Annotated in this window: 60 protein-coding genes (1 of these 60 only partly in view); 23 read left to right on the plus strand and 37 right to left on the minus strand. The window is 60.2% G+C overall.

What is annotated here, in order from left to right:
* Positions 1–6 precede the first annotated feature (6 nt).
* The 4 genes from EI983_RS15405 (at position 7) to EI983_RS15420 (ending at position 5564) form a co-directional block, all read left to right on the plus strand.
* Entirely contained in the window at positions 7–1335 is a 1329-nt protein-coding gene (locus EI983_RS15405; RefSeq protein ID WP_157708242.1) for an ammonium transporter, read from the plus strand.
* A gap of 121 nt (positions 1336–1456) precedes the next feature.
* Complete coding sequence (mutL, locus tag EI983_RS15410) at positions 1457–3298, plus strand: DNA mismatch repair endonuclease MutL (RefSeq protein WP_157708243.1); 1842 nt, start codon at positions 1457–1459, stop codon at positions 3296–3298.
* A complete protein-coding gene (locus EI983_RS15415; RefSeq protein ID WP_157708244.1) occupies positions 3295–4464 on the plus strand; it encodes a DNA recombination protein RmuC in 1170 nt (389 codons plus the stop codon). The genes mutL and EI983_RS15415 overlap by 4 nt, the downstream gene beginning before the upstream one ends.
* A 101-nt stretch (positions 4465–4565) precedes the next feature.
* Positions 4566–5564, plus strand: a complete 999-nt coding sequence (locus tag EI983_RS15420) for a TPM domain-containing protein (RefSeq protein ID WP_157708245.1) — start codon at positions 4566–4568, stop codon at positions 5562–5564.
* Positions 5565–5983: 419 nt separating this feature from the next.
* On the opposite strand, the gene EI983_RS15425 is transcribed toward EI983_RS15420, so the two are convergent.
* The 11 genes from EI983_RS15425 to pxpA all read right to left on the minus strand — a co-directional run bounded on the left by EI983_RS15425 (position 5984) and on the right by pxpA (position 16448).
* Positions 5984–6565 (minus strand): biotin transporter BioY, encoded by a 582-nt coding sequence (locus EI983_RS15425; RefSeq protein WP_246162208.1) that lies wholly within the window; start codon positions 6563–6565, stop codon positions 5984–5986.
* Positions 6566–6623: 58 nt separating this feature from the next.
* Complete coding sequence (locus tag EI983_RS15430; RefSeq protein WP_157708246.1) at positions 6624–8078, minus strand: NAD-dependent succinate-semialdehyde dehydrogenase; 1455 nt, start codon at positions 8076–8078, stop codon at positions 6624–6626.
* Positions 8079–8121: 43 nt separating this feature from the next.
* Positions 8122–9132 (minus strand): ABC transporter permease, encoded by a 1011-nt coding sequence (locus EI983_RS15435; RefSeq protein ID WP_157708247.1) that lies wholly within the window; start codon positions 9130–9132, stop codon positions 8122–8124.
* On the minus strand, positions 9129–10637 hold the full coding sequence (locus EI983_RS15440; RefSeq protein WP_157708248.1) for a sugar ABC transporter ATP-binding protein: 1509 nt from the start codon (positions 10635–10637) through the stop codon (positions 9129–9131). The genes EI983_RS15435 and EI983_RS15440 overlap by 4 nt, the downstream gene beginning before the upstream one ends.
* Positions 10638–10706: 69 nt before the next feature.
* Positions 10707–11783, minus strand: a complete 1077-nt coding sequence (torT, locus tag EI983_RS15445) for a TMAO reductase system periplasmic protein TorT (protein ID WP_157708249.1) — start codon at positions 11781–11783, stop codon at positions 10707–10709.
* 71 nt (positions 11784–11854) lie between these two features.
* On the minus strand, positions 11855–12826 hold the full coding sequence (locus EI983_RS15450; protein WP_157708250.1) for a 5-oxoprolinase subunit C family protein: 972 nt from the start codon (positions 12824–12826) through the stop codon (positions 11855–11857).
* Positions 12816–13691, minus strand: a complete 876-nt coding sequence (locus EI983_RS15455; RefSeq protein ID WP_157708251.1) for a 5-oxoprolinase subunit B family protein — start codon at positions 13689–13691, stop codon at positions 12816–12818. Before EI983_RS15455 ends, EI983_RS15450 begins: the two co-directional genes overlap by 11 nt.
* Positions 13692–13701: 10 nt before the next feature.
* Positions 13702–15072 carry an acetyl-CoA carboxylase biotin carboxylase subunit gene (locus EI983_RS15460; protein WP_157708252.1) on the minus strand — a complete coding sequence of 457 codons (1371 nt, stop codon included), beginning with the start codon at positions 15070–15072 and terminating at the stop codon, positions 13702–13704.
* A 1-nt stretch (position 15073) separates the two neighbouring features.
* Entirely contained in the window at positions 15074–15310 is a 237-nt protein-coding gene (locus tag EI983_RS15465) for an acetyl-CoA carboxylase (protein WP_157708253.1), read from the minus strand.
* A gap of 71 nt (positions 15311–15381) precedes the next feature.
* Positions 15382–15696 (minus strand): YdhR family protein, encoded by a 315-nt coding sequence (locus tag EI983_RS15470; RefSeq protein ID WP_157708254.1) that lies wholly within the window; start codon positions 15694–15696, stop codon positions 15382–15384.
* 41 nt (positions 15697–15737) lie between these two features.
* Positions 15738–16448, minus strand: a complete 711-nt coding sequence (gene pxpA, locus EI983_RS15475; RefSeq protein WP_157708255.1) for a 5-oxoprolinase subunit PxpA — start codon at positions 16446–16448, stop codon at positions 15738–15740.
* 151 nt (positions 16449–16599) lie between these two features.
* Between pxpA and EI983_RS15480 the strand changes: the two genes are divergently transcribed.
* Positions 16600–17505, plus strand: coding sequence for a LysR family transcriptional regulator (locus EI983_RS15480; protein ID WP_157708256.1), 906 nt, complete (start codon positions 16600–16602; stop codon positions 17503–17505).
* A gap of 7 nt (positions 17506–17512) precedes the next feature.
* Here EI983_RS15480 and EI983_RS15485 read toward each other — a convergent pair whose 3' ends face one another.
* The 12 genes from EI983_RS15485 to EI983_RS15540 all read right to left on the minus strand — a co-directional run bounded on the left by EI983_RS15485 (position 17513) and on the right by EI983_RS15540 (position 28818).
* Positions 17513–18118, minus strand: a complete 606-nt coding sequence (locus EI983_RS15485) for a glutathione S-transferase family protein (protein ID WP_157708257.1) — start codon at positions 18116–18118, stop codon at positions 17513–17515.
* Between the two features lie 86 nt (positions 18119–18204).
* Positions 18205–18525: a hypothetical protein gene (locus EI983_RS15490; RefSeq protein ID WP_157708258.1), complete on the minus strand. Its 321-nt coding sequence runs from the start codon at positions 18523–18525 to the stop codon at positions 18205–18207.
* A gap of 111 nt (positions 18526–18636) precedes the next feature.
* A complete protein-coding gene (locus EI983_RS15495; protein ID WP_157708259.1) occupies positions 18637–19647 on the minus strand; it encodes an alpha/beta fold hydrolase in 1011 nt (336 codons plus the stop codon).
* A gap of 165 nt (positions 19648–19812) precedes the next feature.
* Positions 19813–21081 (minus strand): glycerate kinase type-2 family protein, encoded by a 1269-nt coding sequence (locus EI983_RS15500; RefSeq protein ID WP_157708260.1) that lies wholly within the window; start codon positions 21079–21081, stop codon positions 19813–19815.
* A complete protein-coding gene (locus EI983_RS15505) occupies positions 21078–22139 on the minus strand; it encodes an ornithine cyclodeaminase (protein WP_157709121.1) in 1062 nt (353 codons plus the stop codon). Before EI983_RS15505 ends, EI983_RS15500 begins: the two co-directional genes overlap by 4 nt.
* 26 nt (positions 22140–22165) lie before the next feature.
* The gene (locus EI983_RS15510; RefSeq protein WP_157708261.1) at positions 22166–22957 is read right to left on the minus strand and encodes an amino acid ABC transporter ATP-binding protein; all 792 of its coding nucleotides are present in this window, start codon (positions 22955–22957) and stop codon (positions 22166–22168) included.
* Positions 22939–24078 (minus strand): alanine racemase, encoded by a 1140-nt coding sequence (locus tag EI983_RS15515; RefSeq protein WP_157708262.1) that lies wholly within the window; start codon positions 24076–24078, stop codon positions 22939–22941. Before EI983_RS15515 ends, EI983_RS15510 begins: the two co-directional genes overlap by 19 nt.
* A complete protein-coding gene (locus tag EI983_RS15520; RefSeq protein WP_157708263.1) occupies positions 24071–25558 on the minus strand; it encodes a M81 family metallopeptidase in 1488 nt (495 codons plus the stop codon). Before EI983_RS15520 ends, EI983_RS15515 begins: the two co-directional genes overlap by 8 nt.
* 3 nt (positions 25559–25561) lie before the next feature.
* On the minus strand, positions 25562–26521 hold the full coding sequence (gene speB / locus EI983_RS15525) for an agmatinase (protein WP_157708264.1): 960 nt from the start codon (positions 26519–26521) through the stop codon (positions 25562–25564).
* 3 nt (positions 26522–26524) lie between these two features.
* On the minus strand, positions 26525–27211 hold the full coding sequence (locus EI983_RS15530; RefSeq protein WP_157708265.1) for an ABC transporter permease: 687 nt from the start codon (positions 27209–27211) through the stop codon (positions 26525–26527).
* Positions 27212–27922: an ABC transporter permease gene (locus tag EI983_RS15535; RefSeq protein WP_157708266.1), complete on the minus strand. Its 711-nt coding sequence runs from the start codon at positions 27920–27922 to the stop codon at positions 27212–27214.
* A 107-nt stretch (positions 27923–28029) separates the two neighbouring features.
* On the minus strand, positions 28030–28818 hold the full coding sequence (locus EI983_RS15540) for a transporter substrate-binding domain-containing protein (protein ID WP_157708267.1): 789 nt from the start codon (positions 28816–28818) through the stop codon (positions 28030–28032).
* A 120-nt stretch (positions 28819–28938) separates the two neighbouring features.
* Between EI983_RS15540 and EI983_RS15545 the strand changes: the two genes are divergently transcribed.
* The gene (locus EI983_RS15545; RefSeq protein WP_157708268.1) at positions 28939–29874 is read left to right on the plus strand and encodes a LysR family transcriptional regulator; all 936 of its coding nucleotides are present in this window, start codon (positions 28939–28941) and stop codon (positions 29872–29874) included.
* 442 nt (positions 29875–30316) lie between these two features.
* Here EI983_RS15545 and EI983_RS15550 read toward each other — a convergent pair whose 3' ends face one another.
* The 4 genes from EI983_RS15550 to ilvD all read right to left on the minus strand — a co-directional run bounded on the left by EI983_RS15550 (position 30317) and on the right by ilvD (position 33976).
* Entirely contained in the window at positions 30317–30694 is a 378-nt protein-coding gene (locus EI983_RS15550) for a hypothetical protein (RefSeq protein ID WP_157708269.1), read from the minus strand.
* Between the two features lie 13 nt (positions 30695–30707).
* On the minus strand, positions 30708–31478 hold the full coding sequence (locus EI983_RS15555) for a DUF6478 family protein (protein ID WP_157708270.1): 771 nt from the start codon (positions 31476–31478) through the stop codon (positions 30708–30710).
* 61 nt (positions 31479–31539) lie between these two features.
* Positions 31540–32238 (minus strand): hypothetical protein, encoded by a 699-nt coding sequence (locus tag EI983_RS15560; protein WP_198389318.1) that lies wholly within the window; start codon positions 32236–32238, stop codon positions 31540–31542.
* Positions 32219–33976, minus strand: a complete 1758-nt coding sequence (ilvD, locus tag EI983_RS15565) for a dihydroxy-acid dehydratase (RefSeq protein WP_157708271.1) — start codon at positions 33974–33976, stop codon at positions 32219–32221. The genes EI983_RS15560 and ilvD overlap by 20 nt, the downstream gene beginning before the upstream one ends.
* 565 nt (positions 33977–34541) lie before the next feature.
* On the opposite strand from ilvD, the gene EI983_RS15570 reads away from it, so the two are divergent.
* The 5 genes from EI983_RS15570 to EI983_RS15590 all read left to right on the plus strand — a co-directional run bounded on the left by EI983_RS15570 (position 34542) and on the right by EI983_RS15590 (position 39279).
* Positions 34542–35441, plus strand: coding sequence for a CPBP family intramembrane glutamic endopeptidase (locus tag EI983_RS15570; RefSeq protein WP_157708272.1), 900 nt, complete (start codon positions 34542–34544; stop codon positions 35439–35441).
* Positions 35442–35503: 62 nt separating this feature from the next.
* Positions 35504–36451: an acetyl-CoA carboxylase, carboxyltransferase subunit beta gene (gene accD, locus EI983_RS15575; RefSeq protein WP_157708273.1), complete on the plus strand. Its 948-nt coding sequence runs from the start codon at positions 35504–35506 to the stop codon at positions 36449–36451.
* Positions 36448–37722 carry a bifunctional folylpolyglutamate synthase/dihydrofolate synthase gene (locus tag EI983_RS15580; RefSeq protein WP_157708274.1) on the plus strand — a complete coding sequence of 425 codons (1275 nt, stop codon included), beginning with the start codon at positions 36448–36450 and terminating at the stop codon, positions 37720–37722. Before accD ends, EI983_RS15580 begins: the two co-directional genes overlap by 4 nt.
* Positions 37723–38019: 297 nt before the next feature.
* Complete coding sequence (locus EI983_RS15585) at positions 38020–38763, plus strand: LysM peptidoglycan-binding domain-containing protein (protein WP_157708275.1); 744 nt, start codon at positions 38020–38022, stop codon at positions 38761–38763.
* A gap of 99 nt (positions 38764–38862) precedes the next feature.
* Positions 38863–39279 (plus strand): hypothetical protein, encoded by a 417-nt coding sequence (locus tag EI983_RS15590; RefSeq protein ID WP_157708276.1) that lies wholly within the window; start codon positions 38863–38865, stop codon positions 39277–39279.
* Between the two features lie 85 nt (positions 39280–39364).
* Here EI983_RS15590 and EI983_RS15595 read toward each other — a convergent pair whose 3' ends face one another.
* The 5 genes from EI983_RS15595 to EI983_RS15615 form a co-directional block, all read right to left on the minus strand.
* Positions 39365–39925 (minus strand): F0F1 ATP synthase subunit B, encoded by a 561-nt coding sequence (locus tag EI983_RS15595; RefSeq protein ID WP_157708277.1) that lies wholly within the window; start codon positions 39923–39925, stop codon positions 39365–39367.
* 5 nt (positions 39926–39930) lie between these two features.
* Entirely contained in the window at positions 39931–40488 is a 558-nt protein-coding gene (locus EI983_RS15600) for a F0F1 ATP synthase subunit B' (RefSeq protein WP_157708278.1), read from the minus strand.
* 91 nt (positions 40489–40579) lie between these two features.
* On the minus strand, positions 40580–40816 hold the full coding sequence (locus EI983_RS15605; RefSeq protein WP_106471144.1) for a F0F1 ATP synthase subunit C: 237 nt from the start codon (positions 40814–40816) through the stop codon (positions 40580–40582).
* A 78-nt stretch (positions 40817–40894) separates the two neighbouring features.
* On the minus strand, positions 40895–41674 hold the full coding sequence (locus tag EI983_RS15610) for a F0F1 ATP synthase subunit A (RefSeq protein ID WP_157708279.1): 780 nt from the start codon (positions 41672–41674) through the stop codon (positions 40895–40897).
* Complete coding sequence (locus tag EI983_RS15615) at positions 41664–42038, minus strand: AtpZ/AtpI family protein (protein WP_157708280.1); 375 nt, start codon at positions 42036–42038, stop codon at positions 41664–41666. The genes EI983_RS15610 and EI983_RS15615 overlap by 11 nt, the downstream gene beginning before the upstream one ends.
* Positions 42039–42291: 253 nt before the next feature.
* On the opposite strand from EI983_RS15615, the gene EI983_RS15620 reads away from it, so the two are divergent.
* Positions 42292–42900: a DJ-1/PfpI family protein gene (locus EI983_RS15620; RefSeq protein WP_157708281.1), complete on the plus strand. Its 609-nt coding sequence runs from the start codon at positions 42292–42294 to the stop codon at positions 42898–42900.
* Here the strand turns inward: EI983_RS15620 and EI983_RS15625 are convergent.
* Positions 42897–43319, minus strand: coding sequence for a universal stress protein (locus tag EI983_RS15625; protein WP_157708282.1), 423 nt, complete (start codon positions 43317–43319; stop codon positions 42897–42899). The two genes, EI983_RS15620 and EI983_RS15625, sit on opposite strands and share 4 nt — an antisense overlap.
* 114 nt (positions 43320–43433) lie before the next feature.
* Here EI983_RS15625 and EI983_RS15630 point away from each other — a divergent pair, with 114 nt between their 5' ends.
* Together EI983_RS15630 and EI983_RS15635 are read left to right on the plus strand one after the other, a co-directional pair.
* Positions 43434–43781, plus strand: a complete 348-nt coding sequence (locus EI983_RS15630) for an ArsR/SmtB family transcription factor (RefSeq protein WP_157708283.1) — start codon at positions 43434–43436, stop codon at positions 43779–43781.
* Positions 43768–44766 carry a glycosyltransferase family 61 protein gene (locus EI983_RS15635; RefSeq protein WP_157708284.1) on the plus strand — a complete coding sequence of 333 codons (999 nt, stop codon included), beginning with the start codon at positions 43768–43770 and terminating at the stop codon, positions 44764–44766. The genes EI983_RS15630 and EI983_RS15635 overlap by 14 nt, the downstream gene beginning before the upstream one ends.
* A 106-nt stretch (positions 44767–44872) precedes the next feature.
* Here the strand turns inward: EI983_RS15635 and EI983_RS15640 are convergent, their stop codons facing one another.
* On the minus strand, positions 44873–45985 hold the full coding sequence (locus EI983_RS15640; RefSeq protein ID WP_157708285.1) for an S-(hydroxymethyl)glutathione dehydrogenase/class III alcohol dehydrogenase: 1113 nt from the start codon (positions 45983–45985) through the stop codon (positions 44873–44875).
* 122 nt (positions 45986–46107) lie between these two features.
* Here EI983_RS15640 and EI983_RS15645 point away from each other — a divergent pair, with 122 nt between their 5' ends.
* The 3 genes from EI983_RS15645 (at position 46108) to EI983_RS15655 (ending at position 47852) form a co-directional block, all read left to right on the plus strand.
* Positions 46108–46377: an I78 family peptidase inhibitor gene (locus EI983_RS15645; protein WP_157708286.1), complete on the plus strand. Its 270-nt coding sequence runs from the start codon at positions 46108–46110 to the stop codon at positions 46375–46377.
* A 187-nt stretch (positions 46378–46564) separates the two neighbouring features.
* On the plus strand, positions 46565–46909 hold the full coding sequence (locus tag EI983_RS15650) for a DUF2794 domain-containing protein (protein WP_157708287.1): 345 nt from the start codon (positions 46565–46567) through the stop codon (positions 46907–46909).
* 88 nt (positions 46910–46997) lie between these two features.
* Entirely contained in the window at positions 46998–47852 is an 855-nt protein-coding gene (locus EI983_RS15655; protein WP_157708288.1) for a class I SAM-dependent methyltransferase, read from the plus strand.
* Positions 47853–47884: 32 nt separating this feature from the next.
* Here the strand turns inward: EI983_RS15655 and EI983_RS15660 are convergent, their stop codons facing one another.
* Entirely contained in the window at positions 47885–48763 is an 879-nt protein-coding gene (locus EI983_RS15660; RefSeq protein WP_157708289.1) for a DMT family transporter, read from the minus strand.
* Entirely contained in the window at positions 48760–49644 is an 885-nt protein-coding gene (locus tag EI983_RS15665) for a LysR family transcriptional regulator (protein ID WP_157708290.1), read from the minus strand. The genes EI983_RS15660 and EI983_RS15665 overlap by 4 nt, the downstream gene beginning before the upstream one ends.
* A gap of 127 nt (positions 49645–49771) precedes the next feature.
* On the opposite strand from EI983_RS15665, the gene EI983_RS15670 reads away from it, so the two are divergent.
* Together EI983_RS15670 and EI983_RS15675 are read left to right on the plus strand one after the other, a co-directional pair.
* Positions 49772–50350 carry an FMN-dependent NADH-azoreductase gene (locus tag EI983_RS15670; protein ID WP_157708291.1) on the plus strand — a complete coding sequence of 193 codons (579 nt, stop codon included), beginning with the start codon at positions 49772–49774 and terminating at the stop codon, positions 50348–50350.
* A 116-nt stretch (positions 50351–50466) separates the two neighbouring features.
* A complete protein-coding gene (locus tag EI983_RS15675) occupies positions 50467–50988 on the plus strand; it encodes a hypothetical protein (RefSeq protein WP_157708292.1) in 522 nt (173 codons plus the stop codon).
* Between the two features lie 39 nt (positions 50989–51027).
* Here the strand turns inward: EI983_RS15675 and EI983_RS15680 are convergent, their stop codons facing one another.
* Positions 51028–52332 (minus strand): AsmA family protein, encoded by a 1305-nt coding sequence (locus EI983_RS15680; RefSeq protein WP_157708293.1) that lies wholly within the window; start codon positions 52330–52332, stop codon positions 51028–51030.
* A 245-nt stretch (positions 52333–52577) separates the two neighbouring features.
* Here EI983_RS15680 and ffh point away from each other — a divergent pair, with 245 nt between their 5' ends.
* The 4 genes from ffh to EI983_RS15700 form a co-directional block, all read left to right on the plus strand.
* Positions 52578–54089, plus strand: a complete 1512-nt coding sequence (gene ffh / locus EI983_RS15685) for a signal recognition particle protein (RefSeq protein ID WP_157708294.1) — start codon at positions 52578–52580, stop codon at positions 54087–54089.
* Positions 54090–54290: 201 nt separating this feature from the next.
* Complete coding sequence (locus EI983_RS15690) at positions 54291–54716, plus strand: YeeE/YedE family protein (RefSeq protein ID WP_157709122.1); 426 nt, start codon at positions 54291–54293, stop codon at positions 54714–54716.
* The gene (locus tag EI983_RS15695; RefSeq protein WP_198389441.1) at positions 54713–55150 is read left to right on the plus strand and encodes a DUF6691 family protein; all 438 of its coding nucleotides are present in this window, start codon (positions 54713–54715) and stop codon (positions 55148–55150) included. Before EI983_RS15690 ends, EI983_RS15695 begins: the two co-directional genes overlap by 4 nt.
* On the plus strand, positions 55147–55528 hold the 5' portion of the coding sequence (locus tag EI983_RS15700) for a GNAT family N-acetyltransferase (RefSeq protein WP_157708296.1). Its footprint extends 140 nt past the window's final position; the window shows 382 of its 522 coding nt (coding positions 1–382); the start codon lies at positions 55147–55149; its stop codon lies beyond the right edge, outside the window. The genes EI983_RS15695 and EI983_RS15700 overlap by 4 nt, the downstream gene beginning before the upstream one ends.

Here is a 55528-nt window from a genome sequence, read left to right on the forward strand (position 1 = left end):
AACCCAATGCAAAACAAATACCTGACGTCTGCCGGGATCGCTGCCGCACTGGCGCTTCTGCCCGGTATGGGCCTGGCCCAGGAGGCGGACACGACCCCGCTGAACGCCGATATCGGCTTTATCTTCACCACCTTCATGTTCCTGGTCTCGGGCTTTCTCGTCTTCTTCATGGCGGCCGGGTTCGCCATGCTCGAAGCAGGCCTCGTGCGCAGCAAGAACGTTGCGATGCAGCTCACCAAGAACATGGCGCTCTTCTCTCTCGCCTCGCTGTTCTATTTCCTGCTGGGCTACAACCTGATGTACCCGGGCGATGGTTGGTCGATGGACGGCATTCTTGGCGCGTTCTCGATCACCTCGCTTGAGCCTGTTGGCCTGGAAGGGGCCGAGCCTGACCTGACCTATGCCTCTGTCGGTTCGGACTTCTTCTTCCAGCTGATGTTCTGCGCCGCCACCGCCTCGATCGTGTCAGGCGCTCTGGCCGAGCGGATCAAGCTCTGGCCGTTCCTGATCTTCGTTATCGTGCTGACCGCGGTCATCTACCCGATCCAGGCCAGCTGGAAATGGGGCGGCGGCTTCCTCGATGCGGCGGGTTTCCAGGATTTCGCTGGCTCCACCGTGGTGCACTCGGTCGGTGGCTGGGCCGCTCTGGTGGGCGCGATCATCCTCGGGCCGCGCCTGGGCAAGTACAAGGATGGCAAGGTTCATCCGATGCCCGGCTCCAACCTGGCCCTCGCCACGCTTGGTACGTTCATCCTGTGGCTCGGCTGGTTCGGCTTCAATGGCGGCTCGCAGCTTTACATGGACACGGCCGGCAACGTGGCTGACATCTCCCGGATCTTCTCCAACACCAACACTGCCGCAGCGGCAGGGGCCGTGGTGGCAATGATCCTGACCCAGGTGATGTACAAGAAGCCGGACCTGACGATGATCCTCAACGGCGCTCTGGCGGGCCTCGTGTCGATCACCGCCGAACCGCTGACGCCTTCGCTGATCTCCGCCATGCTGATCGGTGGCGTGGGTGGTGCGATCGTGGTGTTCGCCGTGCCGATGCTCGACCGTCTGAAAATCGACGATGTGGTCGGTGCCATCCCCGTGCACCTCTTTGCCGGGATCTGGGGCACAATCGCCGTCTGCTTCACCAATGACGCCGCCTCCTTCGGCACTCAGCTCTACTCCATCGTTGTCGTGGGTGTGTTTGTCTGCGCCGCCTCGGCCGTGGTCTGGCTGATCCTGAAGGCAGTCATGGGCCTGCGCGTCGACGAAGAGACCGAGATCAACGGGCTCGACATGTCGGAGCTGGGCATGGAAGCCTACCCGGAGTTCTCACCTACCTGAGGGCGCATACCGCGCACTTCCTGAAACTGACCCCGGGTGGCAACGCCCGGGGTTTTTTCTTGGCCGGAGCGCCATGTTTGGCAATGGTCGAATCGGCGGCGAACATGCTAAGTCTTGTGGCATGGCACACGCAAACCCCCAGATCAGCCAATCTCAACCCGTGATCCGCCAACTGGACGAGGCCGCGATCAACCGCATTGCCGCTGGCGAAGTCGTGGAGCGGCCCGCCTCGGCGGTCAAAGAGCTGGTGGAAAACGCCATAGATGCAGGCGCGCGGCGGATCGATGTGTCCTATGCGGACGGGGGCAAGACACTCATTCGGGTCACTGATGACGGCTGCGGCATCGCCGCGGCGGACCTGCCGCTTGCGCTGGCGCGGCATGCCACCTCCAAGATCGACGGCACGGACCTTCTGAACATTCACAGTTTCGGCTTTCGCGGTGAGGCGCTGCCGTCTCTTGGCGCCGTCGGGCGGCTCACGATCGCCTCACGGGTGGCGGGCGACACCGCGGCCGAGATCACCGTCTCGGGCGGCCAGATGGGGGCGGTCAAACCGGCGGCGCTGAACAGCGGCACCATCGTCACCCTGCGCGATCTTTTCTATGCCACGCCCGCCCGGCTCAAGTTCATGCGCTCCGACCGGGCCGAGGCACAGGCGATTGCCGATGTGGTCAAACGGCTGGCCATGGCCGAGCCCTTCATCGGCTTCACCCTGCGCGATGTCTCTGATGGCGGCGAGGGGCGCGTGATCTTCCGCGCCGATCCCGCAAGCGGTGCGCTATTCGATGCGCTCCAAGGCCGCCTCGCCCGTATCCTGGGCCGCGATTTCACCGACAACGCGCTGCCGATCCAGGCCGAGCGTGAGGGGCTGATGCTGACCGGATACGCCGCTTTGCCCACCTACTCGCGCGGCAATGCGCTGGCGCAGTATCTCTTCGTCAATGGCCGCCCGGTGCGCGACAAGATGCTGACCGGCGCCCTGCGCGCCGCGTATCGCGATTTTCTCAGCCGCGACCGGCACCCGGTGGCGGCCCTCTTCATCGAATGCGAGCCGAAGCTGGTCGACGTCAACGTCCACCCCGCCAAATCCGAGGTGCGCTTTCGCGATCCGGGTCTGGCGCGCGGGCTGATCGTGTCGGGGCTCAAACATGCGCTGGCCGAGGCGGGGCACCGCTCCTCCTCCACCGTGGCGCACGCCACCCTGGGCGCGATGCGGCCCGAGCCCACCGCCCAGCAGCCGCGCATCTACCAGATGGACCGCCCGGCACCCCGGCCCTCACCGCCGCCAACCCCGGGCTTTGCCGAGATGCAAAGCGCCTATAGCGGGCGCGTCGAAACAAGCGAGGCTGGCACGCAAGAGCCAGACGAGCAGCCCGCCGCAACCCGCCCATTGGGTGCCGCCCGTGCGCAGCTCCACGAGAATTACATCATCGCCCAGACCGAAACCGGCATGGTCATCGTGGACCAGCACGCAGCGCATGAGCGTCTGGTCTACGAAAAACTCAAACACCAGCGCACGGAAAACGGCGTCGCCGCTCAGGCGCTCCTGATCCCCGAGATCGTGGACCTGCCCGCCGAGCATGCCGCGCTCCTGCTCGATCAGTCCGATGACCTCGCTGCCCTGGGCCTCGTGATCGAACCCTTCGGCCCCGGTGCCGTTGCCGTGCGTGAAACCCCTGCCATCCTCGGCCCTGTGGATGCCACCGCCCTGCTCAACGATATCCTCGATGACCTCACCGATCAGGGCGAGACGCATACCGTCGCCTCGCGCATCGACGCCATCCTCAGCCGTGTCGCCTGCCACGGCTCGATCCGCTCGGGCCGCCGGATGCAGGCCGACGAGATGAACGCCTTGCTGCGCGAGATGGAGGCGACGCCCCATTCCGGCCAGTGCAACCACGGGCGGCCCACCTATGTAGAGCTCAAGCTCTCCGACATCGAAAAACTGTTCGGGCGCATATGATCACCATCGGCGACACCACCTATGCCCTCGATGACCCGGCCGTGCTGGCCGTTCTTGCCGCGCTTGCGGTGGTTCTGCTCATGCTTGTGCTGCTTATCATGTCTCTGCGCGCCTCGTCGCGTGCTGCCCGCCTGACCGCGCCGCTGGCGCAGCAACTCACCCATATGGATCAACGCGTGCAAAGCCTCAGTGATGGGCAACACCAGCTTGCGGGCGGGCTCAACCACGTGTCCGAAGCCCAGGCCGCCGCGCAGACAAACATGCTGCAACTGATGGAGCAGCGGCTGGCCCAGGTCTCGAACCAGATGACCGAGAACCTGCAAGGCTCCGCCCGCCGCACGGCGCATTCGCTGGGAGAGTTGCAGGAGAGGCTCGCCACCATCGACAAGGCGCAGGAAAACATCACCAAGCTTTCGGGCGATGTGCTGACGCTTCAGGATATCCTGAGCAACAAGCAGACGCGCGGCGCCTTTGGCGAGATCCAGCTGACCGATATCGTCTCCAAGGCCCTGCCCAAGGACAGCTATGCGCTGCAAGCCACGCTGTCGAACGGCAAGCGCGCCGATTGCCTCATTCACCTGCCCAACCCGCCGGGGCCGATCTGCATCGACAGCAAGTTCCCTCTGGAGGCTTACGAGGCGCTGCGCAACGCCAGCACCGACTGGGAGGCCAACGAGGCCGGCAAAGCCCTGCGCACGGCGGTCAAGAAACACATCAGGGACATATCCGAGAAGTACATTCTCGACGGCGAAACCGCCGATGGCGCGCTGATGTTCCTGCCCTCCGAGGCGGTCTATGCCGAACTGCACGCCAATTTCCCCGACCTGGTGCGCGAGGGCTTTGCCGCGCGGGTCTGGATCGTGTCGCCCACCACCTGCATGGCCACGCTCAACACCATGCGCGCCATCCTCAAAGACGCCCGCATGCGCGAACAGGCGGGCGCCATCCGCCGCGAACTGGGCCTTCTCTTTGCCGATGTGGAACGGCTGGGCACACGGGTGGAAAACCTCGACCGGCATTTCGGACAGGCCGCGAAAGACATCTCCGACATCAAGATTTCCGCCGACAAGGCCGGCCGACGGGCCCGGCGGCTCGACAATTTCGATTTCGAGGAACTGGCCCCGGAAACCGATGCCACCGTGGTGAAACTCACCAAAGACACCTGAAAATCCTTGCTCCTGCCCGGCGGATGCCTCTACCCTTGCCCCAAGGCCCGTGGTTTTGGGCCAAGATAGTCATTGCACACAGAACAAGGGAATTGAGGGACATGAGAGGTATTCTGTCTGTACTATTGATCGTGCTCGCGGGCTTTGCCACGGCACAATCCTACCCCGAGCCGAGCGAACTTTCGGTCAACGACTTCGCCGGGATCATTGGCGACGAAGCCGAAGAGCGGCTCACCAAAACGCTTGATGCTCTGCGCGAGGAAACCGAGGTCGAACTGGTGGTGCTCACGCTGTCACGCCAGGACATGTTCGCGCCGGACCTGTCGCTCAAGGAGTTTGGCCGCGGGATCTTCGACGAATGGGGCATCGGAAACAAGAAACGCGATGACGGCATTCTCGTGCTGGTGCTGCGCGCTGATCAGGCCATGCGGATCACCCTTGGCAAAGGCTATGGAAACAAGGCCGACAAGGCCGCGGACAAGTCGGTCGACCGCAGCTTTCTGCCGTCTTTCAAGGATGGCAATTACGAACAGGGGATCGAGACCGGCGTCGATGACCTGATTGCCAATCTGGTGCGCCCGCATGTGGCCAAGCTTGTCGAGGACGGTGTCATCACCGCAGCGGCAGACGACACAGGCAGCAGCGACGCGGCGAGCAGCGATGCGGCCTCGACGAGCTCAGACAGCGCGGCCAGCGACACCACCTCCACCACCACGGCCAGCGAGCAGTCCAGCGCCACCGCTTCAAGCCCTCCCAAGGAAGACGGCAAAGGCGGCGGGCTCTCCATTCTGCTCTGGATCGGCGGCGGCATTGCCGCACTCATCGCGTTTTTCACCTTCAAGAGCAAAACCCGCAAATGCCCCTCCTGCGGCGCGCGTGGCACGCTCAAGACCGCAACAAACACACTGGAGCATCCCACCGAGGAGAGATCCGGCAAGGGCGAACGGATCACCACCTGCGAGAAATGCGACTATCGTGACGTCGACACCTACACGATCTCGAAACTGGAGAAGAAAGAGCCCGAACCGGACCCGGAGCCCGAGCCGAAGGATTTCAGCGGCGGCGAGGCTGGAAAGAAAGGCTCGACCGGCAAGTGGTGAGCCGTCAAAGGCTCATCTCCTAATTCGTCATCGCTCGCCAAATGTCCGGTTTGAGCCCACCCTGTAAGTTCGACTTTGTCGCTGCGCGCGCACGCAGCTTGAGGAGTACTGTACCAGTGCAAATATTTTGCCTCCGCGCAGCTATCGAAGCTGCAATTCGCACGAACTGCAGCATTTGCCCGAGAGGAATGGGTGACGACAACCTGTCCAGAAAAGCAGAACAATTTCAGTCGAAACGAATGTTGTGCCTGAGGCGGTGAATGGCGAACCGACAATGACTGAGCTAGCAAGCCGGTTCGACGTTCTTTCTCCGACAGGATGCTGACAATCTGTTCGTCCATGAAATTCGTTCGTATCCTTGTTCGTCCGTAGGCTGGGTCGGTCCCCGCTCAAAGGAGGAGACCTAATCCTGTATCAAGTCAGTGTATAAGGCTTCCGAAGCTTTTCAATAGCCGCGCACCCCCCGCTACGACAAAGGCTGCCAGAAGCGCTTTCACCACGTCACCGAGCAGAAAGGGTACTGCGCCGACCATAATAGCGCTGGACAGATCAAGCGGAGTGACCAACCAAAGACCAAGAACTCCTGGCACATAAAGCACAGTCGCTGGGACAAATGCCGCGACCGAAAGCCGTAACACACCGCCCGAAAGCCCGCGTTCTACCAACCAACCCGTCAGGAAGGCCATGGCAACGAATCCAAACAGGAAGCCTGATGTTGGCCCGAACAGCTTGACCAACCCGGCGCCGCCGTTCGCAAATACCGGAAAGCCAAGAGCGCCCTGTGCCAGATAGGCCAGCACCGTGAACGCAGCAAGCCGCGTTCCAAATGTCAGGCCGATCAGCGAGATAGCAAGGGTTTGCAAGGTCATTGGAACAGGAAACATTGGGATCGAAATCTGTGCTGCGATCGCAATCATGGCCGAACCAACAAGCACCAAAGCCATATTTTTTGAGCCCGTACTCAGAGCCGATAAGGACATCATCTTTGCTTCCTCAGTCATACTAATTTCCTTCCTCATTCTTCGGAGTTACCTTCTTTTTCGTCTCGTTTTCACACGGCTATTGGACACCACCGAAACAGATGTATTTGATTTCAAGGTAGTCTTCCGTGCCGTATTTTGAGCCCTCACGGCCGAGGCCCGACTGCTTCACACCACCGAAGGGTGCAACCTCTGTCGAAATCAGACCCGTGTTGATCCCGACCATTCCAACTTCCAATTGCTCGGCCACCCGCCAGATCCGGCGGATGTCATTGGCAAAAAAATACCCCGCAAGCCCGAACTCGCTTTCATTGGCCAATTCGACAACCTCGTCCTCTGTTTCAAAGCGAAACAGCGGTGCAACAGGACCAAAGGTTTCTTCGTTCGCCACCAGCATTTCAGAGGTCATTCCGGCAAGAACAGTTGGAGCGAAAAAATTGCCCCCCAGCTCATGACGTTTGCCACCTGTTACAATGCTTGCTCCTTTAGCCGCTGCATCGGCGATATGAGCCTCGGTTTTGGAAAGAGCTGCCTCATTGATCATCGGGCCAATAACTATGCCTTCCGTCAAACCGTCGCCAACCGCAAAACCTGCAACGCGCGCCGCCAGCTTTTGGGAAAATTCGTCATACACTGCGCTTTGAACATAGATTCTGTTGGCGCAAACGCACGTCTGGCCAGCATTGCGGAACTTGGCGATTACCGCACCTTCAACCGCAGCAACGACATCGGCATCATCGAAAACAATAAATGGCGCATTTCCACCGAGCTCCAGTGACATCTTCTTTATGGTCGGAGCGCATTGTTCCATCAGAATCTGGCCGACTCTTGTCGACCCCGTAAACGTAATCTTGGAGACTTTTGGGTTGGCGCATATCTCTTTGCCGATTCTGGCTGCATCCGAGCTCGGAACGACATTGAAAACACCCGCGGGAACCCCTGCACGCTCGGCCAAGACTGCCATTGCGAGCGCTGAAAGGGGCGTAAACTCTGCGGGTCGGGCAACGAAGGTACAACCGACTGCGAGAGCAGGACCGACCTTGCGCGCAATCATGGCATTTGGAAAATTCCACGGGGTAATCGACCCCACAACACCTATCGGCTGTTTGATCACAACGATCCGCTTGTCACGTTGATGGCCCGGGATAACATCGCCGTAGATACGCTTGGCCTCTTCAGCGAACCATTCGATGAAGGACGCTCCATACAAGATTTCTCCGCGCGCCTCAGAGAGCGGCTTCCCCATTTCTGCGGTCAGAATACGGGCGAGATCATCGGCGTTTTTGACCAACAGCTCGAACCAACGCCTTAATACAGCACTGCGCTCTTTTCCTGTTTGGAGCGCCCAATCCTTTTTTGCTAGATAGGCGGAGTCAATGGCATGTTTGGTTTCTGCCACCCCAAGGTCCGCAACATTTGCTATCAGCTCGCCTGTTGACGGGTTATGGACTGGAAACGTTTCCTTTCCCATGGTCCATTCTCCGCCGACGTAGGCTCGCGTTTCCAAAAGAGAGGTATCATTGAGCTCAAGCATGCAATGTGCCTTTTTGAGAACCACTTTTACCGGCCATTTCTACTTATTCTCCGCTCAGGATCATGCGGTAGCGCATCTGATCGAAGATCACGGCGAGGATCAGCAGGGCACCGAGGAGCACCATCTGCATGTAGGAGCTGACCTGTGCGAGGTTCATGCCGTTCTGGACAAGCACGATGAAGAAGGCCCCAAGGACAACGTTTTCCACTCGACCGATGCCGCCTCTGAGCGACACGCCCGCGATTACACAGGCCGCGATTGATTCCAGAGCAATCGTGCTGCCGAGGTTGGCTTCGCCCGACTCGACGCGCGCTGTGAGCAGCAAACCAGTCAATGACGCGATCAGGGCACAGATCACATAAGCCATCATTAAAGTGCGCTTGGTGTTGATCGCCGAAAGATGGGCCGCTTTGATGTTGCCGCCGACGGCATAGACCTGGGTGCCGAGGCGTGTCCGGGACATGAAGAGCCACATGACGATGATACAGATGGCCGCGATGATCACCGGAATAGGAACCCCAAAGAGCCTGCCGAACCCGAAGGTGTCTCCAAAGGCGAAGGGCAGTCCCGAAACCGGAACCCCACCCGTCAGGAAGAGCGCGAGGCCCGCGCCGACAGAGGAAACACCCAGTGTCATGATGAACGGGGAAACATCGAAATAGGCAATGCCGACACCGTTGATCAGACCGACAGAGATTGCAGCCGCAAAGCCCATGAAAGCACCAAGGGTGATGGCGAGCCAAATCGCGTCAGGGAAAATTCCGGCGAGCCAGAACATGCCGAGCGCGGAGACCACCGACGTCAAGGCAATCGAGGTGCCAACGGACAAGTCGAAGCCGCCCGAAATGAGAACCAGCATCTGTCCCATCGATACCAGAACCAGGTAGACCGATTGCCGGGCGACGTTGACGAGGTTTTGCAAGCTGAGGAACTTGTCGGACAGTGCGGTGAAGATGATCAGTGCGCCCACCAGAAAGAATGGCAGAACGCCAACCTTGATGAAGGTTTTGCGGATGGAATCGAAGGCCCCGGTTTTTCTAGCTTCTGTCGTCATTGTTTTGCTCCGGTTTCGTCGAAGAAGAATTTGAGAACTTGCTCTTCGGTCATGTCGTCACCGCTCAGCTCTGCCGAGATGTGGCCATGCGCCAGAACAATCATTCGATGGGAGAGGTTCATGACCTCGGGCAGGTCGGAAGAGATCACGACCACGGCTTTGCCGGATTCGGCCAATTCCTTGATCAGAAGGTAGAGTGCCGCGCGGGTGCCCATGTCGACACCAACCGTGGGCTCATCAAAGATGATGATGTCGGCATTCTGGCCAAAGCATTTGCCAAACAGAACCTTCTGTTGGTTGCCGCCAGAAAGCTGGGACACCGGCTTGTTGCGATAACCCTCGTGCAACTCCACATGGTCCGAGATCGTTGCGGCTTCGGCGTTGACTTCGGACCATTTTACCAGTTGGCCGTCACCGCTAACCTTGTCCCCCATGACAAGATTGATCGCGAGATTGTCCTTGGACGGTTTGGCGAGGTCGAGCCCTTCCCCCTTCCGGTCCGGTGAAAGGTAGTAGATGCCTTCCTTGATGATGTCGCGCGTCGGCGCATGACTGATGTCCTTGCCGCGCATTTTCACCGTGCCTCGCACGCGGGTGGTCAAGCCCATGACAGTGCGGAAAAGGCGCGACTTGCCGGACCCCACAAGACCCGCAACGCCCAGGACTTCGCCCGCCCGCACCTCGAAGGAGGCATCATGAATGCCTACTGCTCTGAGGCCCTCGACGGTCAGTAGGACTTCCCCGGTCCCCTTTTCGATCTTGGGATAAATCTCGTCGATCGCTCGCCCGGTCATCATTTCGACCAGCGCATCTTCGTTGGTTTCGATCATATCGACAGTACCAATTTTGGCACCGTCGCGCAGAACCGTGACCCGGTTTGCAATGCGCGAAAATTCCTGGATGCGGTGCGAAATGTAGATGATGCCAACACCCTTGGCCTTGAGCTCGTTTACGAACTCAAAGAGGTGGTCGACTTCTTTGTCCGTGAGTGATGCCGTCGGCTCATCCAGAATGAGCACCTTGAGATCGCCGTGAAAGGCCTTGGTAATCTCGACCATCTGTTGCTGTGCCCGCGACAGGTGCGAGGTGGTCTCATTCGGATCGATATCGAACCCCAGCTCGAGAAGCATTTCATGTGCGCGTTTACGCATGGTGCGATGGTCGATGAAAGGACCCTTCGTGGGCTCCCAGCCCAGGAAGATATTCTGTGCCACAGTCAGGGTCGGTATCAGCGAGAATTCCTGAAAGACAGTGTAGATGCCCTTGCCTTGGGCATCGGCGACGCTGTCGAATTTCATTTCCTGACCATCAAGGACAACGCAGCCTTGTGACGGAGTGTTCGCGCCTGCGAGCATTGAAATCAGCGTCGATTTCCCGGCACCATTCTCACCAAAGAGAACGTGTACTTCGCCCGAATGAAGGTCGAAATCGACAGCATTGAGGGCAAGGACGCCGGGGTATTGTTTTGTGAGCGCTCTGGTTTCGATGAGTGGTTGTGCTGACATGTCAGTCTCCCAAAAAATGCGGGCCAGTGGGACAGGCCCAGACCGGCCCGCAGTCCAACAGGGAGGAGGTTAGTTGGACACAGAGAAGACGGGCGAGAACCCTTCCGGCGGAAGGATATTGGTGCGCTCGACGTCTCCAATGTTTTCAGGATCAACCACGAAGATCTTCGGACCCACGTGTTTGATGTAGTCTTTGCCTTCGAGGATGCGGACCGCCTGATCGATTGCGATCCGGCCCTGAACCACCATGCTGTCAGCAGGTGCCGCGAGGATGAAGCCGCGCTGGATGCCCGTGAAGACGCCTGGCGTCATGTAGAAGGCCAGAAGATCGACTTTCCCTTGCAGGCCGCGCTCACGAATGAGACCCTGCGCTGCTTCAGCGGTCACAGCTGTGCCGGCGAGGTAACGAACATCCGGGTTGGCTTGCAGAACATCTTCAACGAGTTTCAGCTGAGTTTCTTTGCCGGTATCGCCGAAGCGAGGCTCGAGAACTTCGACAGCAGAGCCTTCAACGGCTTCCAAAAAACCTGCATGGGCAGCTTCGACCCAACCAGCGCCAGCGGGCCCAGGGAACCAACCGACTTTGACGGGCTCAGTGCCAGCAGGATGTTTCGCGGCAAGGTAAGCGCCGGTTTCTTGGCCCATGACCTTAAATGAAACCAGAGACTTGGCCGCAATATCACTCGATGACACCCCGTTGATCACGTCAATGACCGGAATACCGTTTCCGGCAACTTCACCGATCACATTGTTGAGGCCTTCATACGAAATTGCACCAACGACCACGGCATCCGCACCGCCCGAAACGCAGTCTTCGATCTGACTGATTTGTTTGGCCAACTCGGTGTAGCCACCAGCTTCAACTACGTTGAGGTTTACGCCCAGACGCTTCGCTTCATCGACCACGCCATAGTCAACGCCGAGCCAGTATGCGTCTTTCATGTGCGGGAAAGACACACAGATGTTCCACGCTTTTTCAGCGGATGCCAGCGCTTCATAGGTGACATCTTTCACTTCACCGTCTGCTGAAAAGGCCGGAGTGACCTCTTCGGCTGGGTAAGGGAACCATGCACGTTCCGCAATCGCACTCGCTGGGATGGCAGCACTCAATACCAGTGCTGTGGCAGTATTCAGGGCAAGTTTCATTGTTCTGACCTCCTTGTCAGTTGTTTTCGTTAGAAGCGATTTTTCGCGCTTTCTGGGTGGGCTTGCGTTTCCTAGCCGAGTTCTTCTCTTATTTTTGCAAGCATGCTTCTGCGTTCCTTGCGGGCTTCAAGCGCCTGGTTCATGTCCACTTTCTCGAACTTGACCGGCGTGTGAGGCTGAAGCTGCCCGATCAAATCCATGTCCGCGGAAATGATGGCGCCTAAGGTAAAGTACCCCCCACCAGACACAGCATCTCGGTGGAGCACGATCGGTTCGGTTCCGCCAGGCACCTGAATAGAACCATAGGAATAACACCCATCGACAATGTTGGATGGATCAGATCCTGCCCCAAAGGGCTGTTCGCGCTCAACGAATTCCAGCGGACGGCCACCTTTAAAACGATAGCCCATCCGATCCGCCTCAGGCGCCACTTCCCACTCATCCTCGAAGAACCCGGCGCCAGATTCATCCGTCAGGCGATGCCAGTACAGCCCGGGAAGGACGCGCAAACTGGCGGGAGTTCCAGGCTTGCGGCGCAGATTTTCCGGCACTGTACGGCCGGCGCCGGGCCCTCTCGAATCCCCAGTAGGCAGCTCATCGCCAGCTTGGATCGCGCGGCCTTCAATGCCCCCAAGGGAACCGATTGGGTATGTGGACCGGCTACCCAACGCCTCAGGGGTGGTGATCCCGCCGCTCACGGCAATGTAGATGCGCGCACCTGATTGCAGGAAGTCGAAGCTGAGCGTTTGGCCGACATTGATCTCAAATGACGACCATGGGTCTTGAAGTTCGCCATCCACCTTAATGGGGATATTTGCTCCGGTTACCGCGACTGTCGCACTTTTTGTAAACTCAATTTGTGGCCCCATAAATACAGCCTCTAGACAAGCAGCGCCTTCGTCGTTGCCGACAAGCATGTTTGCTGCTCGCAAAGCATAGCGGTCCATTGCCCCACTGAGCGGTATTCCCAGATGGAAATAGCCGATACGCCCAAGGTCCTGAATGGAGGTCGCAAGACCTGAGTTTTTGATCTTAAGCGTCATTGAGGGCCTCCAACATCTTAGCATTGGTGCCGCGCATGTCGGCATTGAATTCGTCGAGATCAAATTCAACCTCAGCGATCCGCGGCTCGTATGTGCCGTCTTCAACCGCTGCAACAACGGCGTCATATTCAGCACGATCGATCGGCTTCCATTTCACGATGTCGCCGGGCTTGAAGAACACCATGAAGTCTTTCAAATGAGCGACTTTCTGTTCCGCATCATAGATTGGCATCGGCGTGATTCCGAACATCTGATATCCGCCCGCGCCGCGCACAGAGTAGATGCACGAAAAGCAGCCTCCGTAGCCCACAGTCTGTTTGGGAGTATCTGTCCTCGGCCTGAGATACTTGGGAACCTCCAGCTGTTTGCCCCGCTCAACGAGCTGGTAAAGGAACGGCAGCCCTGCCACGAAACCAACCATCGAGACGAACCAAGGTTGAGAATGATGTGCCTCAATAAAGGCATCGACAGATTCAAAGCCATTGATCTCAGCGGCATAGTCAAGATCAGTTCCATCCGGATTTTGGTGACGTTCCCGAAACCGCATCAGCGTCTCGTGTGTCCAAGGGTCCTGATAGTAGACTGGGATTTCAATAATCCGTGTCTTCATGCGCTTCTCTGCCAACTCGGCCTTGTGCTCCAGTTCCTTAACTTTCGCCATGATATCGTCAGGAGAGATCACATCTGGGTCAAAGCGAACTTGGAAAGACGCATTCGCAGGACAGATTTCGGTAACACCTGCGATATTGGCGTCGCGCACTGCATTGCTCATTGAAAGAGACTTGAAAAACGCATCGAGGGACATTTCATCATCCATCTCGACATAGACGTGCTCGTCGCCTCCAAATGTGTATCTGGTTTTCATAGTGACTTCCTCACGTGTTCTCGGGCTTCAAGTTTCCGGCTTCCAACCACGGCTCGAGCCATTGCGTATGGAAGTCGCCAGATGCGACGCTTGGGTCTTTCGCCAAAGCCTTGTGGAGAGGGATGGTTGTTTTAAGCCCGTTGATTTCGAGGTCTTCAAGCGCAACGGCCATTTTCGAGATCGCTTCTTCGCGGTCTTTACCGTGAACGATGAGCTTGCCGATCAAAGAGTCATAGAAGGGTGGGATTTGATAACCCTCATAAAGGAAATGATCGAAGCGGACACCTTCGCCTTCTGGCATCTTCAAGCTCTCAACCTTCCCGGGCCACGGCAGGAACTGCATGAAAGGATCTTCAGCGTTGAGGCGAACTTCGATGGCATGGCCAGATCTCTTGATCTGATCCTGGCTCACACTCAGTGGCGCACCGCCACATACGAGGATCATTTCCCGAACAAGATCGAAACCAGTGATCATCTCGGTTACGGGATGTTCTACCTGGATGCGTGTGTTCATCTCGATGAAGAAAAACTCTTTAGTGCTTGCTTCATAAAGATACTCAAGCGTGCCAGCACCGCGATAATTCACGGATTCTGCAAGAGCGACGGCGGCCATGCACAGGTTTTCCCGTGTTTCTTCGTCGAGACAGTCTGCCCCGGCTTCTTCCCACACTTTTTGACGGCGACGTTGCAGAGAGCACTCACGCTCATAGAAGTGGACGGCCTTGTCACCATCGCCGACAATCTGAACCTCGATATGTCGTGGCGATTTCACTGAACGCTCGACATAGAGCCCACCATCGCCAAACGCGGCGACAGCCTCTTGTTGTGCCTGCGGAGCCAATATCCTGAGTTCGTCTTCCGTTTGAGCGATACGGATCCCCTTACCGCCACCACCTGCTGCGGCCTTAACCATGACCGGATAGCCAACTTTTGCCGCAACCTCGACGGCCTCGTCGACCGAACCGATCCGTCCCTTGGAGCCCGGCACAACAGGCACACCAGCAGCTTCTGCCGCTTGGCGCGCGGCAACCTTGTCGCCCATACGCTCGATCGTGGTGGCCGAAGGCCCAACAAATTTCATGCCTGCTTGCTCGACAGCTCTCGCAAACTCTGGGCTCTCGGACAGAAAGCCGTAACCGGGGTGTACAGCATCAGCAGATTCTTCGATTGCCGCCGCGACCACTCTATTGACGTCAAGATATGATTCCGTCGCCTTGGCTGGGCCGATGCAGACCGTCTCATCAGCCAATTTGACGGCAAGCATGTCGGCGTCGGCCTCTGAATAGGCCTGGATCGTTGTTATTCCGAGTTCTTTTGCGGCAACAATGATGCGAACGGCGATCTCGCCCCGGTTTGCAATGAAGAGACGTTCAATGCTCATGTCATTCCGCCACTTCAGCAAGAGCCTGCGCCGCCATGACGGGAAGACCATCCTCAGCGATGTACGCTGTGAACGTTCCCGCAAACTCTGCCTTGATCTCGATGAAAGTTTTCATCACTTCGACCAGACCAAGAACGTCTCCGACGACAACAGCATCGCCGGGTGCCTTGTATGGAGCTGCCTCGGGAGACGGCTTGACATAGAAAGTTCCCGGAAGTGGCGAAAGGACTTGAGACATACGATTGGTCTCCCTCTTGTTCTGAAAGCCCCAGCACGATTGCGTCAGGTGCTACTTAAATTTCCGCGTCGTCATCTCGATTCAAAATACGGGGATCCCATATCCTTGCTCGCCTCTGAAACGATCTCGGCGTCGAACAACCTTACGGTCAGGTTTGCATCGAAAGCCTGGACATACGGCACCAGACACTTGTCGATATAGTTTTGCGCATTTTCCTTGGAATCGAATTCATAGAACCCGCCAACCGAATTCGTGTTCACACCACTCAGCCAAGTTTTTGACTTCAATCCGGGGAAGGATTTCATTTCCTCATGAATTGGCGGCAAGTCCATCTCGCTGAACGGAAACGAGATTTGATACTCCGCGTATAGAAAAACCCGAGACATCAGGATTTACCCCCTGTTTGATATTTCGTTCCAAAAGCCATTCAAGAGGCCAACGCTTCTTTCAGCGCCCTGGCAGCTTCGATCGCCCCGGGCGTGTCCGAGTGAACGCAGATGATGTCGAAATCGATCTTCACATCCTTGCCATCAACGGTGTCGACAACGCCCTGCTCGACGGCCTTCAGACAGCGGCTGACAACCTGTTCTGGAGTAACTTTCGGGGGATTGCGCGCGATGATCAGCTCACCGTTTCCACGATAGTTCAGGTCCGCATAAAGTTCGGCGACAAAAGGAACACCGCGCTCCTTGTAAACCCGTTCGTGGCCCGTGTTTGCCATGCCATAAAGCGACGTGTTGAAAATCTCGGCCACATCTGCAACCGCATGTGCAGTCTCGTCATCGCGCGCGGCTACTCCGTAAAGCGCTCCATGCGGTTTGATGTGGTTCAACGGCATGTCGTACATGTCCAAGAACCCCTTGAGTGCAGAAACCTGATAGATGATCAGATCACGCAATTCTTCGCGCCCGATCTTCATCTCGCGACGACCAAAGCCCTGCGGGTCAGGGAACGAAGGATGAGCACCGACAAGCACGTTGTTAGCCTTCGCCAGCTTGACGGTTTCGTGCATCACAACAGGGTCTGAAGCATGAAAACCGCACGCGACATTCGCAACAGAAATTTGCTTCATCATTTCCGCATCATCGCAAACTTTATAGATGGAATAGCCTTCACCCATGTCGCAGTTGATCTTCATTTCACACCTACTTTCGTTAGAGATTTCCTGAACACTCCCACTCAAAGACTTTGAGCACAATTTCTTTATTCTTGTTTGAGAATTCGATTTTAGTTGATTTATGATGGCAGCCTCGTAGGCTGTGAGAAGCCCCTAAAGGAGGGTTCGAGCCTTGATTTCTCTTCGCCAGATAAAGTACTTCATCACCGTCTGTCAGGTAATGAAAATCAATGAGGCTGCCGCCCAACTCAACGTCTCGGCTTCGGCGGTTAGCAGTGCATTGAAAGACCTTCAGGAACAGGTCGGAACGCCGCTTCTAGAGCGGCATAGACGAGGCGTTTTACCAACGCCGGCAGGAAAACGATTTCTGCAACACTGCAACTCCATAATGGCCTCGGTCACGATGGCGATGGAAGACACTCCGAAAAACAAACCGAAGATATCAGGCAAATTGAAGTTGGGGGTCACAGTCACGATTGCAGGGTATTTTCTGAGCACCCCCCTGTCCCGCTTTATTAGGGCAAATCGCGGTATCGACATCGAAATTCACGAGTATGAGCGCGAAACACTCGAGGAAATGGTCATTTCTGGCGAATTGGATGTCGCGCTTATGTTGGTTTCCAACTTGCACAACAAAGCCCAAATAAAGCATGAAACACTGGTGCGCTCGAGGCGCCGTTTGTGGGTTCAGGCGGGGCACCGGCTGACCCAGAAACCCGAGATAACCTTGGAAGATGTCGCGCGGGAACCCTACATCCAGTTGCTTGTCGATGAGGCGCAGACAACGACCCAAACCTATTGGGAAAAACACGGTCTTGTGCCAAAGACTATCTTTGAAACGACATCTGTTGAGGCCATCCGCAGTCAGATCGCGATCGGTCGGGGAGTGACCATTCTCTCCGATATGCTCTATCGTTCCTGGTCGCTGGATGCTGAACGGATCGAAAGCATCACTCTCGCGAATGACATCCCGACCATGGATATTGGCATTATTCGAAGTGCAGACCGCAAGCTCACAGGGCCGGCCCGTGTCTTTTTCGACTATTGCAAGTCCGAGGTTGCCTTCCGGAAATCCTGAAGCATTCCTACTCCGAGGGACGGCTTTCCATCATACTTGGACGCTGGGAAAACGTTTTGACCCATGTGTCCAGCCTTGGGCATCTCAGGCGCCACTCATGCGAATACCGATAGTCGATGTATTCGAGCGTACACGCCGCCACGATCTGTTCGAGACGGAAATTGCCCTCGGTCGTTTCTTGTGCGTGCGCTTCTAGGAAATCCAGAGACCGGTTCATCCGAACCCGCAGTTTTTCGATGTTGGCCTCGCTCCGTTCATTTTCCGGCAGTATGATTGACATACGATAGTGCAGGCACGCTTCAGTTAGACCCAGAAACAGCGAGATCCGCGACATCTGAGCGAAATCGTCGCCCGGCGAAAACGATGACTTTCCCGAAATGGCGTCGAAGTAGGCAAAAATCGTGCGGCTGTCAAAGATCGCCGTTTTCCCATCTATGACGAGTGTTGGAATTTGGCGCAGTGGATTGAACTCGTCCAAAAATTCAGCGCTGTAGACGTCAATGGTCCGACTTTCAAAGGCGATACCAAGTTCTGTTCCCACGACCTGGGCCATGCGGGCGAAAGGCGATGTCGGCCCGGTGAAAAGCACGAGCGCCGGGGATTTTTCTGTCATGTTCAATTTAGAATCTCATACTAACAGCTTGCGATTTTCCCCGCATTCAGGCTTTCCAATGGACCCGAATGCGGAGGTCGTGTCGATCAAGGTCGGTTTACAGAAGCCGGATGCAGCATATTTAGGCGCTGCCCCAGAAATTCGAGAAAGGCCTCATCGTTAACGGCATGGGCAAGAGAACTTGGGCCATTAAACGCCATCAACTGTTGGTCGATCGCATCACGCAACGAACCTTTTATCTGCGAACCTGCTGCGGTCTCCGCCATTGCCGTATTCGGCAAAACCAATGGCATACTTGCAGCCGCGATACCGGCAACAAAAAGACCTTGGAAGCACATCCGCCTGGAAAGTTGTTCGGAGGCCTTTTGTACGAGCGGATTTTCGTGGGATTTGTTATACGCTGTCATATTCACTTCCTCTTGTTTGACATACGAGGTCGGGCCTCTCCGAGATCGAAGATGCATGCCTCTGATACCTGGCTCTTGGGCTGAGTGAGGCGCGCTCTAGGCGCCTCCCATTTATCCGTTCAGCAAATCGTTGATCGCGTCATCGATGAATTTCTGGTCATCCGGATTGAACGGTGCGAAATGCCCAAGGATCGACGGGATCACCCTCAGCTCAGCATTTTTCATGGCCGCAACCTCGGCCTCGGAATCGACTGGTGGGAAATACTGGTCGGTAGCGGAAGGCAATACGATTGCCTTAGCCTTGATGGCTGCCAACGCCTTGGCAATATCACCGCCATAAGCTGGTTGCGCGCTGATATCGCCATGCAGCCATGTCCAGATTTGCGAGATCAGATTGTTGGCGTCACGCGCCGCGAAATAAGCCTCCCAAAAATCCACAAGGAAATCATCGAGTGTGTCATGGCCAAAGGCACGGAAAACCTCTTTGCGATAGAACTCTTCCGACATGCCCCACCCCGCATAGATCTGGGCCATCACCCGCATTCCAGACAAGGGTGGAACATCGCCATAGTAACCGCCCTTGTAAGCTGGATCGCTGACCATTGCCTTGCGAATGGATTTCAGGAACAACTCGTTGTAGACGGCTGTCTTTGCAGAACAGGCTACAGGCGCGATGGCCTTGACCATGTCGGGATACTGCGCAGCCCACTGATAGGCCTGCGTGCCCCCCATAGACCAGCTGGCAACCAGCAAAATTTCGGTGATGCCGAACTTTTCGGTCAGCAGACGGTGCTGGAAGCTGACATTATCATAATAAGTGACATGCGGGAAACGAACAAACTCCTGCGGCGCGGGTGTATTGCTGGGAGAAGATGATTCACCCATCCCGAACAGTGCCGGAATCACGATAAAATGCTTATCTGGATCGATCGCGCGCCCTTTTCCTATAAAGATCGGCGGTACATCATCAATGTATCCGGTGAACCATGTCGGACAGACAACAACGTTGTCTTTTGCCTCGTTGAGCGTGCCCATGGTCTTAAAGGCCAGCTTTGCATTGGGTATCGTGCTTCCTTTTTGGAGCGCAACATTCCCCAGTTCGAAGATTTCATAAGATGCCATTTTCTTTTCCCTGTGAGTGGTTCTTCGTTCTTGCTTGAGCGTGAGCCCCGTTTGAGGCCGTCTTGTTTACAAGGTTACAGTGGGTCAAAAGCTTTCTAAAATATTGGTTTCTAAAATTTGAATCCGGAAAAATAGATGCCAGGGCGCGAGGGTGCAAGAACTGGCTTAAAGGATCAGAATGGCGCGGAAATCGTTCACATTGGTGAGGGTTGGGCCGGTGATCACCTGATTGCCTAACACCTCGAAAAACCGATGCGCATCGTTGTTGGCAAGTGCAGCTACTGGATCCGATCCGAGCGCAAGGGCGCGGGACAATGAGTCTGGGGCGATGTAGGCGCCAGCGACCTCGGCCGAGCCATCTACCCCGTCGGTGTCGCAAGCCAGAGCGTAGATGCCGTCCGCCCCATCAAATTCCATAGCCAGTGCCAAGCAATATTCCGCATTGGGGCCGCCGACACCTGTCCCTGTTCTTGTCACGGTTAACTCTCCACCGGACAGAAGCAAAAGAGGCGGATCGCCGAGCTGGCGCTCAGATTTGAGCCTTAGGGCGAGCTCAGCCTGCTCATGGGCAAACACGCGCGCTTCTCCCTCTAGTGCATCCCCCAGCACCTTGACATCAAACCCTTTGGCCCGCGCAAGCTCTGCCGCGGCTGCAAGCGATTGCGAGGGGGCAGCAATAACTCGGTTTTCCACACGCGAAACGCCGGCATCATCCGGCGCGATTACCGTGTTAGATTGCATCAGTTTCAAGCGTATACTCTCAGGTACTTTTATATTCCATCGGGCAAGCAACGCGCGCGCATCCGCTGGTGCGGTTCCATCCCCCACCGTCGGGCCAGACCCGATCTGAGCTGGGTCATCCCCCGGCACATCCGAAATCATCAAGCTCAGCATCTCTGCCGGATAGGCCGCGGCGGCCAGTTTACCCCCCTTAACCGCAGACATATGCTTGCGAACAATATTCATCTGTCCGATTGGCGCACCCGAGGTCAGAAGCGCGGTGTGGACAGCTTGCTTATCGGCAAGCGTCACCTCTTCGCTACCCTGCACCAAGAGCGACGATGCCCCGCCCGAGATCAACGCGAGCACAAAATCCCCCTCGCCAAGCCCCTTCAAAAGCTCCAGCATGCGCTTAGTGGCAGCCTCGCCGGCCTCATCCGGTACCGGATGTGCCGCTTCGACAATTTCGATCCCTTCGCAGGGACGCGCATAGCCATACCGCGTGATCACCAGCCCTTCGCAAGGGCCCCAGACAGCCTCAACCGCCTCGGCCATGCGAGCCGAAGCCTTGCCAGCCCCGATAACAACGACACGGCCAGGCGGCCGCGCTGGCAAATGCGCCGCAAGCGCCCGCATCGGATCGGCCACCGCAACAGCGCGGTCAAAAAGAGACCGCAGAAAAACATGTGGAGCCAATTCGCCCTGAATGCTCATGCTGCACTCATACGCTCGCGCTCGCGCTGCACCATGCCAAAAAGGTCGCGCGGGTCGTCAGGATCGGCGACCATGTCTAGCATATGGCAAAAACGGCCCTGCGAGACCTTGTCGCGCAGCCAGCGCAGGGCGGAAAAATCTTCGATGGCAAACCCGACACCATCAAACAGGGTAATCTGTTGCGCGTCATCCGTACGGCCCGGCTTTTCCCCCGTCATCACCTGCCACAATTCGGTGATCGGAAAATCCTCGGGCATTTGCTGAATTTCACCCTCAATGCGGGTCTGTTCCGGATATTCAACAAATACGTCCGAACGCATAACGATATCGCGGTGCAGTTCGGTCTTTCCGGGGCAATCGCCACCGATGCCGTTGATATGCACGCCCGCCCCGACCATGTTGTCGCTGAGCACCGTGGCGTTCTTCTTGTCTGCAGTGCAGGTAGTGATGATCTGTGCACCCAATATAGCTTCTTCAGGAGTGGCGCATTTGATCACCGTCATGCCCGACCCTGCCAGATTGCGTGCGCATTTTTCGGTCGCCTTCGGATCGACGTCGAACAGGCGCACCGTAGAAATGCCACAGACCGTTTTCAGCGCCAGCGCCTGAAACTCGGCCTGCGCGCCGTTGCCGATCATGGCCATTGTCGTGGCTCCCTTGGGGGCAAGGTATTTCGTCGCCAGGGCTGAAGTCGCCGCCGTGCGCAGAGCGGTCAGGATCGTCATTTCGGCAAACAACAGCGGATAGCCAGTGTCGACCGAGGCCAGCACCCCGAATGCCGTGACGGTTTGGAGACCGTCCTTCATGTTCTTGGGGTGCCCGTTCACATATTTAAAGCCGTATTCGATGCCGTCAGAGGTGGGCATCAGCTCGATCACACCTTCATGCGAATGCGAGGCCACGCGAGGCGTCTTGTCAAACAAAGGCCAGCGGCGGAAGTCTTCTTCCAGATAGGTTTCAATTTCCGCAATACAGGTTTCGGTCCCAATCTCGAGGATCAGGCGCATCATGTTCTGAACGCTGACAAAGGGGATCAAGGCAAGGTCGGATGCCGACATGTTAATATTCCTCGGGATAGTTAGCACTAGTGGCCGATGATCTGACTGAGGAACGCCTGCGTGCGTTCGTTTTGCGGGTTGTTGAAGAAAGCACTGGGTTCGTTTTCTTCCACGATGCGGCCTTGATCCATAAAGATCACACGGTTGGCCACCGCCTGGGCGAAGCCCATTTCATGAGTAACGCAGAGCATGGTCATGCCCTCTTCGGCCAATTCGACCATGGTATCGAGCACCTCCTTGATCATTTCGGGATCAAGCGCCGAGGTGGGCTCGTCGAAAAGCATTATGCGCGGCTTCATGCAAAGCGCCCGCGCGATGGCTACGCGTTGCTGCTGACCACCCGACAACTGGCCGGGGTATTTGCCAGCCTGATCGGGAATTTTCACCTTCTCAAGATAGCGCATCGCCGTTGCTTCGGCTTCCTCGCGCGGGGTCTTACGCGCCAGCATTGGCGCGAGCGTGCAGTTTTCAAGGATGGTCAGATGCGGAAACAGATTGAAATGCTGAAAGCACATTCCGATTTCCGAGCGTACCTTATCGATGTTCTTGAGGTCCGAGGTCAGTTCCACCCCATCGATCACGATACGGCCTTCCTGATGCTCTTCCAGACGGTTGAGACACCGGATCAGCGTCGATTTGCCCGAACCCGAAGGCCCGCAAATCACAATCCGCTCGCCACGCCGCACTTGCAGATCAATGTCATGCAGTACTTGGAAAGCACCATAGAATTTGCTCATATTTTCGATCTCGATAACCACCTCGTCGCTCACGTGCATTTGGCTGTGGTCGATATCGCGATCTATCGCAGTGGCAGACATGGCGGTGTTCCTTCCAATGTGAGTGATGCGCCGCTCGCCTGAAAGCCAGCTTGCGCCAAGTAGGGTGAGGTCATTGCGGTCGCCAGAGCACGATAATCAGGGCGAAACCGGATTTCGTCACCAATGGTCAAATCGCTGACATCGGTGGTATCGACAATCAAATGATCGCTGGAATACCCAACGATCGAAACGCCGCTGGTGAGAGGGGACAGACCGCCAATCTCACAATCAACTGCCCCGACGTTCAGCACCCCAAGTTGTCTTGGCTCTGTCAGCTCAACATCAACCTGCTGACCGAATGCATTGCGTCCACGCACAGCGTACGGTCTGGGGGCCTTCAGCTTGAGCTCGATGACCTGCGCCACCAGATCGAAACAGTCCCCACGCATGTGGGTAAGCGTTTGACCGTGGGCCGTTTCGCGCCCCAGGAAAAGGCTTTCTCCAAGACGCAGATAATTGATTTTGCTTGGCAAACCCGGATTAAGAAGCAACGAAAGTGCACTGGAATTGCCCGCAGAGATATAGCGTAAGGGGTGTCCAATCGTGGCTTCAATCTGATTGGCCAAGGCGACAAGCTCGGCCATATTGCTCGGGTCTGGCAACACCCCCAGATTACAGGCCAAATTCGTGCCGATACCGATGATGTCGACGTTTTCCGTGGCCATGACAGCACGGGTAAGACTGAGCAAATCCTCAGGCGGAACACCTTCGCGCAAATCACCCAGATCGACCATAAGAACGACCTGAAGGCATTCTCCCAGTTTAGCTTTGGCAGTGGCCAGTGCGCGGATCGTTTCAATCTCGGATAGCAGGAATATGTCAGCCAACCGCGCCGCTTCGGCCACCTCGCCCATGGCGGGTGCGCGTAGCAACATGACCGGCGCGTCAATACCACCTGCGCGCAGCCGTGCTATATTGTCGAGGCGTGCATCCGCCAGCGTGCAGATACCGTTGTCCAGCATAAGGCTAGCAATGTATGGGTTGCCACCGATGGCCTTGGTCACGCCAGATACCGCAATTCCATGCGCGGCACATAGCTTTGCCAAATGCGCAAAATTTTGCTGCAGAGCATCGGTGTCAAACTCGATGCGCGGTCCAGATATTGTGTTGATATCAAGCATCGATCTGATCCAACGGAAAAACCGGACGCCGCAGACGTTCGTAGTGTCGACGCGTCACATCGGGGGAACACAGGCCCCCAGCATCGACGACCAGCACTTCGCTGGCGATCGGTTCAAATGCCGCGCGGAAATGCTGCATGGATTTCACCACCAGCACGCTTTTTTCCATCGGGTCGATCCCGACACTGCAAAATTGGTTCAGATCGTGCATCTGCAAGGGGTTGGACGTGATCAACACATCAACACCTGCAACCCGGAAGCAAACGCTCGGCCCCATATCAGCAGCCACGCCCGCCAGCATCGGCCCCTCGAAAGTCAGGCTGCCATTGGATACCGCCCGCACTTCGCCAGTCAGTTTCAGCGGGCCACCACCGGCCGATGGATCGCTTTTGCCTCCAACCCATAGCGTCACAACACCGCCAACACCCGCTTCGATGAGCGTTTCGGCAGCTTTAGCATCAATCAGCGCGCCGAGGGCTGCATTCTCAATCCCCGCCTCCAGCAAGGCAGACAGGAGCGCCGTGCAATCGCCATAGCCACCACCCCCCGGATTGTCAGAAAAGTCCGCAACCACAACCGGTTTGCTCGAGAGTTTGTGCCCCTTGAGTTTAGCTATCGCCTCGTCCAGAGACATCGGAAGCGTCCAGTCATTGCGAAAGCTCCAGATCAAGTCGCACAACCTGCGCGCCGTTTGCGCGGCTGCCGATTCTGCATTGTCATGGCACACCAAAACGCTTGGCCCTGCGGCGAAAACATCGGAATCGGTAAAGCCTGCGTTGACAGAAACGTGCAAAAGCCCTGGTGCTTGAGCCTCCTCGGCAGCAGCCTCAAGTATGCGGCACATGGGGCCATCATCGGTCGTGCGCCCGTCGTCGCAACCTACGAGCATGGGCGGGCGGTCAACTAAGAGGCTCGGCTTGATCTCGCGCCCCATCGCCCGGTGCAACAAATCGCAGGCCTCGCCCGCGCGTGCGGCCATATCCACATGCGGATAGGTGCGATAACTGACGGCGATTTGCGCATGTTCGGCAAGCTCGTCAGAAACGTTTGCGTGCAGGTCCAATGTCACCGCAACGGGTATTTCGCTGCCGACCTCGGCTCGAATTTCTCTCAGAAATTGGCTCTCGCCGTCCTGATCGCTTTCTGTCACCATGGCGCCGTGCAGCGCAACGAACACGCCGTCAAGCGTGCCACCCTCTTCAAGCAAACGACACGCTTCTTCTGTGATCTCACGTCGCGCGATTTCACTCACAGGACCACCTGGATTGGCATGGGCGGCAAGTATCGGCACGACCTCCCACCCCATACGCGCGGCGGCCTCGATCGCACCGCCGATCTCGGACCCTGTGCCGCGCAACTGCTCCAGCATCTCGGCCCCGCGCACATAGCGCGAATTCTGAAAATCCTGAATGCCGGTCGTTTTCACCGTGAACGTATTGCTCTCATGGGCAAACTCGATCAAGGCCACGCGAAACACCACGGGTCAGCCCCCTCTCTTGGCGGCGACTGCACAGATATATTCGAGCATCAGGGAAGCCCCCATCAAAGCCGTCACCCCGGCGGGGTCGTAGGCAGGCGCGACCTCGACCAGATCCATCCCGACGAAATCTATCCCGCCCGAGCGGCGAAGGAACCGAATGATATCATTGGGTGCAAGCCCATCAACGACCGGCGTACCAGTCCCAGGCGCATAGGCAGGATCAAGGCTGTCGATATCGATGGTCAGATACGCAGGGCCACGGCCGACCACTTCCTCAATGCGGGCCTGCATCTCATCGGCGGTGTGATCGTGAAGCCAATTGCGATACAGAACCGTGATATCATCTTTATCGTCATAAAAGGTTCGGATGCCGATCTGAATCGAGCGGTTTGGATCAATCAATCCCTCTTGAATCGCATGATAAACAAATGTGCCATGATCAAGGTATTCGCTTTTTTGGGTGTCGCGATGGGCATCAAACTGCACCAGGGCAAGTGGCCCGTATTTTTCCGCATTGGCCTTAAGCATCGCATAGGTGGCGCTGTGATCGCCGCCCATCATGATCGTCTGCGCCCCAGCGGCAACCACTTGGCTGGCCAGCTCAGTTGCGACTTCATACATCTGCGCCCCTTGCCCACGCCGGAAAGGCACATCGCCGCAATCCACCACCGAAAGGCGATCAAACGGGTCGAACCCCCAAGGCCAGACCTCACCCCAAGCCAGTTGGGTAGACGCCTCGCGCAGAGCCGACGGCCCATAGCGCGAGCCCGAGCGGCCTGAGGTGGTTAGATCAAACGGAATGCCCAGTACGGCCATATCGACATCTGCGAAATCCATGCTCGGGCGACGCCGCATAAACGTACGGATCCCTGAATATGGCATTTCAACGTGCGTACCGTCTGGACCGCTTGCCGTCTGGAATACACCTTCGTTACCAAAGAGCTGTGACTTATTATTCGGCATCCATCAATTCCCCGTGTATTTGAGCCAGGCGTTGCGGCTCTCCAAACGCCGCCAGATCGCCTCGATGATCATTACGACGATCAGATAGTTCAGCGCCGCGATATAAAAGACTGACAAATCAAACGTCTGGGCATAGATGAACCGTGCCTGCCCCAGCACATCGCGCACGGTGATGATGGAAACGAGCGACGACGCCTTGAGCAAAAGGACAAGTTCGTTGCCAAAAGCCGGCAGCATCCGACCTACTGTGATTGGCATGATGACCCTGCGAAAAATCTGAAACGTTGTCAGGCCAAGGGCAGAACCCGCTTCGATCACGCCTTTGGGAACCGCAAGAATGCCGCCGCGCAAGATTTCAGATTGGTAGGCGGCTGAATTGAGGGTAAAGGCCAGCAACCCGCAGTTAAACGCGTCGCGGAAAAACCACCAAACGCCGATTGCCTTCAGCTCTTTATGAAACTGGCCCAGCCCATAGTAGATGATGAAGATCTGCACCAATAGCGGCGTGCCACGCACAATATAGACATAGCCAAAGGCTGATTTTGACAGCAATTTATTGCTACTCAACCGGGCTGCCGCGATCGGAATTGCCACGAAAAAGCCGAAGAACACGCCCAAGGCCGTCAGCATGACCGTGTTGGTCAGGCCAATGCGCCACAGTTCAAGGTTATCTGTCAGGTGGGATAACATTTATCTGCCTCCCAGGTTTGCACTGGTGCGGCGTTCCAGCACCTTCTGCACTTGGCCCGACAGAAACGCCAGTGTCACGAAAATTACGGCGAGAACCGTGTAGAAGAAGAACGGCTCTTTAGTCGTGGCAATCGCCCTGTTGGCATAGCGCACAAGATCGTTGACGGCGATGATTGAAACCAGCGATGTATCTTTGAGCAAAATCAGCCACAGATTGCCGAAGGCGGGAATACAGTGCCGCCACATCTGCGGGAGAACCACGCGAAAGAAAACGTGTCGGCGTTTCAGCCCAAGCGCCATCGCTGCCTCGGACTGGCCCTTGCTGACGGCTTGGTAAGCAGAGCGAACAACCTCGCCGCCAAGCGCGCTAAACACCAATGTAAGCGCCACGACGCCTGAGACGAAGGCGTTCAGAGAGATGTTGGCGTCTGCCCAGACCAACCTCGCAAGGGCATTCAGGATGATCTGTAGCTGATAGTAGATGATGATCAGGGTCAGGAGTTCCGGCAGACTACGAAAAACCGTCGTATAGCCATTGGCAAAACCACGCAGCAACCTGCTGTTTGAGTTCTTGGCCCATGCAAGCAGAAAGGAAAGTATCAGGGCCAGCGGGGCGGTCACAAAGGCAAGTGCCAGTGTCACCATCAATCCACGCGCCAGCTCATCGCCCCAGCCCGTATCACCGAATGCAAGAAGTGACAGGAGGTCCATTTCGGCCCCTTTCCGCCTGATTGATCAAGCTTTTGAGTGTGTGCAAGGCAGATGTGGACGGGCCAAGCGTGGTGGCCCAATCCATTATTTAAGACGTCGATACCGCCCTATTTGTAAAGCTCCGTGGCCGTTTTCGGAGTCGTCATGATGTCAAAGTCGAAGTATTGGCCGCGGATCTCGTCATAGGTGCCGTTGGCAACGATCGCCGCAAGCGCCTTGTTCAAATTTGACAAGAGCTCGGTATCTGATTGCCGCACAGCAATACCTGTGCCCTTGTTGCCATCCGACCGCGCAGCCTCGCCGACGAATTCACAGCAGGCGCCATCCTCTTTGGCCAGCCACGCCCCCAGAACGAACTGGCTGGCATAAACTGCGTCAACACGGCCAGATTCAAGGTCCAGCAAGGCATCATCCAGTTTGGGGTACAGCTTGATTTCGCTGTCAGTGAAATATTGCTGCAGCACCTCGACCTCGAGCGTCGATTCCTGCGTGCCGATGATTTTCCCGACCATGTCTGACGGCAGCGCATTGCCCAGCCCTGAATCCTTGGCCGCGATAAAGCGCGCCGCGTTGAAATAGTACGGATCGGTGAAGCTCACCACCTTCAAGCGCTCGTCGGTGATCGACATGGAGGCGATGATCGTGTCGAACTTGTTTGCGTTCAATGCCGGAATGATACCATCCCAGTCGGTCGTGACCCATTCGCAGGTGACCTTCATCTCGGCGCACAGAGCATTGCCGATGTCGATGTCGAAGCCTTTCACCTGACCGGCGGAATCAAAAAAGTTGAACGGCGGATAGTAGCCCTCGGTTCCCATCCGCACTGTGTCTTGTGCCATGGCGCCCGCGGCGAATGTGGCCGCCGCTATAGTCGCAATGAGTTTCGTGAGTTTCATGGTGTTCTCCCAGTTGTCGACCACAATGGGCCTTGTACCAAGGAGAATACGGAATCCGCATTTTCATTGATAATTGTTATTTCTACTTATAAAAATAAATCAAATTTATAGTTGGTGCACATGAGCGACTTTGCAAACAAGCTGGATTGGAACCTTTTGCGGGTATTCATGGTGGTCATGCAGGAAAAAAACATGACCAAGGCAGCGGCGGCGCTCTATCGCACGCAGCCCGCCGTCAGCCAGGCGATGAAGCGGCTGGAAGAAAGCGCCGGAGTGCAGTTGTTCGAACGGCGCCGGTCCGGGCTGCTGCCGACGCGCGCCGGGCAGGAGCTTTTGGAACAGATAAGGCCGATCTTTGCCTCGATCGCGCGGATGCCACAGACGTTCTCACATGCGCCGCGGGCGGTTTCGGGTAAAGTGGTATTGGCCGCAATAGATCAAGTGATGAGCCCAGAGATCGATCGCGCTATTGAACAGTTCTTCTATGATCACCCGGCGGTCGATCTGGAAATCACTATCGAAACCACCGAAAAGATATTGCGTGCAGTCACTCTGGGCACCGTTACTCTCGGCATTACCGATGGCACAATCCCAGATGGCCTAGAGGCACGTGAACTTCTTCGTGAGCGCTTTGGTCTTTTCTGCGGCCGCAATCATCCTTTGTATGGGAGGCGCGACGTGTCTATCAGCGATTTGCGCGCAGAGCCCTTCATCGGGTTCAATGCTGATGTTCTGGGCGGCAAACATATGAACGATGTCACGGCCTACCGTGCCAAGGTGTCCATCGGCCAGCGGGTGCGAGGCCAGTCACCCTATGTCAACCAGGTCAGACGCATGATCGAACTTGGTCTTGGCATCGGCTTCCTGCCGCTACATCTCGCAGAACCTTTCGTCGCCAAAGGAAGTCTGTGGCGGCTCCCCCCTTACAGCGAGGAGCCGTCAGCCAGGGTCTATCTGGTCACCAACTCAGAAATTCAGCTTTCAGAAGCAGAGAAACTGTTCTGGGACTATGTTGAGGCCCATGTAAAGCAGGCAGGACCAATTTCAGGAAAGTGAATTGCGCCAACCAGTCTATGTTACGCCGAGGTCATTCAAGAGCACCGGTGCAGGGCCGCAAGGCCGGTGAGTCCCGCGTCTCGATCGTTCAATATGATCCGGCGAAGGGAAGGTTTGGACATTGACGAAATTGATACCGGCGGCTCTTCGGTTCGGTGAAATCTGCTGCGCCATAAACCGCCTGGTGCCGCAGGCGCGAACAATTTCTGCGTCAACTATTACGGAAAGGGCAATAGGCATGTTCGTCCGCAACCTATGAATTTCGACAGAGCGCAGCGAAAGTTCAGTTTGGACCTTGATCTACAGATTCAGCGAAATGACCGCTTCGGCGAAGTTTGCCTCGATGCAACGAAAATTACGCTGCTTCTGCTAGTGTTTTCTGCGCAAGCGTTAGCTGCGCCTGCGCAAGTCCGCTCCGTCCCGCAAGCGGCCCTCTACCAATCTACATCGTCTCCAGGCAATGCCGCCGGAAGGCGCGTTTGAGCATATCAAGCTCTTCACGCAAAAGCGTCACCTCGGCGCGGATGTCATGGCTCAGAGTGTCGCCCGCCATCAGGGCAAAACTGTTCAGCGTCTCGCCGCTGCGCGCATCGCGGATCAGGAATGTCTGCACCCCGTCCGAAATCAGATCCGCCGGGATCGGCACCCGCACCACCCAGAGGCTTTCCTCCGGCTTCTCGGCCACCTCCACCCCGCCCAGCGGCACCTGAAGATGCGTCACTTCGATCTGCGGCTGGTAGTTGCCCGCCCCCTCATAGGTCAGCACCCCTTCCCAAACCCCCTCGAACAGGCGCGTCTTGGTCAGTGTCACATCGGGCATGGCGTGGCCTTTCTCACAATTCGGCGCGGGGGGAGCGGCTGAAGGTCAGGTCGCGCAGCGTCACCTGGCTCATCTGCGGGTTCTCGAAAATCAGGTCGATCCAGGCCCGTTCGATCCGCTTCTCGTTGAGGTTGGAATAGGCCAGGTCAAACTCGACCATGCAATCCACCTCATTCAGGGGAAGCTCGCGCACGATCTGCTCGGTATTGGGCCCGTGCCTGATGTTGAGCCGGGCAAAGATTTCCAGCGGCTTTTCCATCTCCACGATCGTGTCCATGCGGATGAGGTGCTTTTTCTGCAACCCGTTTACTGCGGCAAACGGCATATCCAGCACCAGCGACAGGAACGAGCCATCGAAGTTGAAAACATCCATACGCAAGCCATAAGGGGCCAGATCGGCCTCGCGGCTGTTGCGGACCTGCCGCAGGGTCAGCTCCGATTGTTGACAATCATGAAACAATGTCACCTCGGATCCGAGCATGGATTTGCTCTCGACCGACGACATGCCCGGCACCGCCAGAGGCTCCCGCCAGAGTGCGGGCCGCCAGGACCAGTCAGTGCCGTGCGGCTTGGGGAAAGCATTGGAACCGATCATCGGAAGCGCCAGGCGATTATCGGCGACCGATATCACTTCATTCAGCAAATACCGAAGCTTACGGGCACGCCCCCGCTCGCGGCGCAGCTCCGAATGCGGCATGTCCGGCACCCTGTGCGCCGCCTGCCGCCAATGGCGCAACGCCCGGCGATGCACGATCCAGTCCACAAGTTTTGAGCGCAATTGCATGCCGCGTCGATCCGTCTGCCCGGGGCCGGTTTATCCTACCGAAACTTCCATAGCATTAACCTCATTCTGGAAACAATCCACCCAGAAGTGACGCAAGCCCCCCTGTCGGGGCGGTCGCATCGTCCGCGGTCGGGCTGTAATCCTTCACCGGGCTCAGCTCGCGCAGCTGTTCAGCGAGCGCCAGAATGAGCCTATACCCCGCGTCCCCGCTGCCTTTGGGTGTGTAGGCGGCCAGGCTCACCACATGCCCGTTGATCAGCATACCGGCCCGCCAATAGCGCGGATCGCCCCCGGGCAGGAACGCATCGCCCCCGCTGGCAAACCGCACCAGCGATATCCCGTCGCCATCTTCCCTGGCCAGAACCTTGGCGGGCGCCATTATCGCGGCAATGTCCGCCGCGTCCGGCTGTTCCGCGCCCAGCCGCCGCGGCGAGGCCGATACAGTCATCACCGCAGGGTCCACCACCGTGCCGGGTTTGCCGCTCAGGGTTTCGCAACTGGCGATAAGGACAAAGCTGCCGCTCACCCCGCGCCGCAGACTGGACCCGTCCAGGCAATAGCCACGGGGCGCCCCTATCACCAGATTGCCACCATAGAGCGGCAACTCGGTCAGCACACGAGAAGAGAGCGGCTTGGCCTCGGGCTTGGCCCGGAGCGCCATGCCGTCCTCGCCCGTGGCCTCGCCCATGCAGCCCGCCAGAGGCAGGACAAGTGCCGCGGCAAGGGCCAGTCGGCGCAGGTCAGATGTCCATATAGACATGCCGCTCCGCCTTGCCGCCCGGATGGGTGACAGCCCCCTTGTAGGTGGCGCCCACCTGCTGAGCGAACTTCCACAGCGCGCCGCTGGCATAGATCGTCTCGCGCGGGCCTTTCCAGTCGGCCTTGCGCTGCGCCAGGTCCTCGTCGCTCAGATCCACCGACAGCGTGCCCTTGATCGCGTCGATGGTAATCACATCGCCGGTCTTGATCAGGGCAATCGGCCCGCCATGCGCGGCCTCGGGGCCCACATGCCCCACGCAGAATCCCCGCGTCGCGCCCGAGAAGCGGCCATCGGTGATCAGCGCCACCTTCTTGCCCATGCCCTGCCCGGACAGGGCGGCCGTGGTGGCCAGCATCTCGCGCATGCCGGGGCCACCGGCGGGGCCTTCGTTGCGGATGACGATGACTTCGCCTTCCTCATACTCGCGCTTCTGCACAGCGGCAAAGGCGTCTTCCTCGCATTCGAACACGCGCGCCGGGCCGGTAAAGACCTGGTTCTGGCTGGGAATACCGGCCACTTTCACAATCGCGCCTTCGGGGGCAAGGTTGCCCTTAAGGCCCACAACGCCGCCGGTCTTGGTCAGCGGGGCCTCGATCGGATAGATCACCTTGCCATCGGCCTCGCGGTCAATCAGGTCCAGCTCCTCGCCGATGCTGCGGCCTGACGCGGTCAGGCAATCCTCGTGAATGAGCCCCGCCTTGCGCAGCTCTTTCATCACCACCGGGATGCCGCCCACATCGTAAAGGTCCTTGGCCACGAACTGACCGCCCGGCTTGAGGTCCACGAAATACGGCGTGTCGCGGAAAATCTCGCAAACATCGTCGAGGTAGAAGTCGATCCCCGCCTCGTTGGCAATCGCGGGCAGGTGCAGACCGGCATTGGTCGACCCGCCTGTGCAGGCCACGACACGCGCCGCGTTCTGAAGGCTTTTCAGGGTGACCACATCGCGCGCGCGAATGTTCTTTTCCAGCAGGGTCATGACCGCGCGGCCCGACGCCTCGCCATACTGGTCGCGGCTTTCATAGGGGGCCGGCATGCCCGAGCTGTTCATCAGCGCAAGGCCGATCGCCTCGGACACACAGGCCATCGTGTTGGCGGTGAACTGCCCGCCACAAGCGCCCGCGCTGGGGCAGGCGACACGTTCCAGAATGGTCAGCGCCTCTTCCGACAGAGTGCCGTTCTGGTGCCGTCCCACGGCCTCGAACATATCCTGCACCGTCAGGTCGCGCGATTTGAAATCCTCGGGCACCTGCGGCACATCCGGCGCCTTGCCCGGCAGGATCGAGCCTCCATAGATAAAGACCGACGGCACATTGAGCCGCACCATCGCCATCATCATCCCCGGCAGAGACTTGTCACAGCCCGCCAGCCCCACAAGGGCGTCATAGCAATGCCCGCGCATGGTCAACTCGACCGTGTCGGCAATCGCCTCGCGGCTGGCCAGAGACGAGCGCATGCCCTCATGGCCCATGGCGATCCCGTCGGTCACGGTGATCGTGGTGAACTCGCGCGGGGTACCCAGCGCCTGTTTCACGCCCATCTTCACCGCCTGCGCCTGACGGTTCAGCGCGATGTTACAGGGCGCTGCTTCGTTCCAGCAGGTCGCCACACCGACGAGGGGCTGATGGATCTCCTCCTCGGTCATGCCCATCGCGTAATAATAGGACCGGTGCGGCGCCTTGGACGGGCCTTCGGTCACATAGCGGCTGGGCAGTTTGGATTTGTCGAACTTGGTCATGGCGGTCTCCCGAAAAGCTGTTGCCTTTGCGATAGCGCCCTGCGCGGCGCGTGACAAGCGCGGGTGTGGATTTTGCAGGTGACTGCCTGTCGCCCAGTCGGAGAGTGTTATCGACATCTGCCAGGTTCAGCATGGGGTTCTTGAAACAGCCGGTGTGTTTCAACAGTCAGCTAATGCGCTCATATTCCGGCCGTGATCGGAGGGTCCGATATACGGACGAAGCTGCCATTCAACCGACGCGCCACAGGCGGCCCATGGCCAGGCCCCGGGATGGCGATCCTGACCAGGGTTCTAAAGCCCTTTATCCCCGCCACATCCGCGCGCAGAACGAGCGAAGCACCCAGCATTACCCTATCGCCAGCCCAGGTAGGGGGGCTGGCGATGGGCCGGGCGCTTCGCGCTGTTAACCGGCCTGTTGTGTATCGCTCGAAGGTCCGCCAAAGGCTCAAACCGGCCACCGTCAGCGGAACAACACGTATCCTCGGGTCTGTCGATGTCGTGATGCCCGCGCGCCCAAATGCCTAACCCAATTGCGCCCCGGCGCTGAGCGGCGTAGCGTCGCCTCATGCGCTATCGCCCTCATGAGCATCTCATCGAACCGGCCCGCGCCTCGGCCGGGCTGGGGCGTCTGGCGGCAGGAGTGATCAGCTTCATCGCCGCCTTCGTGCTTTTGTCGATGATCATCAGCGCCCTCATCAACACGGTGGCCCAGTCTTTGCTGTCGCCCATGATGCGGCCCTTCTGGGATCAGGACCTCGCCAATGCCAGCAGCCCTCTCGCCGCACTGGTCAATCTCTACTTCTTCCTCGCCATGGTCTTTGCCCTGGCCATCGCGCTCTGGCTCGTGCACCAGCGCCCCCTGCGCGGCCTTGTCGGCCCTTTCGCGCTCGCCCTGCGACAGGCGGTGCGGGTGATCAAGGCCACCGTGCCGATCCTCTTGCTCACCCTGGTTCTGCCGATGCCCGAAGGGATGGAGATGCGCCTGAACATCGCGCCGGGGCTCTGGGCCGCCCTGTTGCCGCTCACCCTCGTCGGCCTGCTGATTCAGACCTCCGCCGAAGAACTCGCCTTTCGCGGCTACCTGCAAAGTCAGCTTGCCGCCCGCTTCTCTCATCCTCTGATCTGGATCGGTCTGCCTTCGCTGCTTTTCGGGCTGTTGCATTACGATCCGCATATTGACAGCACCTCCGCCGGGATCGTCGTGCTCTGGGCCACCTGTTTCGGCGCGGCGACCGCCGATCTCACCGCGCGCTCCGGCACTCTCGGCCCCGCCATCGCCCTGCATTTCGTGAACAATAGCGGGGCCATCGCCCTGGCCGCACCCGAGGGCAATTTCGACGGGCTGGCGCTCTTTGCCTTTCCCTTCTCCATCGAGGAGGCGGACAAGGTCCTGTCCCTCATGCCGGTGGAAATGCTCGTCTTGCTCTGTTCCTGGCTTGCAGCACGGCTGGCGTTGCGCGTCTGATTGCAATTTCCCTTGGCTCGGCTTATCTGAGGTGCGGCAAGACCTGTCAGAGGACCCCAGGCATGAACTGGATCACCAATTATGTGCGCCCCCGGATCAACTCGATCTTCTCGCGGCGTGAAATCCCGGAAAACCTGTGGTCCAAATGCGACGAATGCGGCACGATGCTGTTTCACCGCGAGCTCAGCGCCAATCTCTTTGTCTGCACCAATTGCGGACATCACATGGCGATCACGCCGCGCCTGCGCTTCAAGTCTCTGTTCGACGGCGAAGCCTTCTCCGAGATCGAGGTGCCCGCGCCCAAGCCCGACCCGCTGCAGTTTCGCGATCAGAAGAAATATCCCGACCGGATGAAAGCCGCGCAGAAGGAAACCGGCGAGAAAGAAGCGATGCTTGTCGCCTATGGCGAAATGGGCCGCACGCCGGTTGTCTGTGCCGCGCAGGATTTCTCGTTCATGGCGGGCTCGATGGGCATGTATGTGGGCAACGCCATCATCGCCGCCGCCGAAGAGGCGGTGAAACGCAAATGCCCGCTGATCCTGTTTTCCGCCGCCGGCGGCGCACGCATGCAGGAGGGTATCCTGAGCCTCATGCAAATGCCGCGCACCACCGTGGCCGTGCAGATGCTGAAGGAAGCGGGCCTGCCCTATATCGTCGTGCTCACCCATCCCACCACCGGCGGGGTCACGGCAAGCTATGCCATGCTGGGCGATGTACATATTGCCGAACCCAACGCGCTGATCTGCTTTGCCGGGCCGCGCGTGATCGAGCAGACCATCCGCGAGAAACTGCCTGACGGCTTCCAGCGCGCCGAATACCTGCTGGACCACGGCATGCTCGACCGGGTGACACCCCGCACCGAGATGCGCGAAGAACTGATCACCATCACCCGCATGCTCATGGGCCTGCCCCCTGCGATCAAGGGCGAATTGCCCGCCCCCGACAAGGCCGACGCGACGCAGCCGGACACGGCTGAGGAGCAGCCCGCGCCCACACCTGACAAAAAATGAGCGCGCCCGGATCGGACGTCATCCTCGAGAGGATGATGGCCCTGCACCCCAAGATCATCGACCTCACGCTCGACCGCGTCTGGCACCTGCTCGACGCGCTGGGTAATCCGCAAAACGACCTGCCCCCGGTGATCCACCTCGCGGGGACCAACGGCAAGGGCTCGACCCAGGCCATGATCCGCGCAGGGCTTGAGGCCGCGGGCCGCCGCGTGCACGCCTATACCTCCCCGCATCTGGCCCGGTTTCACGAACGTATCCGCCTCGCCGGGGATCTGATCACCGAAGACCACCTCACCCAGGTGCTCGATGAATGCTACGCCGCCAATGGCGGCGACAGCATCACCTATTTCGAGATCACCACCTGCGCCGCCCTGCTGGCCATGGCCCGGACCCCTGCGGATTTTACCCTGCTTGAGGTTGGCCTTGGCGGGCGGCTCGACGCCACCAACGTCATCGACCGCCCGGCGCTGACGATCATCACGCCGGTCTCGAAGGATCACGAACAGTTCCTGGGCGACACGGTCGCCAAGATCGCCTTCGAGAAGGCCGGGATTATCAAACGCGGCGTGCCCTGCGTCGTCGCCCCGCAGCTTGACGAGGCCATGGACGTGATCGAAGAGCGCGCCCGCGCCCTCGGCGCACCGCTTCTGGCCCACGGTCAGCACTGGCACGCCTTCGAAGAACACGGGCGCCTTGTCTATCAGGACGAGACGGGGCTTCTGGACCTGCCCCTGCCCAACCTGCCGGGTGCACATCAGATCGAAAACGCGGGCGCGGCGCTGGCGGCTCTGCGCCACCTCGGTTTTGACAACGCCGCCTGTGAGGCTGCCGTCACACAGGCCTACTGGCCCGCCCGGATGCAGCGCCTGCGCACCGGTCCTCTGGTCGAGGCGGCGGGCACGGCCGAACTCTGGCTCGATGGCGGGCATAATGCCTCGGCCGGCGAGGCGCTGGCCAGGCATCTGCATGCCCTGCCTGAGCGGCCCACCCATCTGGTCTGCGGGATGCTCAACACCAAGGATATCGCGGGCTATCTCACCCCGCTTGCGGGCATCGCCCGATCCCTTACCGCCGTGTCCATCCCGGGCGAGGCCAACACCCTGCCCGCCGAAACCACGGCAGAGGCCGCCCGGGCCGCCGGCTTGCCCGCCTCCACCGCGGCCTCCACGCGGGACGCGATTGCCGCCATCACGACCAAGGCCCCCGACAGCCGCATCCTGATCTGCGGGTCGCTCTACCTTGCCGGGGCGATCCTGCGCGAAAACGGCTAGCCCGGACAGCGTACCGGCCCCTCGCTCTACGCCAAAGTCACACTCCTGTTGAAAAAGTGACGTAAGGGGAGGCAAATCGAATCACTTGTTGTTGACCGCCTGACTCCGCTTCGCCTATATCTTGTGGCAGCAGTCACAGCGCGCCGTTTATCTTGTTTTACAGGCGGGCAGGAGTTTGGGGGAACACCGTGACCGGCACAGGGGACAGGGACAGGAACGAGGCCCGATCACGGCTGCCTCAACCCGACCGCCGCGTGCCAGCATGGCCCTCCGTAAATTGAGAGAGTCGCGAGTGTCATGATCCGTGCCGCCTTGATCACCATTGTTTTTCTGGGGATCACCCTCACCCTTATCCTGATGCAGCCCTCTCCTCAGCACATGACGCTGACCGACGTGCCCGAGCCTCCAGACACCCCCGCCGATGACAACACCGTGTCGCGCGCCGAAATTGGTTTTGACGTGGTCGGCACAGTGGCAGAGACGCCCGGCCTAGACGCCGTCACCGGCAGCCTGGCCGAACCCGCCCCCGAAACAGCCGCCGCCACGCCACAGGCCACACCCGACCCCGACGGGCCTGCCTTGCGCGTCACGCCCGATATCGCCGCGTCGGTGGCGACAGAGCCCTCGGCCTCTGTGGCGTCCGCGCCTGACCCCGCCCCCGCGCCCGAAACCGCAGCGGCGACCGGCCTGGAGCGCCTGGTCATCAACGCCCTCGCCCAGGGCCAGTCCGACGCTTATATCGACGCGCTGGTCAATGACGCGGCGGCCAAGGGCAAGGTCGAGGTGCCGCAGTCGCTGGTCACGTCTGACGGGCGGGTTGATACCAGCTCGCTTCTGGCCGTGCTCTCGCACCCGCCCCAGCCGGATTTCGGCCCCGGCGGAAGCTATATCGTGCAGCCGGGCGACAGCCTGGCCTCCATCGCCTACCGCTTCTATGGCAACACCGGCAAGGCCGTGGATATCTTCATTGCCAATCGCTCGGCCCTGGCGTCACCCAACCACATCGAAATTGGCCAGACCCTGGCGCTTCCCGAACTCTAGACATTCGTTTCAGGCAGGACGGAATGAGGGGCCGGTTCAACGGCCCCCTTTCTTTTGGCCACGACGTATCGCAGGGTAGACCCAAGAAAGAGGGGTCACATGACCACACGAGCAAACAAATGGGAACGTGCCGCCCATATTGGCACAGCAGCCTCCGCCGTGGCCGCGCTGATCGCGTCCGGCACGGCACTGGTGCAGGTCCAGTCCTCCCAGGACGCGATGGAGCGGCTGAACACCGAGCTTATTCCCTCGCTGTCCGAGATGATCGCCGAAACCGGGCTGGACAGTCGCATAATGGCCCTGCGCCCTGTCTTTGCGCGGCATGAGTGGCGCAGCCTCTCCATAGAAGAGCTGTGGCAAACGCCGGAAATTCAGGCCATGGGCCTGACCCAGGATGCCTTTCTGACGTTGCTCGCGCGGGGCCTTAGTGGCCCGTTCCTGCGCGAAAGATGCGCCGCGGGCGACACCTGCCGGTTTTCGTGGGACATCGCATATCGCCTGCCACCTGACGCCTGACGCCTGAAGACTGACCCGCTGCTCATCATGAAAAAGCCCGGTCCATCATGGCCGGGCTTTTCAGGTCTTTTGTTCTGTCGCGCAGTCAGTGCAGCTTGGCGTCCACCTGGGCAATCGCGTCGTCGATCAGGGCATTGCCGCTTTCGGCGGTCATCTGCTTGGCGATCACGTCCTTGGCGGCGGCCACGGCGATCACGACGGCCTTGTCCTTGACTTCCTTCACAGCGCTTTGCTCGGCCGAGGCGATCTGATCCTCTGCGGCCTGCAAACGGCGGGCGATGGATTTCTTCAGATCGGCCTTGGCCGCCTCGGCGGCCTCTGCGGCCTCTTCCTTGGCATGGGCCACGATCCGGTCGGCCTGCTCCTGCACTTCCTTCTGCTTGCGCTCATAGGAGGCCAGCAATGTCTGGGCTTCCTCGCGCAGCGCGCGCGCCTCATCGAGCTCGCCCTGAATACCCGCGGCACGCTTGTCCAGCAGACCGCCCAGAAGCGACGGCACCTTGAGATAAAGCAGCACCGCAATAAACAGCAGGAACGCGATCAACACCACGAAGTTGGAGTTGGTCAGCGAGAAGAAGGGGCCTTTCGCCGCGAAGGCCGGGCTGGCGGCGCTCATGGCGATGAGAGTGGCGAAGATACGTGTCATGTCGCTTACCCCTTCATCCGGGCGGTAACGGCCGCTGTAACCGTCTTGGCATCGGCCTTGCCACCCATGGCGGCGACGATTTCCTTGGCGGCGTCCTTGGCCACGTCCTTGACGCTCTCCAGCGCACCGGCGCGGATCTCGGCAATCTTGGCTTCGCCCTCGGCGGCTTTGGCGGCGATCTCCGCATCGGCCTTGGCGATGGCGTCGTCGATCTCGCCTTTGATCTCCGCCTTGGTGGCGGCGATGATATTCTGTGCCTCGGCACGGGCATCGGCCAGCGCCTTGTTATAGGCGTCTTCGGCCTCGACGGCCTTCGCCTTGAGGTCTTCTGCGGCGGCCAGATCGTTGGTGATCGTGCCCTGCCGTTCGGCCAGCACGGCCGCGATGCGCGGCAACGCGATGCGCGACAGCACGAAGTAGATCACGACAAGCGTGACAACGAGCCAGAAAATCTGGTTGCCGAACCAGTCGCCACAAAGCTGCGGCATGCCAATGGCGCCGCCGTGGCTGTCGACGCAGGCGCTGGCTGCGGTTTGCGCCGTATCGTGCGTTTCGGTTGCCATGTCGTTCTCCCTCAGGAACTTTCCGGTTACAAAGGGTGAAGGGCCGTCTTCGGGCTCTTCACCCCCGCGTAAGGATCAGCTTCTGGTGGTCTTAGACGGCAAACATCAGCAGAAGGGCCACGAGGAACGAGAAGATCCCCAGCGCTTCCGAGAACGCGATACCGATGAACATCGTTGCGGTTTGGCCACCAGCGGCCGAGGGGTTGCGCAGAGCACCCGAGAGGAAGTTCCCCACGACGTGGCCCACACCAACAGCAGCGCCGCCCATACCGGTACAAGCCAGACCAGCACCGATGTAGGCACCCATTTGTACGATATCACCTTCCATTTGATTTCTCCTTACGATGGAATTGGTTGATTAGGTTGTAGGGTGCGTGATCTCACGCACCGTTCGTTCGTTGATCCCTTAGTGATGCGGATGCAGCGCATCCTTCAGATACACGCAGGTCAGAATGGTAAACACATAGGCCTGGATGAAGGACACCAGCACCTCAAGTGCATAGATCGCGGTGATCGCCAGGATCGAAAGCGGCGTGACCACCAGACCGATACCGGTCGAGATCAGCACCATCGGCGCGAAGGCCGCGAACACCTTGATCACCGCGTGACCGGCCATCATGTTGCCCGCCAGACGAATGGAATGGCTGACGGGACGCACGAAGTAGGAAATCACCTCGATCAGCGCCAGGATCGGGCGCAGCGCCAGCGGGGCCGAGCTGATCCAGAACAGGCTGAAGAAGCCGACCCCGTTCTTCACGAAGCCCAGGATGGTCACGAAAAGGAACACCGCCATGGCCATCACCGCGGTCACGGCGATATGGCTGGTGGTCGTGAACGAGCCCGGGATCAGCCCCAGGAAGTTCGAGAAGACAATAAACATGAACAGGGTCATGATCATCGGGAAGTACGGCAGCGCGTCCTTGCCGGCCACATCCTCGACCATCTTGCGGATGAAGCCGTAGGCGAGCTCGGCAATGGATTGCATCCGGCTCGGCACCGTGGCCCGGCCCGAGGTGCCCAGCACCAGAAGGCCGATGATGGCCAGCAATGTCAGCGCCATCCAGAACGTCACGTTGGTAATCGTGAACGTGCCCACCGCGCCGTCACCGAGAAGCGGCTTCACGATGAACTGATCCATCGGGTGAAAAACCAGCTCCGTCCCGCCGTCTTTCGCTTCACTCGCCATGCTTTGCCCTCTCATCTCCCCCGCTGCGGGGGGCGGTCTTCGCGGCCTCAGATGTGCTCTCTGCGGCCAGGTTCTGATTCTGGATCTCCTCGGCGCTGCGCATCATCGTCTTGATGCCCGCCGCGAGGCCCAGCAATGTAAACAGCACGAGGAAGATCGGAAGCGTCCCGAACAGGCTGTCCAGCCCGTATCCCATGCCAAAACCGATCAAAAGACCGGTCACCAACTCGATCACCATCCGCCAGGCATGCTGTGCCTGGGAGTAGTGTTCTTCCGTGTGCGGCTTCGGCGCGTCCTTCTCTTTCAAGGCCCTGATCCGGGCATCCAGCTGCGCCAAACGCTCAGCATCGTCGGGATCGGTCACGCATTTGCCCCCTTCGGAAGACTTGGCGCTTTGCTAAGCCTGCGGGGGCGATGAGTCAAGCGCTCCGAACGGGCCGGATATCTTGCCTCAACCTTCTGTTTTATTGAGTATTTTTGGAACAATGAAAGGGATTGGAGACTGTGTCGCAGGGCAGGTTTGGGCGCTAACAGGGGATTTGTCATATTCAACCATCTGGTTGATCTTTCCTGCCGACCTGCACCACTCTGCAGATGCAAGAGGGAGGCGTCAGACCATGACGATGCGCATTGGCTGTGTGCTTTTTGACGGGTTCGAGACACTCGACATGTTCGGGCCGGTGGAGCTATTTGGCATGCATGAAGCGGCGTTCGAGATGCGGCTCGTGGCCGAGGCGCCCGGCCCGGTGCGCAGCGCGCAAGGCTGGCAGGCGGTGGCGGAGGCCGGGTTTGACGACCTGGCGCAGTATGACATCCTGCTGGTCCCGGGCGGGGCGGGCACGCGGCGTGAGGTGGACAATCCGGCGCTGCTCGGCTGGCTGAAGGCGCAAGCCGAAGCTGCGCGGTTCATCACCTCGGTCTGCACCGGCAGCGCGCTTCTGGCGCGGGCCGGGCTGCTGGACGGCAAGCGGGCCACCTCCAACAAACGCGCCTTCGACTGGGTGACGCAAACCGGGCCCCGGGTCGATTGGGTCTATCATGCGCGCTGGGTCGAGGACGGCCGGTTCTGGACCTCATCCGGCGTGTCGGCCGGCATGGACATGACGCTGGCGCTTATCGCGCATCTGCTTGGCAGGCCCGCCGCCGAGAATGCCGCCGATTGGGCCGAATACACATGGCACCGGGACGCGGACCACGATCCTTTCGCAACACGGGACCGCGCCTAGCCACCGGCCCGCACCACGAAAACCGACACCGGCGCCCGCCGCGCCAGCCGCCCGCCGTGGGAGTTGACGAAAATATCGGTCCAGTTCGGCTGATGCGACGCGATCACGACAAGGTCCACCTCCTGCGCCTCGATCTGTTCCAGCAGCACCTGATCCACCTCCACGCTCGGGTCCGGCACGCTGATGTTCCGGCTGCCGATCTCGATGTCATTGCGGGCGCCCATCTCGGCGGCGAAGTCCGCGAGCTTCTCGCCGTAACGCTCATGCGAGTGCGACACGCGCCCCTGAAGACCGCCGCTCACGCTGATCAGGCCCAGCGTTGCACCGTAATGCTTTGCCAGGTCGGCGGCCACATCCACCGCATGGGTCAGCGTGTCAGCCGTGGCCATATCGACCGGCACCATGATCCGTTTGAACATTCCTTGATCCTCCCTGTTGACCGTCTGAGTATAGACCGGGCGACACCTGGCGACCTTAAGCTGGATCAACCCTGCCTTGACGCGGCGCAGCCCTTGCCGCAATAGAGCCGCAACATGACCAACCCGCTCGACATGCAGTTCGCTGCTCTGGCCGACCCGACCCGCCGCGCCATCCTGATGATGCTGCTGGAGGACGATATGGCCGTCACCGACGTGGCCGAGCCCTTCGAGATGAGCCTTGCCGCGATCTCGAAACACCTCAACATCCTATCACGCGCGGGCCTGATCAGCCAGGAACGGCGCGGACGGGTGAAATGGTGCAAGCTGGAGCCGGACGCGATGCGCGATGCCTCGATCTGGATGCAGAGCTTCGGTCAGTTCGAGGCGATCAACCTGGACGCGTTCGAGCGGTTCCTGCAATCCGAACTCACCGCCGAGGGGGACCCGGATGAGCACGGTTGACATGACAGTACAGACGCCGCTGTCACCGGACCGGCTACCGCCGCCCATCATCGAGCCGGTGGAGGAGGCCCGGATCGTCCCGGTCGAGCAGGACGAGGGGCTCGGATGCGGCGTCTTCCGCCCCGATGGCAGCTTTTGCGAGCTGTCGCGCACCCGCATCTCCGACGACAGGTTCACCGCCCAACCCGCCTTGCCGGATATGCGCGACGCCGCCCGGCTTGAGGGCACCTATCTCTTCGGCGGGCTGGGGCGGCACCATTTCGGGCATTTCCTGATGGAAAGCATCGCGCGCGTCTGGGCCATGGATGGCCGGTACGAGCGGTTCGACGGGCTGATCATGCTGCCCTTTCAACAGACCGATTTCGGCTCGGTTCTGCGGCGTCGCCTGCTGGCCTTTTTCGAGATCATGGGCGTGGATATGCCGCTGCATCTGGTGAAGGTGCCGCTGGTGGCGGAACGGCTTCTGATCCCGGCGCAGGGATTTGGGCATCAGGACTGGGCCAGCGGCACCGAAGAATTCCGCACCTATGTCCGCGGCCGCATCGCCGCCAATTGCCCGGCACAGGGACCCGAGAAAATCTATATCTCCCGCTCCAAGCTGAAACACGGGCATCAGAAAGTCGACCAGGAAGAGCGTATCGAACGCATGATGCGCGCTGCGGGCTATGAGATTTTCCACCCGCAACGGCACAGTATCGCGGCGCAAATCCGGGTCTACCGCGCAGCCAAGGTGATTGTCGGCGGCGATGGCTCGGCCTTTCACATGGTGCCTTTCGCCATGCGGGAAGGCGCGCGGATCGGTCTGATCCAGCGCCGCGCCCGCGACCGGGCCGTACAGGCCATCGCCAACCAGATCACCGCCTTCGAAAAGGTGAAACTGACCCGCATTGATGCGCTCACCGGCACCGCGCGTCATTCCGGCCTGCCCGATCCGATGGACATCGCCGCGCTTCAGGCGCAGCTGTCCGAAACCGGCTTCATCTGATCACCGCCCCGGCCAGGGCCGCACGCTCTATGCCCGGGATACGAAAAAGGCGGCCCCGTCTCCGGCGCCGCCCTCATAGCTCTGAAACCGAAGCTCTGTCAGCCGATCAATAGACCACCACGCTGCGGATGCTTTCGCCCGCATGCATCATGTCGAAGCCCTTGTTGATCTCTTCCAGCTTCAGGGTGTGAGTGATCATCGGATCGATCTCGATCTTGCCGTCCATGTACCAGTCGACGATCTTGGGCACATCCGTGCGCCCCGACGCGCCGCCAAAGGCCGTCCCGCGCCAGACCCGGCCGGTCACAAGCTGGAACGGACGGGTGGAAATCTCCTGCCCGGCGCCCGCCACGCCGATGATCACGCTTTCGCCCCAGCCCTTATGGGCCGATTCGAGCGCCTGGCGCATGACGGTCACATTGCCCGTGGCATCAAAGGTGTAATCGCCGCCGCCACCGGTCAGCTCCACCAGATGCGCCACGATATCGCCATCCACCTTGGTGGGGTTCACGAAATGGGTCATCCCGAAATGGGTGGCCATCTCGGCCTTGCCGTCGTTGATGTCGACGCCCACGATCTGATCCGCACCCGCCAGCCGCAGGCCCTGGATCACGTTGAGGCCAATGCCGCCGAGACCAAAGACGATCGCGGTCGAACCGATCTCGACCTTGGCGGTGTTGATCACCGCGCCAATGCCGGTGGTCACGCCACAGCCGATATAGCAAATCTTGTCAAACGGGGCGTCCTTGCGCACCTTGGCCAGCGCGATCTCGGGCAGAACCGTATGGTTCGAAAAGGTCGAGCAGCCCATGTAATGCAGGATCGGCGTGCCATCGAGCATGGAAAACCGCGACGTGCCGTCGGGCATCACGCCCGCGCCCTGCGTGGCGCGGATTTTCTGGCACAGGTTGGTCTTGGGGTTGAGGCAGTATTCACACTCACGGCACTCGGGCGTGTAGAGCGGGATCACGTGATCGCCCGGCTCCAGCGAGGTCACGCCAGGGCCGACCTCGACCACAACGCCCGCGCCTTCATGGCCCAGGATGGCCGGAAAGGCCCCCTCCGGGTCCGCGCCCGACAGGGTGAAATCGTCGGTGTGGCACAGGCCCGTGGCCTTGATCTCCACCAGAACCTCGCCCGCTTTCGGGCCATCGAGGTTCACCTCCATGATTTCCATCGGCTTGCCCGCTTCCAGGGCTACGGCGGCTGTGGTCCGCATGATCTGTCCTCCCATTCTGTTTGAGCCGACCATGGGCGAAACGGCGCGGAGTTTCAACAATTGCTTGCACCTTTTGCGCGGCGCGCGCACCCTGCTCGCAAGGGCATGGAGGACAGACAGCCATGAGATACGCCATCCTTTGCGGCCTTCTTCTGGCCGGATGCATGCAAACCACCGCCCCGGCCCCCGCGCCGGATCCCGACGATAGCTGCGGCAAGGCCATGTTTGCCGATCTCGTGGGCGAACCTGCGGCCAACCACAGCTTTGACGCCGCCCCCGGCGATGTGCGCGTGATCTATCCCGGTCAGGCCGTGACGATGGATCACCGCCCCGACCGGCTGAATGTGGATGTGAACCGCAATGGCGATATCGGGCGGCTCTGGTGCGGCTGAGTGACATCGGCACTGTCTGCGTTTGAAATTTCGACCGGCGAACAGAGCCGCCTTCTGGTTTTCCAGGCCCTGAGCCGCGCAATGCGCACACATCACATGTCTGCAAAGGGCTCAAAGCGGATTATCAAACCGTGACACGTCCAAGAAATCACTTGCCTTGCCAGCCCGATAGCGCAAATCTGAGCGCATGAGCTTTCAGTCTCCGACCTCCCTTCCCCTCTCCGGACGCGCCGAAACCGTCGCCTTTCACCGCACCGAGCTGAGCGTGATCCTGTCGCTCTATGGCCGTATGGTGGCGGCCGGGGAATGGCGCGACTATGGCATTTCCTGCCTGCGCGATGTGGCCGTGTTTTCGGTCTTCCGGCGTACCGCCGAACATCCGCTCTACCGGATTGAGAAACGCCCCAAACTGCGCGGGCGGCAAGGCCAGTATGCGGTGATCGGCATGGACGGCCAGATCCTCAAACGCGGCTCCGATCTCAGGACCGTTCTGCGCGTGCTCGAGCGCAAGCTCATCCGCGCCGTCGACTGACGGGCCGCCCTATGATGCCGCGCACCATCTCATACCTCCTCCGTAGGGTGCGTGATTTCACGCACCATTCCCAGCCGGACCCTGTGACATGACCGAGACCCCCAATTCCGGGCAAGCCGAATACTGGAGCACCTCCGGCCAAAGCTGGATCACCCATCAGGCCGCGATGGATCAGCTTCTGTCGGAGCCGCTCAACACCCTGCTGGCCCATGCCGCACCGCGCGAGGGCGAGAGGGTGCTCGATATCGGTTGCGGCACCGGGGCAAGCTGCCTCAAACTCTCCGCCGCGGTCGGCGAAGGCGGCCATGTCACCGCGCTCGATATCGCCGGTCCGTTGCTCGACATGGCGCGGGCACGGGGCGAAGCCGAAAGCCGCTCGAATATCACCTATCTTCTGGGGGACGCGCAGGTGCACGACTTTGCCCCCGGCGCGGCCGATCTGGTCTTCTCCCGTTTCGGCGTCATGTTCTTCGACGATCCCGTCGCCGCCTTCCAGAACCTGCGTGCCGCCACGCGCCCGGGCGGGCGCCTCGCCATGCTGTGCTGGCAGGGCGCACCGGAAAACCCGTGGTTCATGCTGCCGATGCAGGCCGCGATGGACCGGCTCGGCCGCCCCGAGCCGTTGGACCCGCACGCGCCCGGCCCCATGGCCTTCAAGGACGTGGACCGTGTCACCGGCATCCTGCGCGATGCAGGCTGGGCCGAGGCCACCGGCACGCGCATCGAGGCCGATCTGCTGCCGCCGCAAACCCTGCCCGACGCCGCCGACATGGCCGCGACGGTCGGCCCGGCCACCCGGCTCATGCGCGAAAAAAATGGCACGGAGGCCGATCTTGCCGCCATCAGGTCTGCGGTCGCATCCGCCCTGGCGCCCTATCAGGGCGACACCGGCCTGCGCATCCCCGCGCGGCTGATCGTCTATAGTGGCACCAACCCCGGCTGACCCCGCCCCGGACCGGCGCCGGGCACCCGGCCTCACTCATCCTTCAGCAGCAACGCCAGCGCCACCACCGTCAGCCCCACGCCCACCGCCACCAGCCCCGAGGGCAGCCCGTGCCCGAGCGCGGCTTGCCAGCAGATCACCCAGCTTGGCGTCAGATAGGTATAGGCCATCACCTTGGCCGAGGGCAGGCGCAGCGTGGCGTATTGCAGCAAGACAAACGTCACCGCCGTTGCCGCGACCGCCGTATAGGCGATGGTGATCCAGACGATCGCGGGCAGGCTGACCCAATCCGTGGCCAGCATGTCGCGCCCGCCTGCCACCACCAGCAGCAGCGCCGCCGCCACCATCGCCCCGAAAGAGAAAACCACCGGTTTCTCCCCCCGGTTCAGCTTGCGCACCAGCGGCGTGTAAAGCGCGTGCGCAATGACTCCGACGAAATAGACCGCCTCGCCCCGCCCCACCTGAAACCGCAGAAACGCCTGCCAGTCGGCGCGGAAGATCACCCAAAGCGCCCCCGCGCCGCCCACCGCCAGCGCCAGCGCCATGCGCCGTGTCATCACCTGCCGGAGCAGCACATAGCCGAAGGCCCCCGAAATGATCGGCGTCAGCGTAAAAACCGCCGCGGCCGATACCGGCGGCGCCGTCTTCAACCCCTCGAACATCAGCACGAAATAGATCGCCATCGACGCGCCCATCGCCAGATAGCGCCAGGGCGCGGCAAAGGCGCTGCGGTCGATACCCGTATAGGACCACGCCAGCACCCCAAGCAGCACCGAGGCCAATACGAAGCGCACCGCATTCAGCGCCATCGGCGCGATATGCGGCGCCGCCATCGACCCCAGCGCGAACGAGCCCGCAATCAGCCCCGAAAAGGCCAGCATGGCCAGATGGCCGCGCAACCGGTCACTCATGATGCGGCATCCAACTCCCTGACCCGCGCCTTGAGAAAGGTCAGAAAGGCCTGCACTTTCGTAGTCCGGTGCAGATCCATATGCGTGACCAGCCACAGCGGCACCGCCCAGTCCTCGCGCGGCTCGGTCACCTCGATCAGCCCGCCCACCTCGCGCGCATGCAGCACCGACATAAAGCCGATCCCCGCCCCCTCCTGAATGGCGCGGCGCTGCGCATGCACGTCGCCGCTGCGGAAGACGATGTTCTGCGCCGGGACATGCTCTCGCATCCAAGCCGCGAAGGGCGCGCGCGATTTGGGATCATCCGCCCCGACAAACCGATGCTTGTGAAACTCGTCCCAGTTCTTGGGGCAGCCATACCTGTCCACATAGGACTGGCTGGCATAAAGCGTGGTCTGCTGCGTGGTGAAGGCCTGCACCACGTTATCCGGCTGATCCGGGGCGCGCCCGGCCCGGATCGCCACATGCGCCTCGCCATATTCCAGCCGGAACAGCCGGTCGCTGGTCAGATAGCGCACGATGATCTCCGGATACTCGGCCTGAAACTCCGTCAGGATCGGCACAAGCAGCGGGCTGTAGCCCCCCAGCGACGTGACCACAAGCTCACCGCCCACCTCGTTGCCGCGCCCCTTCAGCCGCCCCGCAAGCTGGCTGAACTGGTCATCCGTCGCCTGGGCCACGCGCAGCAGGTCCTCACCCGCCTCCGTGGGAGTGTAGCCGCGCGCATGACGCTGAAACAGCTTGGTGCCAAGCCGCTCCTCCAGCGCGTCGATATGCCGGATCACCGTCGCATGATGCACCCCCAGCGCCTCTGCCGCGCCGCTGACCGTGCCCACTCGGGCCACATGGTAAGCGGTCCGGATCTCATCCCAGTTATCCATGTGATCAGCCCTCGTCACTCTCTGCAAATACGCACATTTATACCCGCAATATCCAAGGTTGTGTTGATATTTGCAATATACAATATCCACCCCATCCACATAATCAGACCCATCAGAGGATCACCCGATGACACAGACCCTTCTTCAGATCGACAGCTCCGCCCGTATGCAGGGCTCCACCACCCGCGCCCTGACCACCCGGATCGCCGAACGGCTCGGCGGCGCGCTCACCCGCCGAGACCTGTCCTCCGCCCTGCCCCAGATCGACGAAAACTGGGTCAATGCGAATTTCACGCCCGAAGCGGATCGCACCCCGGCCCAGCGCGCCGCGCTAGCGCTTTCGGATCAACTGGTGGCCGAGATCAAGGCGGCGGATGTGCTGATCATCGGCGTGCCGGTCTACAATTTCGGCATCCCCACCGCGCTCAAGGCCTGGATCGACCAGATCGCCCGCGCCGGTGTCACCTTCCGCTATACCGAAGCCGGGCCCGAAGGGCTGCTGAACGGCAAACGCGCCATCCTCGCTGTGGCCTCTGGCGGCACGAAAGTCGGCTCCGACATCGACTTCGCCACCGGGTACATGCGGCACATTCTCGGCTTCATCGGCATCACCGATGTGACACTCGTTTCCGCCGATGAACAGATGATCGACGCCGAGCGCGCCGCGCAATCCGCCGAGGACGCCATCGCCCGCCTCGCCGCCTGACCCCGCTTCCGGGCCAGCCCCCCCGTCGCTCGTCACCCCCTCAGCGAGGCACGCATGCAAGGGCGTGACGAGCGGCGCCCTTTGCGCGCGACGGCATCGCGCGCTAGGCTCGCGTCATGAAGGTCACTCACGACAGCCACGACACGCTGATCCTCGATCATATCCCCTGGGCGCTCGCCATCGGGCTGAGTTGCCTGATCGTGCTTTTCGTGGGCATCGGCCTCGTCCCGCTGGGCCTGTCACCCGATCCACTCTGGTGGCTCTTCTCCGCCCTCTTCATCATCGTCGGCGGCGGCCTGTGGCTCATGGCGCTGGAGCTTTTCGCCCGCCGCCTGCAATTCGTCTTCGACCGCAGCCAGGACCGCATCACCATCCGGCGCGTCTCCGTGTTCAGGCGCCGCGAGGCCAGTCACAGGCTCTCCCGGCTGATCGAGGCCCGCATCGAACAAAGCACCGGCCAGAACGGTCAGGCCCTCACCCGCCCCGTTCTGATCCTGCGCGGCAAATCGGCCGATCAGACCGTGCCGCTGCACAGCTACTACACCTCCGGCAACGGCCCCGAGGCCATGGTCGCGGCGATCAACAACTGGTGGCTCCGCGACGGATCCGGACAGGCCGGACACCCGTCCCGGGCCTGACCCGGGACCTCAGCGACCACAGGTCCGGGACGCAGAGCCCTAATCCGCCGCCTCATCCTTCTTCAGCAGGTTCTTCAGCTTGTCGAGCGCCCCGGGCTTGTCCTCCTCCCCGGCCTCTTCCGCCTTTTCGTCCTCATCCGCGCCATCCTTCGCACCGAACTTGAGAAACCCGCCCAGCACCGTGTCCCAGAACTGATCCAGATCACCGGATCGCAGCGCCCTGATCTGCTCCGGGTCAAGCTCCAGCCGATACGCGAAATCTGCATTTCCGCCTTGTGCCGCCACCAGCTTGGCCAGCGCCCCGCCCAAAAGCTTCTCGGTCCGGCCCGCCTCGCGCGGCACCTGAATGCGCACATCTTCAAGAACGATCCGCCAGTCCATATCGACAAAATCATCCGACAGGCTCCAGCGATCCTCGACGCGGGCGGTCAGGCGTCCGCCCGAGAACCAGGTCAGCGGCGCCTTCGGCACCAGAAGCTGCAACTTCTCGGCCTCCACATCCTCAAACAGCCACCGCGTCTCGCGGCCACGGTCCGTCAGCCGCGCCGTCTCCACCCTGAGGTCCTGCCCCGCGATCTGCGCCACCATGTTGGACCGGAACAGCAGGCTGAACAGCGCCGTGGAGCTTCGGAACGGGGCCACCTCCGCCGTCTCGATCACCAGCGGATAAGCCTCCGAGCCTTTCGGCCTGATCTCCAGCGCCACGTCCTTCACATCCACCTGCGTGATCACGAAGGGGCGTTTTTCCTTCTTCTCCGGCCTGGGCTTGTCCGGGTCGCGCCGGGGCGGGCTGACCGTGCCGGTCACGCCGTCCACCCGCGCCAGGCTGATCACCGGGGTGCGGCTCAGCAAGGTCAGCACATCCACCTCCGCGTCCAGCCGGGCAATTGCCATGTCAAACCCCAGCCCCTCTGGTGCCGCGCGTCTGGCCGTGATCCCGTAAAGCGTCACATCCCCGGTCAGCAGCATCCCGTCCGCCCGCTCAAAGCGGATCTCGGCCCCCGCCCTGGCGCTCGCCGTGTCCATCACATAGCGCAGGATGGGCTGCATGAAGAGAACCGACGCCAGAACCCCAACAGCACCCAGCGCCACAAGACCGCCCGCCGCCCAATGCACGACCTTTCGCGGAACAAGCGGTTTGCGTGGCGCTTTCGGTGCGCGTCCGGCCGCCTCCCTCTTCATCCTGCGGCTCTCGCGCCAGACCTCGAACACCCCGCCGAAGACCAGCGCCAGAAAACCCAGCACCGCCTCCAGCACCACGGCCAACGCGGCCCCGGCAAGCGCCAGCAGCGGCGCCAGACAGGCCAGCAGAATCTCGGCAAAAATCAGGACAAGTGCTTCCATGCTCAAATTCCTTGAATCTTCGAGCAGCAGAATAGCCCGCCTCGCCCCGGTGCACCAACGCTTGACTCACGGCCCTTTCCCCCATAAACGCAGGCCAACTTCCGGAAGTTCATCGCTTCCGGTCCCTTGGCCTTTGGCCGGGATCGCCCTCCACCAGCGCGTTGCGCCCGTGGGGGCGCTTATCGTTTGAACCGCTCCTTCCTATATGATGGGGCAGACCAGAAACCGCGCCAAGGAGGCCGCACATGTTCGAAAGTCTTTCAGACCGCCTGTCCGGCGTATTCGACCGGCTCACCAAGCAAGGCGCGCTTTCCGAGGATGATGTCAAATCCGCCCTGCGCGAGGTCCGCGTCGCCCTGCTTGAGGCCGACGTGTCCCTGCCCGTCGCGCGCGACTTCATCAAACGTGTGCAGGACGGCGCCACCGGCCAGGCGGTCACCAAATCGGTCACCCCCGGCCAGCAGGTCGTCAAGATCGTGCATGACGCCCTCGTTGAGACGCTGACCGGCTCCGACGATCCCGGCAAGCTCAAGATCGACAACCCGCCCGCGCCGATCCTGATGGTCGGCCTGCAGGGCTCGGGCAAGACGACGACCACCGCCAAGCTCGCCAAGCGCCTCAAGGAACGCGAGGGCAAGCGCGTGCTCATGGCCTCGCTCGACGTGAACCGCCCCGCGGCCATGGAGCAGCTTGCCATCCTCGGCACCCAGATCGGCGTCGATACCCTGCCCATCGTCAAGGGCGAAGACCCCGTGGCCATCGCCAAACGCGCCAAGACGCAAGCCGGCCTTGGTGGCTATGACGTTTACATGCTCGACACAGCCGGGCGCTTGCATATCGACCAGGAGCTGATCGCCCAGGCGGCCGCCGTGCGCGATGTCGCCAATCCGCGCGAAACCCTGCTGGTGGTCGATGGCCTGACCGGTCAGGACGCGGTCAACGTCGCCACCGAGTTCGACGACAAGATCGGCGTCACCGGCGTCGTGCTCACCCGGATGGACGGCGACGGGCGCGGCGGCGCGGCCCTGTCGATGCGCGCCGTCACCGGCAAGCCGATCCGCTTCGTCGGCCTGGGCGAAAAGATGGACGCCATCGAGACCTTCGAGCCCGAGCGCATCGCGGGCCGTATTCTCGGAATGGGCGATATCGTCTCCCTTGTGGAAAAAGCGCAGGAAACCATCGAGGCCGAACAGGCCGAAAAGATGATGAAGCGCTTCCAGAAGGGCATGTTCAACATGAACGACCTGAAGATGCAGCTGGAACAGATGCAGAAGATGGGCGGCATGGAAGGGGTCATGTCGATGATGCCCGGCATGGGCAAGATGAAAGGCCAGATGGACGAGGCCGGCATCGACGACAAGATGCTGTCGCGCCAGATCGCGCTGATCAATTCGATGACCAAGAAAGAGCGCGCCAATCCCAAACTCCTGCAGGCCTCCCGCAAAAAACGCATCGCGCGTGGTGCCGGGCTGGAAGTCTCCGAGCTGAACAAGCTTCTCAAGATGCAGCGCCAGATGGGCGACATGATGAAGAAGATGGGCAAGATGGGCAAAGGCGGGATGCTCAAACAGGCGATGAAGGGCATGTTCGGCAAAGGCGGCCCCTCGCCCGAGGATATGGCGGGCATGGACCCAAAAGCCCTCGAACAGGCCGCCAAGCAAATGGGCAAGGGCCTGCCCGGCGGCGGTCTTCCGGGCCTGGGCGGCGGCGGGCTCTCCCTGCCCCCGGGCCTCTCCGGCTTCGGCAAGAAGAAGTAAGCCCATGCTTTCATCTTTCTGCTCCATAGGGCTCCGCCCGTTCACGGCTGAAACGCTCCCTCAGAGTGTATCCTTGTCGCCGTTCACCCCCCGCCGGAGGCTTGCGCCCGTGGCAAAGGCACCGCTCTTCTGTGCTGCGCGTCGCCTCGCCACTGCCTGCATAAAAGACGCGCGGCAGCGCGACCGCTGGATCACGTCATGATCCAGATCGCTTGGATATACGGCCTGATCGGCGGGCTGATGATCGGCGGCGCCGCCGCGCTTTTCCTGCTGGTCAATGGCCGCATCATGGGCGCCAGCGGGATTCTGGGCAGCGTCGTGGACGGCTCCGGCTGGTCCAGCCTGGCCGAACGGCTCGCCTTTCTTGCCGGGCTGATCGGTCTTCCCGCGCTGGTGATGCTCGCGGGCCACGCCCCCGAAACCCACCTGACCGGCAATTGGGCTGTTGTGATGATCGCCGGTCTCGCCGTGGGCCTCGGCACGCGCATGGCCAATGGCTGCACCTCCGGGCATGGCGTCTGCGGCATTTCGCGCCTCTCCCTGCGCGGGATCGTGGCGACGCTGGTCTATCTCGGCGCGGGCATGGTCACCATGCTGATCGCCCGGCACCTGCTGGAGGTGATCTGATGCGCCTCGTCTTTGCCTGTCTTGCCGGTGGTCTCTTCGGGGCGGGCCTGATGCTGTCGGGCATGACCGACACGCGCAAGGTGCAGGGCTGGCTCGACATCTTCGGCGCCTGGGACCCGACGCTGGCCTTCGTGCTGGGCGGTGCGATCCTGCCCATGCTGGTGGCCTGGCGCGTGGCGGCCCGCCGCACCAACGCAATCCTCGGCACCCCGCTGCCGCCCAAGCCCACCCCGCTGCTCGACAGCCGCCTGCTTGCTGGCTCGGCGCTTTTCGGCTTTGGCTGGGCGCTCGCGGGTCTCTGCCCCGGCCCGGCCCTGGCCTCGCTCTCCTATGGCGGCGTGCAGGGGCTTGTGTTCCTCGGCGCGATGATCGTCGGCATGCTGGGCTGGCGCGGGCTCAGCGCAGCCCTCGTCCGCAGGGGGGCACCCGCATGACCGCCCTGCCCGAACTGACCACCGAGCGCCTGACCCTGCGCGCGCCCACCCCGGACGACCTGCCCGCCTACCGGGCGTTCTATGCCGCCTCCGACGCCACCGTCGGCGCCTACCGAGGCCAGCGCAGCGCCGACGAGGTTGCCGCTATTCATGCCGCCGATATGGCACATTGGAAGGCCAAGGGCTTTGGCGTCTGGCTCCTGCGCCGCATCGGTGACGAGACGGTTCTGGGCGGCGCGGGCCTGGTGCGCGATGACGACTGGCCCAGCCACGAGCTGACCTGGTGGCTCATGCCCGCCGTACGCGGCAAGGGCTTCGCCTCCGAGGCCAGCCGCGCGATCATCGCCTATGCCTATGACACGCTTGGCTGGGATCAGG

Source organism: Roseovarius faecimaris (assembly GCF_009762325.1).
Lineage (GTDB): Bacteria > Pseudomonadota > Alphaproteobacteria > Rhodobacterales > Rhodobacteraceae > Roseovarius > Roseovarius faecimaris.

Coding starts and splice junctions, on each gene's coding strand:
- EI983_RS15405 (WP_157708242.1), top strand. CDS start 7: ATGCAAAACAAATACCTGACGTCTGCCGGGATCGCTGCCGCACTGGCG.
- mutL (WP_157708243.1), top strand. CDS start 1,457: ATGGCACACGCAAACCCCCAGATCAGCCAATCTCAACCCGTGATCCGC.
- EI983_RS15415 (WP_157708244.1), top strand. CDS start 3,295: ATGATCACCATCGGCGACACCACCTATGCCCTCGATGACCCGGCCGTG.
- EI983_RS15420 (WP_157708245.1), top strand. CDS start 4,566: ATGAGAGGTATTCTGTCTGTACTATTGATCGTGCTCGCGGGCTTTGCC.
- EI983_RS15425 (WP_246162208.1), bottom strand. CDS start 6,565: ATGACTGAGGAAGCAAAGATGATGTCCTTATCGGCTCTGAGTACGGGC.
- EI983_RS15430 (WP_157708246.1), bottom strand. CDS start 8,078: ATGCTTGAGCTCAATGATACCTCTCTTTTGGAAACGCGAGCCTACGTC.
- EI983_RS15435 (WP_157708247.1), bottom strand. CDS start 9,132: ATGACGACAGAAGCTAGAAAAACCGGGGCCTTCGATTCCATCCGCAAA.
- EI983_RS15440 (WP_157708248.1), bottom strand. CDS start 10,637: ATGTCAGCACAACCACTCATCGAAACCAGAGCGCTCACAAAACAATAC.
- torT (WP_157708249.1), bottom strand. CDS start 11,783: ATGAAACTTGCCCTGAATACTGCCACAGCACTGGTATTGAGTGCTGCC.
- EI983_RS15450 (WP_157708250.1), bottom strand. CDS start 12,826: ATGACGCTTAAGATCAAAAACTCAGGTCTTGCGACCTCCATTCAGGAC.
- EI983_RS15455 (WP_157708251.1), bottom strand. CDS start 13,691: ATGAAAACCAGATACACATTTGGAGGCGACGAGCACGTCTATGTCGAG.
- EI983_RS15460 (WP_157708252.1), bottom strand. CDS start 15,072: ATGAGCATTGAACGTCTCTTCATTGCAAACCGGGGCGAGATCGCCGTT.
- EI983_RS15465 (WP_157708253.1), bottom strand. CDS start 15,310: ATGTCTCAAGTCCTTTCGCCACTTCCGGGAACTTTCTATGTCAAGCCG.
- EI983_RS15470 (WP_157708254.1), bottom strand. CDS start 15,696: ATGTCTCGGGTTTTTCTATACGCGGAGTATCAAATCTCGTTTCCGTTC.
- pxpA (WP_157708255.1), bottom strand. CDS start 16,448: ATGAAGATCAACTGCGACATGGGTGAAGGCTATTCCATCTATAAAGTT.
- EI983_RS15485 (WP_157708257.1), bottom strand. CDS start 18,118: ATGACAGAAAAATCCCCGGCGCTCGTGCTTTTCACCGGGCCGACATCG.
- EI983_RS15490 (WP_157708258.1), bottom strand. CDS start 18,525: ATGACAGCGTATAACAAATCCCACGAAAATCCGCTCGTACAAAAGGCC.
- EI983_RS15495 (WP_157708259.1), bottom strand. CDS start 19,647: ATGGCATCTTATGAAATCTTCGAACTGGGGAATGTTGCGCTCCAAAAA.
- EI983_RS15500 (WP_157708260.1), bottom strand. CDS start 21,081: ATGAGCATTCAGGGCGAATTGGCTCCACATGTTTTTCTGCGGTCTCTT.
- EI983_RS15505 (WP_157709121.1), bottom strand. CDS start 22,139: ATGTCGGCATCCGACCTTGCCTTGATCCCCTTTGTCAGCGTTCAGAAC.
- EI983_RS15510 (WP_157708261.1), bottom strand. CDS start 22,957: ATGTCTGCCACTGCGATAGATCGCGATATCGACCACAGCCAAATGCAC.
- EI983_RS15515 (WP_157708262.1), bottom strand. CDS start 24,078: ATGCTTGATATCAACACAATATCTGGACCGCGCATCGAGTTTGACACC.
- speB (WP_157708264.1), bottom strand. CDS start 26,521: ATGCCGAATAATAAGTCACAGCTCTTTGGTAACGAAGGTGTATTCCAG.
- EI983_RS15530 (WP_157708265.1), bottom strand. CDS start 27,211: ATGTTATCCCACCTGACAGATAACCTTGAACTGTGGCGCATTGGCCTG.
- EI983_RS15535 (WP_157708266.1), bottom strand. CDS start 27,922: ATGGACCTCCTGTCACTTCTTGCATTCGGTGATACGGGCTGGGGCGAT.
- EI983_RS15540 (WP_157708267.1), bottom strand. CDS start 28,818: ATGAAACTCACGAAACTCATTGCGACTATAGCGGCGGCCACATTCGCC.
- EI983_RS15545 (WP_157708268.1), top strand. CDS start 28,939: ATGAGCGACTTTGCAAACAAGCTGGATTGGAACCTTTTGCGGGTATTC.
- EI983_RS15550 (WP_157708269.1), bottom strand. CDS start 30,694: ATGCCCGATGTGACACTGACCAAGACGCGCCTGTTCGAGGGGGTTTGG.
- EI983_RS15555 (WP_157708270.1), bottom strand. CDS start 31,478: ATGCAATTGCGCTCAAAACTTGTGGACTGGATCGTGCATCGCCGGGCG.
- EI983_RS15560 (WP_198389318.1), bottom strand. CDS start 32,238: ATGTCTATATGGACATCTGACCTGCGCCGACTGGCCCTTGCCGCGGCA.
- ilvD (WP_157708271.1), bottom strand. CDS start 33,976: ATGACCAAGTTCGACAAATCCAAACTGCCCAGCCGCTATGTGACCGAA.
- EI983_RS15570 (WP_157708272.1), top strand. CDS start 34,542: ATGCGCTATCGCCCTCATGAGCATCTCATCGAACCGGCCCGCGCCTCG.
- accD (WP_157708273.1), top strand. CDS start 35,504: ATGAACTGGATCACCAATTATGTGCGCCCCCGGATCAACTCGATCTTC.
- EI983_RS15580 (WP_157708274.1), top strand. CDS start 36,448: ATGAGCGCGCCCGGATCGGACGTCATCCTCGAGAGGATGATGGCCCTG.
- EI983_RS15585 (WP_157708275.1), top strand. CDS start 38,020: ATGATCCGTGCCGCCTTGATCACCATTGTTTTTCTGGGGATCACCCTC.
- EI983_RS15590 (WP_157708276.1), top strand. CDS start 38,863: ATGACCACACGAGCAAACAAATGGGAACGTGCCGCCCATATTGGCACA.
- EI983_RS15595 (WP_157708277.1), bottom strand. CDS start 39,925: ATGACACGTATCTTCGCCACTCTCATCGCCATGAGCGCCGCCAGCCCG.
- EI983_RS15600 (WP_157708278.1), bottom strand. CDS start 40,488: ATGGCAACCGAAACGCACGATACGGCGCAAACCGCAGCCAGCGCCTGC.
- EI983_RS15605 (WP_106471144.1), bottom strand. CDS start 40,816: ATGGAAGGTGATATCGTACAAATGGGTGCCTACATCGGTGCTGGTCTG.
- EI983_RS15610 (WP_157708279.1), bottom strand. CDS start 41,674: ATGGCGAGTGAAGCGAAAGACGGCGGGACGGAGCTGGTTTTTCACCCG.
- EI983_RS15620 (WP_157708281.1), top strand. CDS start 42,292: ATGACGATGCGCATTGGCTGTGTGCTTTTTGACGGGTTCGAGACACTC.
- EI983_RS15625 (WP_157708282.1), bottom strand. CDS start 43,319: ATGTTCAAACGGATCATGGTGCCGGTCGATATGGCCACGGCTGACACG.
- EI983_RS15630 (WP_157708283.1), top strand. CDS start 43,434: ATGACCAACCCGCTCGACATGCAGTTCGCTGCTCTGGCCGACCCGACC.
- EI983_RS15635 (WP_157708284.1), top strand. CDS start 43,768: ATGAGCACGGTTGACATGACAGTACAGACGCCGCTGTCACCGGACCGG.
- EI983_RS15640 (WP_157708285.1), bottom strand. CDS start 45,985: ATGCGGACCACAGCCGCCGTAGCCCTGGAAGCGGGCAAGCCGATGGAA.
- EI983_RS15645 (WP_157708286.1), top strand. CDS start 46,108: ATGAGATACGCCATCCTTTGCGGCCTTCTTCTGGCCGGATGCATGCAA.
- EI983_RS15650 (WP_157708287.1), top strand. CDS start 46,565: ATGAGCTTTCAGTCTCCGACCTCCCTTCCCCTCTCCGGACGCGCCGAA.
- EI983_RS15655 (WP_157708288.1), top strand. CDS start 46,998: ATGACCGAGACCCCCAATTCCGGGCAAGCCGAATACTGGAGCACCTCC.
- EI983_RS15660 (WP_157708289.1), bottom strand. CDS start 48,763: ATGAGTGACCGGTTGCGCGGCCATCTGGCCATGCTGGCCTTTTCGGGG.
- EI983_RS15665 (WP_157708290.1), bottom strand. CDS start 49,644: ATGGATAACTGGGATGAGATCCGGACCGCTTACCATGTGGCCCGAGTG.
- EI983_RS15670 (WP_157708291.1), top strand. CDS start 49,772: ATGACACAGACCCTTCTTCAGATCGACAGCTCCGCCCGTATGCAGGGC.
- EI983_RS15675 (WP_157708292.1), top strand. CDS start 50,467: ATGAAGGTCACTCACGACAGCCACGACACGCTGATCCTCGATCATATC.
- EI983_RS15680 (WP_157708293.1), bottom strand. CDS start 52,332: ATGGAAGCACTTGTCCTGATTTTTGCCGAGATTCTGCTGGCCTGTCTG.
- ffh (WP_157708294.1), top strand. CDS start 52,578: ATGTTCGAAAGTCTTTCAGACCGCCTGTCCGGCGTATTCGACCGGCTC.